Origin of the sequence: Corynebacterium sp. HMSC074H12, assembly GCF_001813755.1 — a bacterium.
In the GTDB taxonomy this organism is placed as follows: Bacteria; Actinomycetota; Actinomycetes; order Mycobacteriales; family Mycobacteriaceae; genus Corynebacterium; species Corynebacterium hiratae.
This window is the reverse complement of sequence record NZ_KV813884.1, coordinates 1-57,671: the sequence shown is the minus strand read 5'-3', so window position 1 is coordinate 57,671 and position 57,671 is coordinate 1. Positions and strand designations below refer to the sequence as shown.

The window sequence follows — 57,671 nt, the reverse complement described above, 5'->3', positions numbered from 1 at the left end:
CCCGTGCTGGAGCAGCTGACCGTGCGCCCGGTGTGCGTGACATCAAATGGTGCGGTGATTTATGACTCGGCGGAGGACCGCGTGCTCTCCGCCCACGAGCTCTCGCCTGAAGCCCTCGCGGAAATCGTGGAGGTGGCCACGAAGGTGCTCGAGCCCCATGGCGGTGTTGGCTTCGGCGCGGAGCGCACGGGGGGCTCGGTCTTGGATCCGGTGGAGGAACTCTTCGTGGTGGAATCGCATTATTCGGAGAACGCGCTTTTTGAAGGCTTCGGCCTCGTGAGCGTCGGCGAATTGGTGTCCCGACCGGCGGTGAAGCTGCTGATCCGCAACACCGCGTTCTCCGCACCGGAACTCTACGAGCTTATTGCTCCGCACATCGATTCCGAGCTTGCCCACGTGACCTACTCAATGTCCGAGGGAATCCTCGAGGTGGCGGCCCCCAACGTGACGAAGCGGCGCGGAATTAGGTGGCTGGCCGAGCATCACGGTATCGCCCGCGAAGACATCATCGCCTTTGGCGATATGCCCAACGATATCGAGATGCTCGAGTGGGCAGGTTGCGGGGTTGCCATGGAGAACGCTCACCCAGAGGTCATGGAGGCGGCAGATGCGGTGACGGTAGCGCATCACCAGGCAGGTGTGGCAAAGGTGCTTGAGCGCTGGTTCTAACGCTGCTGTACCCCGCCGTGCTGTAGCCGTGAAGCCCAGCGCTACCTGCCCTTTTTCTAGCAGATTCTGAGAGTTTTCTGCCTCCGGTTGCGGGGTGTGTGGTGGTGTTTTAGTCTCGTGGGCATGGGGGACTTGGAGACTTATTTCTCCTATCGCAGTTCGGGGTTGGATCTTGTGGGGCTTGCGGTAGGCAGTGTGGATGATTTACGCGCGCGTGGTGCTTCTGTGGCTGATGCTGCGGAGTTGACTGGGCTGCATGCGGTGTATTTCGGGCCGACGCGTTTTACGGGCAAGCAGCGCCAGGCGCGTGCGGCTGCGGTTGCTCAAAGGCATGATGTTGCGACGTTGAGTTTGATTGAGTCGTATACCGTCAGGGTGAAAAAAGAGTTGGATGCGTGGAATCTGCGCGTTCGGCTTGCGGCGACTCCGGCACACCGTATTCCTCAGGTGGCGAAGGAGCGTTTGAGGCAGTTGCGGCCGCGGCGAGTGCCTGAACCTGGGGTGCGGCTGACGTATCGGAAGGTGGGTCCGCATTCGCTGACGATTACTGATTCGCCGCTGCGGATAAGTGAGATGCGCGGGGTGTTGGAGTCGATTAATTCGGCTGATTTATTGGATGCGGTAGGCCAGGTGTTTTTCAACCAAGCGCATGGGGGTTCTAAGCCTGCGGTGGCGACCAATGTGGTGGTCACCTTGGATGAGTTGGACCAGATTGTGCGCGGTGAGGGCGATGATATTGAGCTTGTGCTGACTAATGGTGGGCGGATGACAGGGCGGGAGTTTGTCACCTATAAGTTTGCTGAGGTTGGGTATGTGACGTTGGTGCATCCAACGATTGGGCCGGTGTGGTTGCATCGGGTGCGGCGTTTGGCTGGGTTTGAGCAGCGGTTAATGGCCAGTGCGGAGCATCCGACGTGCGCGCGTGAAGGGTGTAATAAGCCGGCTGATTATTGCCAGGTGCATCATTTGGTGCCGTGGAAAGCTGGTGGGGCGACGGATCCGCCGAATTTGACGATGTTGTGTGCTTATCACAATGGCGTTAATGATGATGACCCGGATAAGCCGACTGGCGCTGGCTATGTCTTCCGGTTGCGGGGTGGGGTGGATTATGTCCCACCGTGGGCGGAGCCGATTACTTCCCAGCCGGCGTACCAAGCAGCGCAAGCAGCATTGAAACAGCAGGCCAACGGGGGCTTAGTGGGCGGAACCCCGCCGGATACCTAAATCCAATAGATAACATGCCGAAGCGGAAGCCACCGAGGTGGCTCCCGCAATATCGGCGATCCCACAGGGCTGTGCGCGTGAGTTTTGCGCGCACACGGTGCGGCTGGGATTAGTTCGTGAAGACCTGAATCTGCTCAGTCTCCGGGTTGTAGACAATGGAACCGCCCTGGAACTGCACGCGGACTTCCTTGCCGAAGCCGGTGGGGAGCTCGTCGGAGGTCGGTAGGCCGAGTGTTGCCGAGTTGTCGCCGGACGCCCATTCCTTGGCGATGCGTCCCACCAGCGCGTGCGTACCGGTCTCTTCGGAGCTCAGCACGACGCCGTTCTGGAAGAGCTGGTAGATGATGCCGGCCGACTCATCCGGACCGCCAACAGCCAGACCCAGCGCCGGACCAAAGGCGTTAAGGACTGCCGTCCACGTTTCCTTCAAACCCTCGTTCTGGCTCAGGGAAAGCACCTTGGTCACGATGCCCGGGATCTGCTCCACTGGCAGGCCATTGACCGTCTGGTTCATGTCAATCTGCTGGTCCGAGCGGGCATACATGATGGCGAAGAGCGTGCCAGCCAGGCCGACTAGTGCGGTGATGGTGCTCATCGGGATTTCAGCATCGCCCAGCGAGGACGTTGCCTCCTGTGCCGGAGCGGCCGGTGCAGGAGCGGAAGGCGCGTCGTTGTCGTTCGGCGTGGAGTCGGAGGTATCCGGCGTAGGTGTATCCACGCTGCCCCAGTCCGTGGAGGTCGAACCAGACGCGCCCGACTTGATGGCCACGTACTTCTTATGGGCCGCCTCGCGGATCTTCGGCCACTGGGCAATGGTGTATTGACCCGGGCAAGCAGTGAAGTGAACGTCGCTGTGCCCGAAGAGGCCATAGACCGAGGCAGAGGCACCAGCCGGGTAGCGCGAGCCGCGGAAGTTCTCCGCCGAGCGCAGGGAAACGCGGGAGGTCGGATCAACACCGGAAATCGCGCCCTTCCAGCCAGCCAGGTCAGTGACGGACTCCAGCAAGGCTTCCGTTGGCTGAGCCGTCTCGTAGTTACCAATCATGGAAATACCCCACGTATTCCGGTTGAAGCCACCGATATGGGCGCCCTGCACGGCTTCGTCGAGCCCGCCGTAGCGGCCCTCGTAGATGGTGCCGTACTTATCCACCAGCGCGTTGTATCCGATATCGCACCAGCCCAGGTTCTGGGCGTGGTACTTGTACGCGGCGCGCACCTGTGCGGCCGCCTGCGCGCGGGTGTAGTTATTGGAGCCCGCGGTGTGGTGCAGCGCAATGGCCTTGACGCCGTCATCATAGTCAGCACCCTTGCAACGGATGCTCTCATCCGCGCCCCAACCTGCGCGCGAGACCACGCGCGGCATGCCGTCGGTCTCAGCGGTCGGCTCAATGACCTCGCCCTCCTGGGCGTTGCCGTCCATGAAGACAGCCTCGAGGCCTTCCACGTCGCTATTGGCTGGAAGCTCTTCGGTCTCAGCGACGGGGGCGATGTCGCCGACGTTGAAGGAGGCGTCGTCAAGCGCGGCGTCCTCAACGGGGGTTTCGGTGAACTCTTCGTCCAGGTTCGACCCGGTCACCAGATCCACATTGTTGATGGAGACCTGCACGTCGTTGGTATCGCCTACGAAGATGAGCTCGGTGCCGTTCGTGGCGGAGGGGTCATCGTTGTTGTAGGACATCGCGTCCATGTCGTACCACTCGGACCAGGACCCGTCTGGCTGCTTAGCGCGGACGAAGGCCGCGACGTCGCGCGAGCCCTTCCACGTGACGGCGAAGGAGGAGAAGGTCTCATCGCGATGGAATTGTTTGACGGCGCGCGGGCCTTCGCCCTCGCCCTGGGCGGCGATGGCCGGGTCATCCACCACGACCGTTTCGCCGGACCCGAAGGATTCGGAGGCCGAGCTCACTTCGATGGGGCCGCTGCCCGCTTCCTGAGTCTGGATGAGGGTTTGGCCGCCCACGGCTGCGGCAGCGACCACAGCGATCGAGGTGACCGTAGCGATAACCGGCGTCGACCACGTCGATTTCGCGGGAACAAGACGACGTTTGAGGTGCACTGTTACTCCCTAGGATGGTGTGCGCCAGAAGGTTAAAAGAAGCGCAAAAAGTTAACTAACGGGGCAAATGTTACGCCAGTTGTTGGAGTGAAAGAAGGTGTGACACGCGAGTTTTCTCGCTCGGGTGTCCCCAGCCGTTCTGTGCGTGTTACTGCTTTAAGCTGATGGCCATGACTGCATATGACCTCATCGTTGTTGGATCTGGATTCTTCGGCCTGACCGTGGCCGAGCGCGCAGCCTCCCAGCTGGGCAAGAAGGTGCTCATCGTCGAGCGCCGCGAGCACTTGGGCGGCAACGCCTACTCGGAGGCCGAGCCGGAGACCGGCATCGAGGTCCACAAGTATGGCGCGCACCTCTTCCACACCTCGAATAAACGCGTGTGGGAGTACTGCAACCAGTTCACCGATTTTACCGACTACCAGCACCGCGTCTTCGCCATGCACGATGGCACGGCCTACCAGTTCCCCATGGGCCTGGGCCTGATTAACCAGTTCTTCGGCCGCTACTACTCGCCGGATGAGGCGCGCCAGCTCATCAAAGAGCAGGCCGGCGAGTTCGCCGTGGATGAGGCGAAGAACCTGGAGGAAAAGGCCATCGCGCTCATTGGCCGCCCGCTCTACGAGGCCTTCATTCGCGATTACACCGCAAAGCAGTGGCAGACCGACCCGAAGGAGCTGCCGGCCGGCAATATCACGCGCCTGCCGGTGCGCTATACCTTCAACAACCGCTATTTCAACGACACCTACGAGGGCCTGCCCGTCGACGGTTACGCGGCCTGGCTGGAGAAGATGGCGGAGCACGAGCTTATCGACGTCCAACTCAACACCGACTGGTTCGACGTGCGCGAGGAGCTGCGAGGGGCGTCGCCAAGCGCGCCGGTGGTCTACACCGGCCCACTGGATCGCTACTTCGACTTCGCTGAGGGCGAGCTGGGCTGGCGCACGCTCGATTTCGACATGGAGGTGCTGGAGACCGGTGACTTCCAGGGCACCCCGGTGATGAACTACAACGATGCGGACGTGGACTACACCCGCATCCACGAGTTCCGCCACTTCCACCCGGAGCGCGCCGATAAGTACCCCAAGGACAAGACGGTGATCATGAAGGAGTACTCGCGCTTCGCGGAGAAGGGCGATGAGCCGTACTACCCGATTAACACCCCGGAGGACCGCTCCAAGCTGGAGGCCTACCGCAAGCTCGCCGCCGCCGAGGCCCGCGAGAACCAGGTCCTTTTCGGCGGCCGCCTGGGCACCTACCAGTACCTGGACATGCATATGGCCATCGCGTCCGCGCTGAGCCTGTTCGATAACAAGCTGGCCCCGTTCTGGAACGAGGGCAAGGCCCTGGAGCAGGAGCGCGGCCACTAAGCTGCCGCGCGCGGGTTGGTTCCCGCAGCGTAGCGTGGCGCGCTATGCTGAAACACCTCGATGGAAGGAGGTGACGGCATGGCTCAGCGCAAGAAGAAGCGCGCAGACCGCAGCATGTGGAAGATGTCCCCGGAGCGGCTCGAGGAACACCTCAAGCTGCGCAGTCGCGCAACGCGCATTCCCGATAAGAAGAAGGAACAATCCAAGAAGGCCTGCCGGAACACCCGGCGGGCCTTTGGCCGTTTACGGGGAGGTTTCGCCAGCGTATGGAACTAGACCAAAGAAAATAAAAACTTGTGGTCTGGCCAACAATCACTTAAGGTTAACAGTAAGTTAACAATAGGCGAACAGAAAGTGAGTTTAGAGATGACTTCCCCGAACGCCCGCCGTTTCGATACGTTGCGCCACGACTTGCACGCAGATTATGGCCACGAGTACACCGCGCAGGAGATTGACTCCTTCCTCGATGCCACCATTGAGCGTCACGAAGCTGGTGCGACCTTAGATGAATTCGTTCCCGTGATGGTGGAGCGTGAGGTGCGCGAGCACTTCGGCACCCACCGCATCCACGTGCGTTTCTCCGCGGGCACCGACCACGCCCTGGCACAGGCCGCCGTGGCGCTGACGAAGAAGTACGCTGGCGAGGCCCTGCTGGTCGACGCCGCCGTAGCCCACCCCGAAAACGACCCGGACTCCCACATGGCCCACGTGCTCCAGGAGCGCGGCATGGCGGAGCACCCGGACCGCTACGTCGAGGACCTGCGCTTGGTGACGATCCCGGATTACATCGTGTACCTCGGCCGCGAGGTCCCGCGCGATGAAGCTGGCAAGGACGTCAAGATTTGGGACATCGCCACGGCGGAAACCGTCGAGGAGACCCGCGAGCTGGCCGATGACCTCGGTGCCCGCGTGCTCTACATGCTCAACCGCCTGGGCATCGAGCCCATCTCGGAGGATGCGCCGGTGACGGCCTAAATCCCCGAGAGCTGTGATCTGACACTAGTTGATCTGACACTAGTTGGGTCGAGCATTCCAGTGCCATAAGCATTTCCCCAGACCTAGAACCCGAAACATGCAGGTCGGCGTCGTCAAGCACTGTGGCCTAGTTGAGCAGTGAACTGGAGGTTTCGGGTTCCAAGTCTGGGGATCTGGCGCACCAGGACGTAAAGGGTTCCACCAGCCTCTGGTGTGAAACCTTTCGCCAAGGCGCACCGTTCTTGCGCAAAGCTCGGCTGACGTGGACGTTGCAGTAGATTAGGGCGCGCGGATGCGGACGAGGAGTCACGTAAGAACAGCCGCGTGGGAACTCAGTGCAGCAGTGCTTAACCACTAATCTGGGGTTCTGAATACTGTCGAAATCTGTGTGGAGAACCGAAGATATCGTGACTGCCAACAATTCTGCTGCGTACGAACCCGTACAGCGCATCCTGCTGCCCAAGCGTGGCGAGCCGGTCGACGTCCGCATGCTCTACCTCATCGAGTCCGAGCAAAACCGCGAGCGCCTCAGCTGGAGTGGCCGCACTTCCGTGACCATCCCGGCCGGCGAAGAGGCCTCCTTCGAGACCTACTTCAACGCCTTCCCGGCCGCCTACTGGCGCCGCTGGTCCCAGCTGAAGTCCATCGTGCTGGTCATGGACGTCGAGGGTGAGGCCAACATCTCCCTGTACCGATCCAAGCAGGACGGCCAGCGCATCGCCGTGGCCAACCACGTGGTGACCACCGGCCACCACGAGTTTGAGCTGCCCCTGAAGAACTTCGAGGACGGCGGCCTGCTGTGGTTCGATGCCTCAGCCGTTGAGGACACCGTGCTTGCCGACGCCTCCTGGTGCGCCCCGCACGCCCCGAACCCGCAGCTCCTGCCGGACGGCAGCGAGTACCCGGCGCAGGAGAAGCGTGTGGCCGTGGGTATTCCGACCTTCAACCGCCCCACCGACGCCGTCGCGGCGCTGCAGGCGCTGGCGGAGGACCCGGTGGTGGACGGCATCATTGACTACGTTCTCATGCCGGACCAGGGCAACCAGCACCCGGCGGACGAGCCAGGCTATGACGAGGCCGTGGCGCACTTTGGTGAGCGCTTCCGCGAATTCCGCCAGGGCAACCTGGGCGGCTCGGGTGGGTATTCCCGCATCATGTTCGAGGCGCTGGAGAATACCGACTCGCCCTACATCCTCTACATGGATGATGACATTGCCATCGAGCCGGATTCCATTCTTCGTGCGGTCCAAGCAGCGCGTTATGCCGCCAAGCCCTTCATCGTGGGCGGACAGATGCTCAACCTGCAGGAGCGCTCCCAGCTGCGCACCACCGGTGAGCGCGTGAACCGCGCCGACTTCATGTGGGGCGCGGCCGAGCACGCCGTCTACGACCACGACTTTGCCAAGTACCCGCTGCGCGCCATCGGTGATACGCAGTCCCGCCTCGACCCGAAGAAGTATGACTCCCGCGCGCTGCACCGCCGCGTCGACGTGGAATACAACGGCTGGTGGATGTGCCTCTTCCCGCGCGTCGTCGCGGAAAGCATCGGGCAGCCGCTACCGCTGTTTATCAAGTGGGACGACACCGAATACTCCCTGCGTGCTGCCGCCCACGGTTTCCCCACGGTGACCTGGCCGGGCGCGGCCATCTGGCACATGGCGTGGGCGGATAAGGACGATGCCATCGACTGGCAGGCCTACTTCCACTTGCGCAACCGCCTCATCGTGGCGGCCCTCTACCACGAGGGTGATGCGCGCGGGATTACCAAGTCGATCTTTAAGTCCACCCTCAAGCACACCATGTGCATGGAGTACTCCACCATGGCCATCCAGTTGGAGGCTATGAAGGACTTCCTGGCCGGCCCGGATCAGCTCTTCGACATCTTGGAGTCCTCGTTGCCGCGCATCGCCGCAATCCGTAAGGAATTCCCGGATGCTGTCATTATCGATTCGGCGGACCAACTACCCGCGCCCACCGGCGCGCCGGGCGTGCCGACCCGCAATGTCGGTGGCCGCCTGGGCAAGATCAAGAAGATCCCGTGGCTCATCAAGTCCGCCAAGCACTTGGTCACCAAGGAAGATCCAGCGCACCATGAAGCGCCGCAGCTCAACCTCACCCCGGAGGAGGCCCGCTGGTTCACGCTCTCCCGCGTCGATTCCGCCACCGTCTCTACCGCGGGTGGCACCGGCGTGGCCTTCCGCAAGCGCGACCGCGAGCTGGCCCTCGAGCTGGTGAAGTCCACCCGCGAGCTGCTCAAGGAAATCGAGGATAACTTCGATGACCTGCGCGCCGAGTACCGCGCGGCCCTGCCGGAGCTGACCTCCCGCGAGTCCTGGCGAAAGGTCTTCGATGCCCAATAAGCTTTCTGTCGCCGAATCCCACGTCCTTGAAAAGATTCAGGACGCGGCCTTTGATGCGCCCGGTGTTCTGCCCACCGCGCGGGGTTTAAGCCACTTCGGCGAGCACGCCCTGGGCTGGCTGGCGCTCTCCGGCTTAGGCGCCGCCGTGAATTACCAGAAGCCGGCGCGCCGCCGCCAGTGGGTAGCCGTCGGTGCGGGTGCTTTCACGGCGCACGCGGCCAGCGTTGTGATCAAGCGCATTGTGCGGCGCAAGCGCCCGGACTATGACTACGTCAAAGTCGGTGTGAAAACCCCTTCTAAGCTGTCCTTTCCTTCTTCGCACGCGACGTCGACAAGCGCGTTCCTCGTGGGCGCCGCTTACGTTCTGGGAACCCCGGCACCGCTCGTTGGTGTGCCGGTCATGATGGCCTCGCGTATGGTGCTCGGGGTACATTACCCATCCGATACGGCGATCGGCGCCCTGCTGGGAGCCGCCACCGCGGAAGCATGCCATCGCTATGAAAGGAAGACCGCATGAGCGAACGTCCTAACCGCGTCGACGACGGTGAGCAGAGAGTCTTCCACTCTGAGCCGCACACCTCCGGCATCGATACCGGCCGCAAGCGCAAGCCGCCGAAAAACCTCGCCGATGGCATGGTGAAGGCGTTGCGCCCCAAGCAGTGGGTCAAGAACGTCCTCGTTCTCGCCGCCCCTGCGGCCGCGGGCGCGGATTCGCTGTTCCACACGCGCGTGCTTCTCGACGTCCTCCTCGCCTTCATCGTCTTCTGCATGGGCGCATCCTCCATCTATCTCATCAACGATGCCCGCGACGTGGAGGCTGACCGCGCGCACCCGACGAAGCGCTTCCGCCCCATCGCGGCGGGCGTGCTTCCGGTGAGCTTGGCTTATGCCATGGCCGCGGTGCTCATCATCGGTTCGATTGGACTGTCCTTCTTGGCCACCGCGGGCCTGCAGCTCGCCATCGTCATGGCCATCTACATCGGCCTGCAGCTGGGCTATTGCTTCGGATGGAAGCACATGCCGGTGATTGATATTGCCCTGGTGTCCTCCGGATTCATGCTGCGCACCATGGCCGGTGGTGTGGCCGCGGGCATCGTGCTCTCCCAGTGGTTCCTGTTGGTGGCCGCTTTTGGTTCGCTGTTCATGGCCTCGGGCAAGCGCTACTCGGAGATCCTTCTGGCGGAGCGCACGGGCGCCAAGATCCGTAAGTCCTTGGAGGGCTATACGCCTACCTACCTGCGCTTCGTGTGGACTTTGGCCGCCACCGCCGTGGTCATGTCCTACTCGCTGTGGGGTTTCCAGCTCTCCAACGAGTCTGATGGCCCGGCCAGCGTGTGGTACCAGGTGTCCATGGTGCCGTTTACCATCGCCATCCTGCGCTATGCCGCCGACGTGGACCGTGGCAACGGCGGTGCCCCGGATGAGATTGCCCTGGAGGACCGCGTCCTGCAGATCCTGGCCCTGCTGTGGCTGGCCTGTATTGCCATGGCGGTGTACATCATGCCGGTCATGATGGGCTAGACTCTCTCCTCATGCGAAAATCCGAATCACGTACCGCGGCGGCGCTCAGCGCGCTGGCCTCGGTCATCGTGATCGGAGTTTTCTCGTTTTGGGGCGGCTTTGCGCGCCGCTGGATTTCCGACGACGGCCTCATCGTTTTGCGTACCGTGCGCAACCTAGAGGAGGGCAACGGCCCCGTTTTCAACGCGGGCGAGCGCGTGGAGGCCAATACCTCGACGCTGTGGCAGTACCTCATCCTGCTTGCCCGCTGGGTCACCAACGCCCCGCTGGAGTCCATCGCCGTCAACCTGGGATTGCTTCTGGCGGTCGCGGCCATGATGTTGGGGGCGTGGGCCACAGCCCGGGCCTTCTTCCGCTCGGGCCAACTCGCCACTCCGCTTCTGGCGCCCGCGGGCGCGCTGGTCTACCTCGCGCTGCCGCCTGCCCGTGATTTCTTTACCTCCGGACTCGAGTGGGGCCTGTCCATCTTCTACCTCGCCGCCCTGTGGGCGTTGCTCCAGCACTGGGCGCAGTCTCGCGATAACGCCAGCGCCTACTGGCTGGCGCTGTGGGCGGGATTGTCCTGGCTCGTGCGCCCGGAATTCGCGCTCTACGGCGGCCTTGCCGGCCTCCTGCTTTTGGCAGCGCACCGCAACTGGAAAGTCTGGCTCGGCATTCTTGGCGCGGCTTTGCCCATCCCGGCGGGTTACCAATTCTTCCGCATGGGCTATTACGGCCTGTTGACGCCGCACACGGCGGTGGCCAAGTCGGCGTCGTCAAGCGCGTGGGGCAGCGGCCTGGACTACGTGGGTGACTTCGTTGGGCCGTATGCCCTGTACCTGCCCGTTCTCGTGCTGGCGGGTGCCGCGCTGTGGACCTTCCGTGCCCGCCTGCGCCCGGCAGCCCTGCGAAGCTCCACGACCGTCACTTATCTGCTGGTCGGTGCGGCGGCGGTGCATGTGGTGTACGTGCTGCGCGTCGGCGGCGACTTCATGCACGGCCGCATGTTGCTGTTGCCGCTGTTTGCCGCCCTCCTGCCGGTCTTCGTGCTGCCGCTGAGAGGCCTGGTGTCTGGGCTCGCGGCGGCCTTCTGCGCGGTGTGGGCCGTGGCGGTCGTGCTGCGCGGGCACCCGACGGACTGGGAGGCCTACGAGCAGCCGCTGTCCATCGTGGACGAGCGCGACTTCTGGACCTACGCCACGAACCGCGAGGCGGGTTACCCGCCGCGTTCGGCACGGGACTACATGACGATGAAGTTCATGCGCGGATACGGGGAAGCCACCGAAAAGTTGGCGGACGGCGATGCGCTGGGTGTTATCTATGTAGAGGACAAGGAGAAGGACCAGCTCAATTGGCTCACCGTCCCGCGCGAGCCGGGCGCGGAGGAGCCACCGACGGTCTACCTGGTGAACTTGGGCATGACCTCAATGAACGCGCCGCTCAACGTGCGGGTGCTCGACACCATCGGCCTGGCCACCCCGCTGGCCGCGCGCATGCCTCGTGAGGAAGGCGGGCGCGTGGGCCACGACAAGCACCTCGAACTGGAGTGGCAGGCGGCGCTGACCGGCGCGGACATCGAGTACCTCCCGCCGTGGTATGACAAGGAGAAGACTCGGCAGGCGCGGGCGGCGCTGGCGACGCCAGAGGTGCAAGAGCTTGTTGCCTCCTACAGCGAGCCCCTGACGTGGGAGCGCTTCCGCGCGAATTTGGCCTTCTCTTTGACCACGGGGCGCACCCTCATGTTTTCTGCCGATCCGGCCGATTACCCTGCCCACTAGCTTGGGGCGGGCTGGCAAATACCCCCACGGGGAGGCAAAAATTGCCAGGGTGCGTTACGCTACAAAAGATTCTCGTTATTGATCCGTAACTATCGCTGGCGTGTTGGCGATGTAGTAATGGCAGTAAAAATGTTAAGGAGAAACATGAGTTCACTAAGCTCTGGCCTGCGGACTCGGGTCCTCTCAGTGGTGGCCGCTATCGCCGTGGCCTTGGGCCTGGTCGTGACCGCCGGCACCCAAGAAGCATCCGCAGCTCACCGTGACTGGCTGCGCGCGGACGCCACCGGCACCTGCGAGTGGGATCGCGTTGGCTTCTGGGTGCAGCGCTGCGATGTGTGGTCCCAGGCGATGGGCCGAAACATCCCGGTGCAGATCCAGCCTGCCAAGAACGGCGGCAACGCGGGCCTCTACCTGCTCGATGGTCTGCGCGCGACCGATTCCACCAACGCGTGGATCCATGACGTCAACGCCGCGCGCACCTACGTGGACCACAACATCACCCTGGTGATGCCGGTGGGCGGCGCTGGCTCCTTCTATGCGGACTGGAATGGTCCGGCTACCTATGACCTGGTCAAGCCGGTCAACTACCAGTGGGAGACCTTCCTGACGCAGGAGTTGCCGGCTTACCTTGAGGGCAACTTCGGCGTGGCCCGCAACAATAACTCCATTGCTGGCCTGTCCATGGGCGCTACCGCGGCGATCACCCTCGCCGGCAAGCACCCGGAGCAGTTCCGCCAGGCGCTGTCCTACTCTGGCTACCTCACCACGACGTTGCCGGGAGCTCAGACCTTTATGCGCCTGGCGCTTCTCGACGCCGGCGGCTTCAACATCAACGCCATGTACGGCTCCGTCATCAACCCGAAGCGCTTCAGCAATGACCCCTTCAACCTGATCCCGGATCTGGCTGCAAACGGAACGGATGTTTACGTGTCCGCCGCTTCCGGTGTTCCGGGGCCGCTGGATCAACAACGCTACTTGCCGCAGCACATCGCGTCGGGCATGGCGTTGGAAGCCTTCGCCAACGGCACCACCCGCCTGTGGGAGCTCAAGGCTCGGGCGATGGGTGTTCGCCTGCAGACGGATTACCCGGCCCAGGGCCTGCACAACTGGGAGCAGTTCGGTTACCAGCTGGAACGCTCCAAGCCGCAGGTGCTCAACGTTATGAACGCCTGGTAACTAGCTAGCCGCCGTGCCCTTGGGCGTGGCGGCTTTTTCATCCCGCCGCTGGGCGTGTCCCCCTACCGAAAGTCTCAAGTTAAACTTAAACTTGAGAACACACTAGACCGCTCACCACGCGTGCGGCGGCGAGTTCCGCAGGAGGGGAACCTGCGGAGCTCGCTCGCGGCACCGCGTGCCCTTATCTCGATATACCCCTTAAAAGGACTCTTCAATGCCGAACACTGCGTCATCTCAGCCTCGCCGGTCCGCTAAGGATTCCGGCCTGCGTTCCCCGTCCGCAGCCCGCAAGGGCCTGACCATCGCTGCGCTGCCCACCGCCGTGGCAGTGGGCTTTGCGTTGCTGCCTATCGCAAACGCGCAGTCCTCAAGCTCTTCGAGCGAGGGCATTACCGACCTGCTGGGAAGCTCTAACTTCTCCGATTCTTTCGCCCCGTCCAACCCACCGCAGCGTACTCCGGTGGAGACGGAGTACCCGAAGATCGAGGGCCTGCCGGAGGGCGTGTCCGTCTCTCGCGTGGAATATCTGACCAACCGCCACCTCAAGGTCTACATTAAGTCCGCTGCGATGCCGGACAAGGAGCAGGTCGTGCAGATTCAGCTCGCGCGCGATTGGTACTCCAGCCCGGACAAGACCTTCCCGGAGGTCTGGGCACTCGACGGCCTGCGCGCGCGTGACGATGAGTCCGGTTGGACCATCGAGACCAACATCCTGTCCCAGTACGCCGACCGCAACGTCAACCTCATCATGCCGGTGGGCGGCGAGTCCTCTTTCTACTCCGACTGGCAGAAGGAAGACAACGGCACCCACTACATGTGGGAGACCTTCCTGATGAAGGAGCTCATCCCGATCCTGGAGAAGGGCTACCGCTCCAACGGCAAGCGCGCCGTGACCGGTATCTCCATGGGTGGTACCGCCGCCATGAACCTGGCCGAGCGCAACCCCTGGGCCTTCAAGTATGTTGGCTCTTTCTCGGGTTACCTCGACACCACCACCACCGGTATGCCGGAGGCCATTACCGCCGCGCAGGCTGATGCCGGCGGATTCACCTCCACCAACATGTGGGGCGATCTCTACTCCCAGGATTGGATCGATCACGATCCGAAGCTGGGTATTGAAAACCTCAAGGACATGAAGGTCTACGTCTCCGCCGGCAACGGCAAGGACGACTACGGCCAAATCGGCTCCGTGGCGAAGGGCCAGGCCAACATGGCCGGCGTGGGCCTAGAAGCAATCTCGCGCATGTCCACCCAGACCTTCGTTGACTACGCCAAGCGCGTCGGCGTCGAGCCGGTCGTGAAGTTCCGCCCGACCGGCGTTCACAGCTGGGAATACTGGCAGTTCGAGATGACCGAGGCATGGCCCTACATCGCCGATTCTCTCGGCTTGGACAAGAGCGACCGTGGCGCGGACTGCACCCCGGTTGGGGCCATCGCTGAGGCCACCAAGTCCGGCATCATCGGCTCCTGCGTGAACAACGAGTATGACGTCGCCGAGCGCGGCAAGGCCCAGGACTTCCAGGCCGGTACTGCCTACTGGTCCCCGGAGACTGGTGCGCACGCCGTTATCGGCCGCATCGGCGCACGCTACTCCGAGCTCGGTGGCCCGACCTCCTGGTTGGGTTTCCCGAAGACCGGTGAGGAGAAGACCCCCGACGGTCGCGGACGCTACGTCCACTTCGAGCATGGCTCCATCTACTGGACCCCGGAGACCGGCGCCTGGCCTATCTCGAAGGACTTCTTCGACGCCTGGGGCAAGAACGGCTTCGAGGGCGGCGACCTCAAGTACCCGGTAGCCGAGCCGCGCAAGGTCGGCGACGGCGAGGTCCAGGAGTTCGAGGACGGCGTACTGACCCGCAATCCAGACGGTTCCTTCCACATCGTGCACGGTGCTATCGGCGCGAAGTACAAGGAGCTGAAGGCTGCTGACTCCGAGCTGGGCTTCCCGGTGGGTGAGGAGAAGGCCGTCAACGGCGGCTTCTTCCAGGAGTTCGAGCACGGCAACATCTACTGGTCCATGGACTCCGGCGCGCACTACATCCTCAAGGGAGAGATCTTCGATGAGTGGGGAAAGCACGGCTACGAGCAGGGCGAGTTCGGCTGGCCCACCGAGGATTATGCGACGATCCCGGCCGGCGGGCTGACCCAGACCTTCCAGCACGGTGTTATCCGCAAGGTCATGGGCCAGGTTCAGGCGGATAAGAAGTAGGGACGGCTATGCGATTTTTCTCCGCCCGTCCCGCTGCGACAGCCGGCGCGGCCGTGTTGCTGGCCGCCGGTGCGCTGTTGACCGGCTGCGGTTCCGCCACCGTCGAGGAAGGTGAGGCCACCGAAACATCGGTGGCGCCGCTGGAGCGCTCCTCGGGGGCGAGCGGTGAATCGTCGTCAAGCAAGGCGTCGTCCAGCTCAGCGTCGGCGTCGCCCTCCGAGCAGAGTGAGCGAGCGCAAGGCGACGAGCCGGAGGACCGCGGCGCGCGCGAGATCTCCGAAATTCCCGCGCCCGCGCCTGAACAGGGCCCGGACCAGGACTTCCTGGCCACAGTGGCTGAGAAGGGCGTGAACATTGACGGTGTGGAGGACCAGCTGGTGGGTGCCGCGCAAGCCTCCTGCCAGGGCGATACCGTCACCGTGCCCGCGGTGGCCGGGCAGCTCATCGAGCAGGGCCGCAGCGAGCTCAGCCACGAAGAACTCGTCCAGCTCATCACCGAGCAGGGCCGCGCGCTCTGCGCTCAGTAATGTGGCAGGGATTCCCCAGGGAATCCCGCACCTTTCCAAGGTAGAAATTTCTTCATGCGTAAAACCATGCGTAACACACTGACCGTCCTTGCCGTGGTCGTCCTCCTCGCCCTGATTGGCGGGGGAGCGGTTCACTTCCTCAACACCCGTGAGGAAGGGGAACAAGGAAACCTTGCGGAGCCTGCCCCTTCCCAGGAGGAGGACAACACGGCCCCCGAGCAGCCGGACTGGTGCCCGCGCGTGGAATTCATCTCCGCGCCGGGAACGTGGGAATCCGCCGCGGACGATGATCCGATCAACCCGGGCGCGAACCCGAACTCCTTCATGCTCTCGATCACGAATCCCCTGAAGGAGGCCTACGTCCCCGAGGACGTTAAGGTGTGGACGCTGCCGTACACCGCGCAGTTTAAGAACATCAACGCGCAGCACGAGATGAGCTACGACGATTCCCGCAACGAAGGCACCTCGCGCCTCGAGGGCGAGCTGACCTACATGCACGAGACCTGCCCGGACACGAAGTTCATCCTGAGCGGATTTTCGCAGGGAGCGGTCATCGCGGGTGATGTGGCGGACCGCATCGGCGGCGGCAATGGACCCATCCCCGCGGAGAGCGTGGCGGGTGTGGCCCTCATTGCGGACGGCCGGCGCCAGGACGGCGTGGGCATTAACCCGGGTGCGCACGTCGGCGGCGTGGGCGCGGAGATTGCCCTGCAGCCGGTGTCGACCTTGATTCAGGGCATCGTCCCGGGCGCCACCATGCGCGGTGCGCGCGCCAATGGCTTTGGGGAGTTGGCGGACCGCACTTTCCAAATCTGTGCGCCGAATGACTCTATTTGTGATGCGCCCCTGGACGTGAGCAACGGGCTCGAACGAGCGCGTGACCTCATCGACGCCAACGGCGTTCATGCACTGTATGCCTACAATCCGGACGTTATCGAAGGGGTCACCACCAACCAGTGGGTCACGCAGTGGGCTAAGGACACCATCGACGCGCAGTAGCGCTTGACGACGTCCCGCCCGCGCGCCATGTAACGTTCGGCACACTCCTTCTGATATTTTCAATGTCAAAAGTACGTGAAGCAGGGGTGCGCGCCCCTCTCTACCCTACGAAGGAGCTTTCCCACATGGACCTGAAAGCCTTGATCGGCCAGTTCTTCGACGACAAGGGCAACATCGCCCTGCCGCCTCACCTCACGTTGGCGGGGCTCGCCGAACACGTCTATGCCGCGGAGCAGCAGGCGGGAATCCCGGATCGCCCGGTCATGCGCCAGTGGGTCTATACCGATAATCCGGAGGGCACCCCGCGCGATATCACCCGCTCCCAGGTCAATACCCGCATCAAGGCGGTAGCAGCGCGCCTGCAGCAGGTGGGCAAGATGGGGGATCGCGTGGCCATCCTGGCGGGCAACTCCCCCGAGTACATCTTCGGCTTCCTGGGCGCGATGTACGCCGGTATGACCCCGATCCCGCTCTATGATCCGAACGAGCCCGGCCACACCGATCACCTGCGGGCGGTCTTCGGGGATGCCAACCCGTCGATCGTGCTGACCAACAACACGTCCGCTGCCGCCAACCGCGCGTACTTCTCGGACCGCCCGGCGGCCGAGCGCCCGCGCATCATCTCCATCGACTCCCTGCCGGATTCGCTGGCACAGAGCTGGGTCAACCCGCTGGAGACGGAGGAAGGCAAGGCTGCGCTTGCCGCGCTACAGACCGCGCCGCTGGACCAGCCGGCCTTCCTGCAGTACACCTCCGGTTCCACCCGCACCCCGGCCGGCGTGCTGCTGACCAACCGCAACATCATGACCAACGTGCTGCAGATCTTCACCGCGGTACAGATTAAGCTGCCGGCCCGCGTGGTTTCCTGGCTGCCGATGCACCACGACATGGGCATCATCCTGGCGGTTTTCGTGACCATCCTGGGCGTCAACCTGGAGATCATGACGCCGCGTGACTTCGTCCAGCAGCCTAAGCGCTGGATTGACCAGCTCAAGCGTCAGCCCATCGATGAGCAGCTGCAGGGAACCTACGCCGTGGTTCCCAACTTCGCCCTCGAGCTTGCCGCGCGCTACGGTGCTCCGGCGGCGGGGGAGACGCTGGACTTCAGCAACGTCGATGGCATCGTGATCGGCTCGGAGCCGGTCACGGAGTCCGCGGTGAATTCCTTCTGGGAGGTCTTTGGCAAGGAGGAGTACGGCCTGCGCCGTGAGACCCTGCGCCCCTCCTATGGCATGGCGGAGGCCTCGCTGATCGTCACCACCCCGCAGACCCCGGAGCGCCCGATCATTTCCCACTTCGACCGCGAGCGCTTGGCTCAGGGTGAGGCGGTCATCGTGGAGAAGTCCGCGGACTCCGTGGCCTACGCCTCCTGTGGTCAGAGCGTCGTGGCTCAGCACCTGACTATCGTGGATCCGGAGACCAAGGTCGAGTTGCCGGATGGCCGCGTGGGCGAGATCTGGCTGCATGGAGAGAACCGTGCCGCCGGCTACTTGGACCGCGCGGAAGAAACTGCCTCTACCTTCCACAACACGCTCGGCGAGCGTTTGGCGGAGGGCACCCGCGTGCCGAACGCGCCGGAGGACAACAACTGGCTGGCCACCGGTGACCTGGCGGCCATCGTGGATAACCAGGTGTACATCACCGGTCGTCTCAAGGACCTCATCGTGGTGGCTGGCCGCAACCACTACCCGCAGGACATTGAAGGCACCGTGCAGGAGGCCTCGGACCACGTGCGCGCGGACTCCATCGCGGCCTTCTCCGTGGAAGGCGGCAGCACCGAGGAGCTCGTGCTGCTCATCGAGCGCGCCGACGACGCCAACCCGGCCGATGACGCCGCTGCATCCGAGGTCATCCGCTCCGCGGTCTCCGCGAACCACGGCGTGACCCCGGCCGTCATCCAGTGGTTCGGCGCTAACGAGATCAAGCGCACCTCTTCGGGCAAGATTGCCCGCCGCGTGGCCAAGAAGAGCTACCTCGCCTCTTAAAGGCGCCGCACCCTCCAACCCCCGTTCCCCGCGTGAGCCGTGGGGGCGGGGGTTGCCGCTGCCTGTGGGTATGTCGGTTATGAGACCTAAGTTAACAAAGTGAGATAATCGTCCGATAACCCCTATAGACGCATCGATGTGCGCGCTTTTGTGCTGCGCAAAATCGACCGCATAGATAGAAAATTTTAGTCCGCGTAAGAAAGCTAGAGATTTATGACCGTTGAAGAGCTTCGTGGCTGGCTGCGCACCTGGGTTGCGCAGACCACCGGCCTGTCGGCAGAGGAAATCACGGACACCAAACCGCTGGAGAATTTCGGGCTGTCCTCGCGCGACGCAGTCGTCCTCTCCGGCGAATTAGAAAACCTTCTCGGGATAAAGCTTGAGCCCACCGTGGCCTACGAGTACCCCACTATCGCGCAGCTGGCCGAGCGCCTCGTCAACGGCGCCGCTGGCGCCCCGGTAGACAGCGCGCCGGGAGCGGGGGCACCACGCTCGACCGCCATCGCGGGCGGGGACATCGCCGTCATCGGCTACGCCGGCCGCTTCCCAGGCGCCAAGAATGTCAACGAGTTCTGGAACATGCTCGTCGAAGGCCGCGCGGGCACCGGCCCGCTGCCCGTCGGCCGCTGGTCGGAGTACTCCTCTGACCCGATTACCAGCGAGAAGATGGAGCAGCAGAACACCGACGGCGGCTACATCGAGGACATCGCTTCCTTCGACGCCGAGTTCTTCGGCCTCTCCCCGCTGGAGGCGGCCAATATGGACCCGCAGCAGCGCATTCTCCTGGAGGTGGCGTGGGAGGCCCTCGAAGACGCCGGCCTGCCCGCCAACCAGCTGCGCGGCACCGCCACCGGTGTCTACATGGGCTCCACCAACAATGACTACGGCATGCTGATTACCGCCGACCCCGCCGAGATGCACCCTTATGCCATGACGGGTACGTCCTCGGCGATCGTGGCCAACCGCCTGTCCTATGCCTTCGATCTGCGCGGGCCTTCCCTCAACGTGGACACCGCCTGCTCGGCTTCCCTCGTGGCGGTCAACCAGGCGGTCAAGGACCTGCGCGTGGGCGCAGCTGATACGGCTCTCGCCGGCGGCGTGAACATCCTGGCCTCGCCGCACGCCTCCATCGGCTTTAGCGAACTGGGTGTCACCTCGCCCACCAGCGCCATCCACGCCTTCTCCGACGACGCCGACGGTATCGTCCGCGCGGACGCTGCCGGTGTGCTCGTGCTCAAGCGCCTCGAAGACGCTGAACGCGACGGCGACACCATCCACGCCGTCATCAAGGGCTCCGCAGTCAACTCCGACGGCCACTCCAACGGCCTGACCGCCCCCAACTCAGACGCGCAGGTCGACGTCCTCGAGCGCGCTTACGCCGACGCCGGCATCCGCCCGCAGGACGTCGACTACGTCGAGGCCCACGGCACCGGCACCATCCTCGGTGACCCCATCGAGGCCACCGCGTTGGGGCGCGTGCTGGGCCCGGGCCGCCAACCGTATAACCCGACCCTGCTGGGCTCCGCCAAGACCAACATCGGCCACTCCGAGTCCGCGGCCGGCGTGGTGGGCCTCATCAAGGTCATCGAGGGCATGCGCCACGGCGTTATCCCGCCAAACATCAACTACGCGGGCCCCAACCGCTATATCGACTTCGACGCCGAGCACCTCGAAGTCGTCGAAGACCCGCGCGAGTGGCCCGAGTACTCCGGCCAGAAAATCGCTGGTGTCTCCGGCTTCGGCTTTGGCGGCACCAACGCCCACGTGGTACTGACCGACTACCGCGGGCTGACCCACCAGGACGCCCCGCAGGTCGCCATCGGCGAAGGCCACCCGGTGGCCCTGCCCGTTTCCGGTCAACTGCCCTCGCGCCGCGCCGCAGCCGCAGCCGACTTGGCAGACTACATCGAAGCCGAGAACCCGAACCTGCTCTCCCTGGCCCGCACCCTCGCGCGCCGCAACCATGGGCGTTCGCGGGCGGTAGTGGTGGCGTCCTCAAGCGAGGAGGCCGTCAAGCGCCTGCGCCAGGTGTCCGAGGGGACCGTTTCCGTCGGCATCGCCGCGGCGGATTCCCCCTCCGTCCACGGCCCCGTCTTCATGTACTCCGGTTTCGGTTCCCAGCACCGCAAGATGGCCAAGGACATGATTGCCCTTTCGCCGCAGTTCCTCGCGCGCTTGGAGGAGCTCGACGCCATCGTGCTGCGCGAATCCGGCTGGTCCATCTTGGAGTTGGTGCGTGATGACGAGCAGACCTACAACACCGAAACCGCGCAGGTAGCCATCACCGCCATCCAGATCGCGCTGACGGACCTGCTGGCCACCTTCGGCGTGCGCCCGGCGGGTGTGATCGGCATGTCCATGGGCGAAATCGGCGCGGCCTACGCTGCGGGCGGCATTAAGGCCGAGGAGGCCATGCGCATCGCCTGCCACCGCGCGCGCCTCATGGGGGAGGGCGAGGCCTCGCTTCCCGACGATCAGCAGGGCGCCATGGCCGTCGTCGAGCTCTCCGCCGAGGAGATCGACGCTCTTCCGGGTTCCATCGAGCCCGCCGTCTACACCGGCCCCGGCATGACCACCGTGGGCGGCCCGCGCGAGGAGGTCCTCGCGCTGGTGGAGAAGCTCGACGGCGAGGGCAAGTTCGCCCGCGCGCTCAACGTTAAGGGCGCGGGCCACACCTCCGCTGTGGATCCGCTGTTGGGTGAGCTCTATGCGGAAATCGCCGGCATGGAAGCCGCTCCGCTGCACACGACGCTCTTCTCCTCCGTCGACCGCGGCAAGGTCTACCGCCCGGGTGCGGTGCTGCACGATGAGGATTACTGGATCCGCATGACCCGCAAGCCCGTCTACCTGCAGGATGCGACGGAGGCGGCGTTTGCGGCTGGGCACACGCAGATCGTGGAGATCTCCCCGAACCCGATTGCGCTCATGGGCCTGATGTCCACCGCCTTTGCCGCGGGCAAGGCGGATGCGCAGCTGCTTTACAGCCTGAAGCGCAGGATGGATCCCACCGAGTCGCTGCTGGACCTGTTGGGCAAGCTCTACGTCACGGGTACTCCGGTGGACTACACCAAGGTCTTTGGTTCCGGTGCGCTTGTCGCCGCCCCGCATACCCGCTTCCGCCGCCAGCGTTTCTGGACGAACGCTCGTCCTTCTTCTGGCGTATCCGGCCTGCCGGGAGCGCGCGTGACGCTGCCGGAGGGCGCGGTGGCGTTCTCCACGAACGCTGACCAGGCGCCGAGCGCGCTGGCCATCCTGGAGGCCGCCGCCGAGGCCGTCACCCCGGGCGCCCACATCGCGGCGAGCGAGGAGCACCTCGACCTGCCCGCGAAGGGCGAGGTCACCACGATTGTTCGCCGCACGCTGGGCGGGCTGTCGTTGGCGGTGCACTACGTGGATGGTGCGACGACCAAGCTCATCGCGGAAGGTTTTGCGTCGACGCTCAACCTTGCCGAACCCGCTGCGGCCCCGGAGCCGAGCCTGCCGCAGGCGGTGACTGCGCCGCAGTTCGCTGACCCCGATGTGGGCGCCGATGCCGTGCGCTGGGACCCGGAGAAGGAGAGCGTGGAGGAGCGCTTGGCGCTCATCGTGTCGGAGTCCATGGGCTACGACGTCTCCGATCTCCCGCGTGCGCTGCCGCTCATTGATCTCGGCCTGGATTCGCTCATGGGCATGCGCATCAAGAACCGCGTGGAGAATGACTTCCAGATTCCGCCGCTGCAGGTGCAGGCGCTTCGCGACGCCTCCCTCGCCGACGTCATCACCATGGTCGAGGAAGCCGTGTCCGAACAGCCCGGTGCTTCCGCGCAGGCGCCGTCCGACGCGGCCGCCGATGCCGCAAGCGCCGAGGCACCTTCCACGCTCACCACGGAAGGCAACTCCACTGAAGACTCGTCTGATGTGAGCGCGAAGGGCGGCGAAGGCGTGGGCGTGGCGCCGCGCGATGCCTCCGAGCGCATGGTCTTCGGCACCTGGGCCACCTTCACCGGTAAGGCCGCGGCCGGAGTGACCTCCGCGCTGCCGCAGGTCAGCGATGAGGTGGCTGAGAAGATTGCCGAGCGTCTCACCGAGCGCGCCGGCATCGAGGTCACCGCGCAACAAGTCTACGAGGCCGAAGCACTGGAGAACCTGGCGGATCTGGTCCGCGAAGGCCTGGAGACCGAGGTCGAGGGCAATATCCGTGTCCTGCGCGAGGCCGATGGCCCCGCCGTCTTCATGTTCCACCCGGCCGGCGGCACCACCGTGGTTTACCAGCCGCTGACTCGCCGCCTGCCTGCCGACGTCGCCGTCTACGGCGTGGAGCGTCTCGAGGGCAGCCTGGAGGATCGCGCCGCCGCCTACATCGAGGACATCCTGCACTACGCGCGCGGCCGTAAGGTCGTGCTCGGCGGCTGGTCCTTCGGTGGCGCGCTGGCTTATGAGGTGGCCTACCAGCTCCAGGAGCGCGCCGCCCGCGGCGAGGATGCGGCCGAGGTGGCCTTCATCGCGCTGCTGGATACCACCCAGCCGGCGCATCCGGCCCCGAAGACGCTGGAGGAAACCAAGGCCCGCTGGGGCCGCTACGCCGCCTTTGCCAAGAAGACCTACGGCCTGGACTTCGAGCCGCCCTACGAGATGCTGGAGACCGTGGGCGAAGATGCTCTCATGGCCATGCTTGCGGAATTCCTCAGCTCCACCGACGCCTCCGAGCACGGCCTGTCCGCCGGCGTGCTGGAGCACCAGCGCGCGTCCTTCGTGGACAACCAGATTCTGGGCTCGCTGGATATGGGACGGTGGGCGTCGGTAAGCGTGCCCGTCATCCTCTTCCGCTCCGAGCGCATGCATGATGGCGCCATCGAGCTTGAGCCGGCCTACGCCGAAGTTAACCCGGACGGCGGTTGGGGCGTTATCGTGAAGGATCTGGAGATTGTGCAGCTGCCGGGCGACCACCTGGCGGTTCCCGACGAGCCCGCAATCGGTATCGTGGGCAAGCACATGGAGGAATGGATCGAGGAGAAGATTCGGAAGTGACTAGTACCGCTGACAAGCTAGCGGACCTACGCGAGCGCCTTGAGCGCGCCCAGGACCCCGGCAGTGAACGCTCCCGGGCCCGTCGCGATGAGGCCGGCCGCTCGACTCCGCGCCAACGCATCGCCGCGCTTCTCGACGAAGGCTCTTTCGTCGAAACCGGCGCCCTGGGCAAGACCCCCGGTGATCCGGATGCGATTTACTCCGACGGCGTGGTCACCGGTCACGGCCGCATCAATGGCCGCCCGGTGTGCATCTACGCACACGATAAGACCGTCTATGGCGGTTCCGTGGGCGTGACCTTTGGCAAGAAGGTCACCGACATCATGGACCTGGCCATCAAGATTGGTTGCCCAGTTATCGGTATTCAGGATTCCGGTGGTGCGCGCATTCAGGACGCGGTGACGTCTTTGGCCATGTACTCCGAGATTGCCCGTCGCCAGCTGCCGCTTAGTGGTCGCAGCCCGCAGATTTCCATCATGATGGGCAAGTCCGCCGGTGGTGCGGTGTATGCGCCGGTGACCACGGACTTCATCATCGCCGTCGATGGTGAGGCGGAAATGTACGTGACGGGCCCGAACGTGATCAAGGAGGTCACGGGCGAGGAGATTTCTTCCCACGACTTGGGTTCCGCCCGCCAGCAGGAGCTCAACGGCAACGTGTCCGTCGTGGTGCCCTCGGAGGACGAGGCCTTTGACATGGTGCGCGATTTGCTGGACCACCTGCCGCTGACCTGCTTTGACGAATCCCCGGTCTTCGATGCGCCTACTGATGAGGAGGTAGCCCAGGACACCGAGCTGGATTCCTTCATGCCGGATGACACGAATGCCGGCTACGACATGATGGACCTGCTCACGCAGCTTGGCGACGACGACGAGCTCATCGAAATCCAGGAGAACTACGCCCCCAACGTCATTACCGCCTTTGGGCGCATTGATGGCAAGGCCGTGGGTTTTGTGGCCAATAACCCGATGCATTCGGCGGGCTGTATTGATGCGGATGCCGCCGATAAGGGCGCGCGCTTTATCCGTATTTGCGATGCCTACAACATCCCGCTGGTCTTTGTGGTTGATACGCCGGGCTACCTGCCGGGCGTGGACCAGGAGAAGGCGGGCTTGATTCACCGCGGCGCGAAGTTCGCGTTTGCGGTGGTGGAGGCCACCGTGCCGAAGGTCTCGCTGATTGTGCGCAAGGCTTATGGCGGTGCTTATGCCGTGATGGGCTCGAAGAACCTGACCGGTGACATCAACCTGGCGTGGCCGACGGCCCAGATTGCCGTGATGGGCTCGGCCGCCGCCGTGGTCATGATTGCGGGCAAGCAGCTCGAAGCCGCCGAGACCCCAGAGCAGCGCGCTATGACGAAGAAGATGTTCATGGACTTCTACGACGAGACCATGACCGCGCCTTATGTCGCCGCGGAGCGCGGATACCTCGATGGCATGATTAAGCCTTCCGAGTCGCGCTTGGCCCTGCGCCGGGCACTTCGCCAGCTTGCCGATAAGCAGGAGAAGGACCTGCCCAAGAAGCACACCATCTCCCCGCTCTAGCGCATCGCCAGCGCCGGCGGGATGGTTGCCCTGCCGAATTCTCTACTGGGGCGGTCAACCTTGTAGCTTGCCGCGGTGCTGGGTAGGAGCTGTGGCCGGTTAGGGCCATTCCCCAAAAACCTGCCGGATTTTTCGCGTAAGGCGTAACGTCAGAGGCATACTCGCACGATAGACATTAAGTCTAGGTCATCGAATAAAGGAGAACTCTCATGCTGTCTAGCGTTATTGACCTCAGTGGCGACATCATCAACCTCGTCATCATGCTGCTCAACCGCGCCGGTGTTACCGTCTCCGGTTCTTCCCTGAGCTCGAAGTAAGCTCTACGCGAACAGCACCCCTCTGCACGGACCCTTCAGGCCGTGCAGAGGGGTTTCGTTTTATGTTCGATTGGTTGGCGTTTCTGGTGAACACGACGGCACTAGGCTTATGCTGGGCGAACTCCGGACAAATCGGAGGTTGCTAGGCGCCATTTTGCCCTTTGGAGAAGCTCAATCCGTGGTTTCGCTTAAGATAAATAAAACAAATCGCGTGTAATGGTGGACACTAGCTACAACGCGCTGTAATGTACCTCACTATCAAAAATATTGTGAGAGAGACGAGGAGAATGCCTCATGGCGTTAGACTTGACAGCTCGTATTCAGCAGCGAAAACCTGATCCGCGCTGGAAACGCCCTCCGCGTTTTATTGCGGGGGGCGAGTGTATAAATTGTCAAGAATGTGTTAGGCGTTGCCCAGCTGCTTTTGCAGCAATCGTGGTTCTAGATCACGGACCTGTAATCATCCCCGAACTCTGCTCAGGTTGTCCGCAGTGTGTGAAAGCATGCCCAATGGATTTCATATATGAGGATTTGGAGGGACAGCGTAACGGTACCCCGGAAGGGCTTTGGAAAAAGGTAGAGCAACGTGAAGAAGCAATTTAGCCGACTTCCAAGTCGAAAAGGTGTGGAAGCAGGGGGCTCAAGACCGAACTGTTTGGACGTTGAGTCGAGGTTTCATTCACTCTGGATTGCAATGGAACGTCAGGTGGGTGAGGGAATTGAGGTCTCTCGCTGGGTGGACAAACTGCTTTCATTTGACGGGCGTTTGACCAGAAGTGAGGCGTTGATCAGTCTTTCCCCGCGTGAGAAGGTCTTACGACGATTGTTTCGCGATTCTGATTGGAACCCTTGTGGTGAAAACAGAAATCAGGTCATGCTACGAGTCTCCCTGCTAGTACACGGAAAGGTCAAGCTAGAGATTTCCCCAACTGAGGAGAAAGCAGATTACCTCCGCGAGGACGAAATCGGATGTCGGACTGTATTTTGCCCTGATCTACCCCAAGCGGTTGAACGTGAATTGGAGAAATGTCAGAGCAGTTCGATTTCCATGAGTCGTCGCGTATCTCTTGCGATCGAGGAATATCATCAACAAGGAGAACTTGCCGTAAGGGTTCGAAGTGTGAATCAAGCGCTCCGGGAAATCCCACCGGTTTGTTGCTATTGGAATGGCGAAGCTGTTCAGAATTTCAGGGAGCCTAGGTCTCTACCAAGTCAGCAAGACTGCTCAGCTCACACCTTAGACTTTACGGAAGAGGAGGTTCTCGGCCCGGTTACTGTACGAGTCTTATATTTCTTCTGGGCCTGTGAGCTCTTGAAAGCTGGCGGTCCGAATTCGCTCGAAACTCTCAACGGCCAAGACCTTGGGAGCATAACGAAGCTTCGGCCTCAACAAGATTTAGAAAATGAGCAGTGTCGACGGATCGAGGGGGTTACCCGTCGCAAGATTGTATCGGTAGTGGAAGCTACTAGCTCCCCCGAGGGTGGTACGAATCCCTCGAAGCTCTGTGATGACGGCGAATTCACGCTCGCGGGTTTTGTCGAGCTGGCCTCTGAAACCATTGAACGGATAAAGTGCCAAACGCGAAGTGATGTTGTTATGACCAGGGGATTTAGGGAGATTGGAGCTCTAAGGAAAGCTTTAGAAGAAGGGGCGATTGAAGAGCTTTCCGACTTTGACATGTACTCACATTACTGTTGGGTACTAGGCGGGGATCGGCATACTGAGGACGAGCTACACGCAATTTCGTCTCGAATGCGATACAACTCGTGGCATCTTCAGCCTTGGGGAAACACTTCGCCGGCGGAAATGCGTCCGATGAGGTATCACCCAGCTACTCTGCCAGATATTTCGTCTAACCTGGACTTTCACCATACTGGACACATTCGGTACTCCGTAAGGCATGCGATTCGAGCCCCCTATTCTCTGAGCCATGGAGGAGAACAGCTTCTTGGTTTCGGTGATATTAGAGCAATGCGCCAATCCGGAGAGCGCTATACCGATGAGGACCTCATGAATTGTGTCACGGCTTCGCGCCGAATGGGGGAATACCTCAGTACACTGTTGGAGCAATCATCTGTGACTGAGTTTTCGGCTGAAAGTAGTCGTTTACCTGAATCCTTGGGTGATCGGATAGCAAATGGTTGTTGACGCACGTGTGACGCGGCTGGCTCGATACAGTTTTGTGTTTGACTATTTTCTGTCGCATCTCGGCTACTTCGCTGTGATGCCGATTCTGGCGCTCTGGCTTCCTGATAAGGTTTCTCCGTTCATCGCTGGTTGTGCGATGGCTGCCTTTGGTATTTCGGTAAGAGCATCAACCTTGGTGATGGGGAGACTCCTACGGTTGCTTCCCTTCGCTGCGGCCATGCAGATCGGCCTAGTTGCGGCGTCGGTTTCTTTCTTTGTCATCGGTCTCCAACCTAATGCGCCACTGCTGGTCGTTGCCTTGCTCTTGGCCGGAGCAGGGATAAACATGAATGGATCGAGTATTCGGCACTACCTTGTTGAATCCGAAGCATCTGAGACGACTAAGTTAGAGATTTTTGGATCGATCAGTATTGCGGTGAACGTCTCAGCAGCGGTCGGGCCAGTCATCGGCAATGTCCTGTTCTCAGCGACGTCGAATGTGATCTTTTTTTATACCGCTGCGTGCTACTTGGCCGCTGCAGTTGTACCGGCGTTGACGTTGTCATACAAGCTAAGACCTCGGAAAGCTGATGTCCGGGGTTCCTTTGCTCGTAGGGTAATTCAGCCCCTAGGCAAGGCAACTGTGCGATGGGTTGTTCTCGGCGTGGTGGTTGGCTACATGCTTTATAGTCAGCTCTTTTCTTCCATAGCGGTAGCAGTCAGTGCGCATTACACGTCGCCGGTCATCCGAGGAACGGTATTTGCCGTAAATGCCCTTTCGGTGGTACTGCTTCAGCCTCTGGGTACGCGATTGATTAAGAAAGCACGAGATAGCGGACTATCGAATCAGACGTTGGTGCTGGTTTCTCCTTTAGTTTTTGTAATTGCCCTGGTCGCGGTGAAGATTAACCCGTTTCTTGGGATAATCATTTTTTCCTTCGCGGAGACTCTTTTTATTCCGCTGGTGGACGCAGCGCTTCTTTCGTTACCAATGACTGGTTCTTTAGAAGCGGTTCAGGCGCGACAGTTAGTGGTTGCCACTGGGGAAGGAATCGGTCTTGGGCTTGGTGTCATCGTTGCTCCTCAATGGATCGCGTTGTCTGCTGCCGTGCTTATTGTCTGCTGCTTTGTTGTGCGCTTAATGAGTGGAGAACATGACGCTAAACAATGCGACAAGGTTCCATCCTCGGCTAAGCATTGAGAGCGCGGCTATTGACACTGAAACTGACAAACCAACAAACAGATCAATGAAAAGGCGATGAATATGAAATTGAACGACCGCTCTGCAGATGGTTCCGGCAGTTCTCCTCGAACGCTGACGCTAGTGATGTTTGGCTATAATCACGAGGCCCTTTGCGCTCTTGCCGAGGCAGACACAGAATTCTGCGTCATCGTGGTGGAGGAGCGTTCACTGTATGAAAAGAAGGGACTTGAAAAGCGATCTGCTGACCCTCGAATTCGATCTGTTCTTTCGCGGTGGGAGTGGTGCGAATACCAGAACAATTCTCCTGCAGCCGTCGAGTGTATCCGTGAGATTCTAAAGGGTACGCATGTTGATGGCATCGTGCCGGGCTTGGAGTATGCCGTAGGTGCTGCCAATGCTGCAGCTCGCGCCGTCGGCCTGCCGCATGCAGGGGAAGATGCTCCCTTGCGAGATAAAATTGCGTTCCGCCGTTGTGTGGGCGGAGTTCAATGGACTGAGGTTAAGAGCGAAAGCGACATCTTCGAGCCGCCCTGTGTGATTAAGCCGGCGAACCGTCAGGCCTCACTTGGTGTCTCAATCATTCGTTCATCTGAAGAGGTTTCGAAGGCGTGGACTCATACGTCGACCGCACGCGAACCTCGCCAGGAAGCGGGCCGACCATGGGATACTCGCTACATTTGCGAGAGCTTGATAGAGGGAGATGAGACGTCGGCCGAATGCCTCGTAGTCGATGGTGATGTGGTGTTCCTGAACATTACGAGCAAAGAGACTAGCGGTGCCGTGGAATTAGGACACGAAGTAGGACAGCACAATCCCGGGGTGGAGGAGGCCATGCGGGACCTGGTGTCGAAGTTGGGGGTGCAGACCGCTCTACTGCATGCCGAATTCAAGGGCACCACACCCATCGAATGCGCAGGCCGCCCACCAGGCGACCGAATCATGCTTCTCATTAATCGGGCGTGGAAAGTAAATCTCTATGAGCAGTGGGCACGTGCACTGTGCCAATATGCGGTCTCAGTGCCACAACAACCTAGTTCTTCAGCAGCTATTCGCTTCATTCACGCGCCGCGGGGTTTGGTACGGAGCATTGAAGATCCAACGGGACATTGCGTTATCACAGTTGAACCGAATACCTGGGTCTCCGAGCTAGCATGCTCGTGGGACAGAGTAGGTTTCGTGGAAGCTGGTACGCACGCGGACGCAGTTCGCCGCGCATCGCAGGTTCGTTTCAAGATGGCCAACGACGTAGTTCTCTATCTCAATCACCGGAGGACTGCCGCGGAATGGACACCAGCATTCGAAGCATCTGATAGTGCGGTGCTTCTCACTGACAAGGAAGTTCGACCTGCCGGCATCATAGAGACAGTGCAGCTTGATACCAATGACCAAGATGCTGTCACTGCAGCAGTGGATGAGTTGTCATCCCGCTACGACATCCGTGGAGTTGTCACGTTCAGCGACCGTGATGTAGAGACGGTGTCCTTGCTTGCCGATAAACTCGGCCTTCCTGCACCATCGCAGGCCGCTGCTCTGAAGGCACGGAACAAATTTGAGATGCGAAAGGCCGTGCAAAGTATCGCACCGCAGATGGTTCCTTCCTTTTCGTTTATTGAACCGGGGGATAATGCACAATCGGTAATGGAGGGGGCAGGAATCACCGTCCCGTGTGTGGTTAAGCCAGTGGATGCTTCTGGGTCTCGAGGGTTTTCCCTGTGCCATACGGCGGAGGAAGTCACGGCTGCGGTGTCCCGATGGGGCGGCCCGATGGTAGTGGAGGAGTTACTGACCGGAAGTGAACACAGCGCTGAGGGATATGCGTACGAGGGGGACGTTCATCTCATAGGCGTGACAGATAAAACGACTACAGCTAAGTTTCGATTGGAAATTGGACAGGTTTTTCCATCGGCCGTAGAGGGAATTCAGGATGCGGTGAAGCCGCTTCTGCAAGCGACAATCGAAGCCCTTGGAATCAATAATTGTGCGTTCCACATGGAGTTCTTCTTTGACGCTAGAACATCAACAGTAAAGTTGGTCGAGATTGCTGCTCGACCAGGTGGAGACTACATTGCCTCCCACTTGGTACCGCAGGTAACCGGTGTATCCTTCGCTCGCGATTTGGTACGCATTGCAACGGGGCAAAGACCTTCATTTGCGGTGCCCCGCGATGGCTATGTGGCGGCAACGCTCAAGCTACATACTGAAAAAGAGGGAGTACTTAAATCTATGGGGCAGCTTCCTACAGCTCCTATCGTCGTAGAATCCCAACAACACGTGCATGTCGGCGATGTGATTACACAACCCCCTGCCGACACATTGAGTTCAATCCTTGCGGAAGTTGTAGTAGTTGCGGCGTCCCGGAGAGAGATTGAAGCTTTTGAATCGAGACTTCGGGAAGTGGAGGTAGTCGTTGAGTAAGCAGCGAATCGGCTTGGTCGGGGCATTTCCTCGGATGCCGCACGGTCATCATCAGCTAGGCATGCTTCGAGATGCCGCTGCTCGCCAAGGCGTAGAGCTCATCGAATTAGATGGGAAGAATCTCGACGAAGCGCTCGCTCGGAAGGAATCAACTGGATACAGTGACTGTGAAGGCTACGTATGCTTCCGCGAAGACTACACATATCAAACCGCTCTTCTCGACGATTGTGGTAACGCTCCAGAGTATGTAGCTAGATTGAAGCGGAAGGATGAGGCTCGTCAATGCTTGCGCGATGCTGGCTTCGAACAGCCAGCGACGGCAGAGGATCCGAGAGACATACCAGGTCCTTGGGTCGTGAAGCCCCGCAGCGGATCAGGTAGTGCTGGAGTGAGTGTTCACACCGAACTTGAGAGTGCGAGGGAGGCGCTCCGAACACTGTCGGACGGCTTCGCCGAAACATTCGTCCAAGGCACTGAGTTTTCAGCGGAGGGATACTTCTACGCCTCTGAACCTGTCGTGGTTGGTATCACTGATAAGAGGCTTGAGGGCGTGGTGGAAATCGGACACCGTTACCCTAGCGTCCTTCTCTCCGATCATGAAGAAGAGATAGCCGCATCTGTCATTTCTGCCCTTAACGCATGGGGACTGAGCGCGGGGCTCTTTCATGTCGAGGGCTGGTGGGTGGACGGCCAGGGGGTGGTTCTAGGTGAAGGGCACGTGCGCCCAGGCGGCGACTTCATTCACCTACTCGTCAGTTCTGTGCACGGTGTGAACATTTTTGATCCTCTCATTGCAGATGCTGTGCGTCAGCACGGTAGAAAAAACGCTCTTAACGATGGATTTGTCTTTCCTCAACGGCGCGACGGTCACAGTAGCGCTGTCCGCTATATCCAAGTTCCTCCCGGTACTATCACAGCCGTTAGTGGGGTCGAGGAGGCGCTATCAGAACCAGGAATCCTCGCTGGCTATTGCACAGCGGAACCTGGTGTAAGGATGGAGACTGCGAGCTCTTCAACAGAGCGACTTGGTTGCCTCGTAGCGCATGCCTGCAGTGGAGAAGATCCGGAGGATATTCTGGACCGAGCAATGGGTAGGTTGCGGATTACCGTGAGCAATTAGGCGCGGGAGCGGGACGCAAAGGCCGCGATGGCTCGCCAGCCAAAGAAGAACAGCGCCGACATCACGGTGGCCACGATGAGGAAGGACCAGTGCGGCAGGCGCCCGTTGACCAGCATCCACAGAGCCATGCCGCCGATGACGGCGCTGAGCCACACGACGACGCCCTCCTTCCACAGGCCACTCAGCTTCGTGGCCATGATGATGACCCAGCCCACGAGCGCGCCCACGGTCCACGGCCAGAAGGCATCAACCCAGGAGCTAAAGCTCAGGCCACCATGCGCCAGGCGGGCGAGGATGGCGAAGAGGGCGAGGGCGAGGACGTCGATAAGCGGGGCAACGCGCATTTAGGATTCCTTCCGGTTCAACGCCGCGTAAGAAAAGCCATCGCGGGCGTAGTGAGCGAAGTAGATGACCCATCCAATGATAGTGATGAGCGCAAAGGAAATAAGCCGGTAGATGATGGCCGCGGAGGTGGCGTGCACCACGGTCAGGCCCGTGGCCACTAGTGGAGCGATAAGGGCGGCCTCCACCGTGCCCACGCCACCCGGGGTGACCTGCGCGGAGCCAGCCAGCTTCGCGGCCAGGAAGGCCAGGGCCACACCGGCTAGTGTGGTGTCGTCAGCGCCGGCGCGCAGCCACGGAATCTCCCCGGTCACCGCCCACACGGATGCCCACAACGCGGCCATATCTGCCAGGCGGTGCACCAGCGACGCCCCGGCAACCACGGCAAAGGGGCCGCGCGACAGGTGGACCTCTCCCAGGTTGCGGACCTCCTGGATGGCGCGGTCCCGCTTCGGGCCGGGCCGTAGCTTGCGCAGCCAGCCCTCGAGGGTCACCGGATGCGAGGTGAGCCAGAAAATGCCGCCGAGTGCCGCGAGCATGAGGACGATAGTTGTGATCAGCGAGCCCAAAGCCATGTCGGCGTTGAGGAAAAACATTCCGCCGAGCCCAATGAGCGCGAGGAACATCGAGCTAATAATCGAGGATAAAAACAGGAAGTAGCTGCACAGCGCCACCGACGCGCCCCAGCGGCGCTGCACCTGGAAGGTGAGCACGGCCGAAAAAGCAGGGCCCGCCGGCAGAGTCGTGGACCACGCATTCGAGGCGAGCGTAATGGCGTAGGTCTCGCGCAGCGGGACCTCAACGCCGCCCGCACCGATGAGCCGCTTCATCACTTCCGCCATGCCCGCGATGGACAGCAGCGCGAAGAACACCACCAGCACCACGGGGAAAGGTTCGGCGTGGCGTAGGCGGCGCAATCCCTCGGAGATGAAGTCCAGCTGGTCGCGGAAGAACCACGCCAGCGCGGCCAGAATCAGCAGGGAGATTATCCAGGTCAGCCAGTTCTTCTTCATCGACCATCCGTGGAATTGAGGCGCTTGACCAGCTCGGAGAAGGGGATGAGCTCCTCGTCAGTATCGGCACTGCGGTCACCGCGTACGGCGGCTTCGTTCGCGGTGCTTGCCGACGCCCCCTCCTCCGCGAGTACCTGGCTGGCCGCGGGGGCCGGGGCTGCGGCCATAGCAGGATGCTGCGCAGCGGCGGGCTCGGGGGAGTCGCCGCCGAGGCGGTGGGTCAGGCGCGTGAGGAAGCGCGGCGCCCACCAGTTATCTTCGCGCAGCAGGTGCATGACGGCGGGGACGAGGAGCATGCGGACGATGGTGGCGTCGATAAGCAGTGCAAAAATCATGCCGAAGGCGATGTACTTCATCATCACGATGTCGGAGAAACCGAAGGCACCTGCGACCACGATCATGATGAGCGCGGCCGCCGTGATGATGCCACCGGTGTGCGCGGTGCCCGCAGCGATGGCCTCGTCCGTGGACGCACCGCGGCGGCGGGCCTCCACCATGCGCGAAACCAGGAAGACTTCGTAGTCCGTGGACAGGCCAAAGACGATGGCGATGATGAGCACCAGAATCGGGCTCATGAGCGGGCCGGCGGTGAAGTTGAGCAGGCCGGAGCCGAGGCCGTCGACGAACATGAGCGTCAAGATGCCCAGCGTCGCACCCAGGGAAAGCAGCGTCATGATGATGGCCTTCAGCGGCAGGATGAAGGAGCCGAAGACCAGCGCCATGAGGAGGAAGGTGGCCAGCACCACGTAGAGGGCCATCCAGGGCAGCGTGTCGAAGAGCGCGTCGAGGGATTCGACCTCCATGGCCGGGGTGCCGCCGACATAAAGCTCCACGCCTTCCGGTGCCTCAATGTTCTCGAGCTCGTGGACGATCCGCGCGTAGTCATCGCGGTCTTGGATGCCGGCGCCGAGGACGGTGGTGCCGTCGACGGTCGCGGTCTTCGGGCCCATCGGCTCGGTAAGGCCTTGGATGGAGCGGGCTTGCATGACGACGTCAACAAGTTGCTCGTTCGTCGCGTTCTTCACCACCAGCTTGACCGGCTCGGTGCGGAAGGAAGGGAACTGCTCGTTGAACTGGTCCTGTGCCACGCGCGCGTCCTGGTTGGGCGGCAGGTAGGTCTCGTTGATACCGCCGAACTTCACGCCCAGCACCGGCAGGGTCAGCGCGATGAGCAGGGCGCAGATGGCGGTGGTCATCAGACCTGCGCGGCCCATGGCCCAGCGCGGCATCCGGTACCACCACGTGTCCTCGATGCGGCGCCCGCGCCGCGAGGTCTTGCGTACGGTCCACTTGTCGATGTTGTGGCCCAGCATGCCAAACAACGACGGCAGCACCATCACCGACAGGAGTGCGGCGAGGCCGACGGCGGAGATGGAGCCGTAGGCCACGGATTTGAGGAAGGCCTGTGGGAAGAGGAAAAGCCCGGAGAGGGATACGGCCACCATCGCGGCGGAGAAAACCACGGTCTGACCCGCAGTGGCGGTGGTGATCGCCACGGCCTCCTTGGTATCGCGGCCCTTGTCCAGTTCCTCGCGGAAGCGCGAAACCATGAACAGGCCATAGTCGATGGCCAGACCCAAGCCCAGCAGCGTGACGACGGCCTGCGCAAACACGTTGACCTGCTGGAAGCCAGCCAAGATGGAGAGGATGCCCAGAGAGCCCAGGATGGACAGGCCACCCACGACGAGCGGCATGAAGGCCGCGACGACGGAGCCGAAGACAATCAGCAGCAGCAGGCCGACGAGCGGCAGGGCGGCCTTTTCCGCGCGGGAGATGTCCTCGGCCATGCCCTCGTCCAGTGCATCGGCCACTGCGGTGGCGCCCGCGACCTGCACGGGTAGCCCACTGGAGTGCAGGGAATCCTCAATGGTGCGGAAGTCCTTGAGGGTCTGCTCGCCGTCGCCTTTCAGCCCGATGGCGGCGAAGGCCGTGGAGTGGTCCTGCGTGATGAGGTTCGGGTTGCGCTTATCGAAGTAGCTGGTGACAGAGTCAATCTGTTCCGGATGCTGAGCCTTGAGGTCATCCAGAAAGGATTTGGCCTCGGCGGCGTGGGCATCGGGGTCGTCGAAAAGCAGGATGACGTCGCCGGAATTGTCACGGCCGAAGGTCTCCAGCTCGATCTGTGCCGCGCTTGTCGACGCCGCCCCCGGGTCCTCCCAGCCCTCCTGACTCATGCGCTCCTCAAGGCGCGTGCCGAAGCCGAAGAAGAGGCCGAGGATGAGCCCGACGATGAGGAGCGGGATGACCTTGCGGTGGGCATAGGAGAAGCGGCCCCAAGAATAAAACATGCGGCTCCTAACTGTGCTCGGGCGCGCGGTCCGGAAGCAGCGCGGACAGCGGGCGGAAAGGCTGCAGCCAGGCGCCGCCTGGAGGCAGATTATCCAGGTTAACGCGTGGCAGCGGTTCGCGGAAGACACCCTCGATGTCTTCGAGGTCGACGAACTCAATCTCCGGATGGGTCACAGCCCAGGAGGCGTGCTCGTGGAAGCCGAGGACGCAGGTGGGCAGGCCGGAAGCAGAGAGCTGTTCCAGCAGGTGCTGGAAGTTCTGGCCGTCGGCTGAGGCGACGATGACACCGGAGAGGTTCTCGCGGTTGGCCTTGATGTATTCGACCATGTCGGGGTCGACGTCATCGTCCTCGTGCAGCTTTGGCTTGGCAAAGACGGCAAATCCAACATTGCGGATGGCCTCGACCCACGGGCGGATGACGTCGGCGCCGCCGGGGCTGACGTTGGTGAAGACGGCGGCTTCGGGAGTGGCGTCGTTGTCGAAGGCCAGCTCCACCAGCCAGCGGCCAATCGCATCAAAACGCGGGCGGTGTGCGGAGGTGGGTCGCCCGCCGAGGATGGCGCCGAGCCCCATGTCCATGTTGGGTGCATCCCACACCAGAAGATAGGTGCCGGCCATTACTTCTTCTCCCACAGGTACTCGGTGATGACGTGTTCCTTATCCAGGCCTTTGCCCTCAAATTTGGTGATGACCTGGCGGTCAGTGAGGATGGGGCACTCCGGCCAGGGCCAGCCCTTGTAGTCGAGGGAGGGCTCGACCTCAACGAGCTCGTTAATCCACTCGGCGTAGCCGGCATGGTCGGTGGCCACGTGGAGCACGCCGCCGGGTTTCAGGCGGGAGGCGAACAGGTTGAGCGTGCCGGATTGGATGATGCGGCGCTTGTGGTGACGGGCCTTAGGCCACGGATCTGGGAAGAAGATACGGATACCGTCCAAAGACTCCGGTGCAATCATGCGCATGAGCACCTCGATTCCATCGCCGCGCACCATGCGGATGTTCTCAATATCATTGCGCACGATGGAGCCCAGCAGCTTGGCCAGGCCCGGCTTGTAGAGCTCCACTGCGATGATGTTGGTGTCCTGCTCCAGTGGCGCCATGGCTGCGGTTGAGGTACCGGTTCCGGAACCGATCTCCACGATGGTCTTCGCACCCTCGCGGCTGAACCAGGAGGGGATGTCGAGGGGGACGTCGGCAAGCATCTGCCCCAGCTTGGGCCAGTGTTCCTCGAAGAGGGCGTTCTGGTTGTCAGTCAGGGTGCCGCGGCGGAAGGTGACGTTGCCCAGGCGTGGGTAGTCCAGATCGTTGTTGAACTCGGCATTGAAGTCCGTCTGGAGGCCGCGCCCGCGAGGCATCTCGGCGGCGGGGTTGTGGGAAGAGTCTGCGCTATTCATCGGCTTATATCTTTCCCTTAAGCAGGGGTTTGAGGCAACGCGCCGCGCCGTGCGGGACGCCCGGGTGATGCCCGATCGGGCGAGTCGGGGGTAGGAGTACGGCCGTACGGTACGTGTCGAGAGAGGATTTTTCACCCCCGTGCAGGGGTGGGTTTCTCCCTGCCGTGCTGTATTTCACAGTCCTATACCCTTGGGATAGTCGGCGTGAGCTGGGTGGATATAACCAGGGTGGCCCTTATTACACACCTTGGTATCACCAGCGTCCGTACTCTGGAAGGCGAGACGTCGATGGTGGAGAAGATCCCCACCGACGCTAAGAAGTGCCCTGGCCCACCGAACACAGGAGAATATGAAATGACCGCAACTATTCCAGGCCTTGTAGGTGACTTGCCCACGAAGAATGAGAAGCTCATTTCGTGGATCAGTGAGAGTGTCGAGCTCTTCCAGCCGGAAGAGGTTGTCTTCGTAGACGGCTCCCAGGAGGAGGCGGACCGCCTCGCCGCTGAGCTCGTGGAGAAGGGCACCCTGATTAAGCTCAACGAGGAGAAGCGCCCGAACTCCTACCTGGCGCGCTCGAACCCGTCGGATGTCGCGCGCGTGGAGTCCCGCACCTTCATCTGCACCGAGACTGAGGAGGACGCAGGCCCGACCAATAACTGGGCCCCGCCGGCAGCCATGAAGGAAGAGATGACCGAGGCCTTCCGCGGCTCCATGAAGGGCCGCACCATGTACGTGGTGCCTTTCTGCATGGGCCCCATCAGCGACCCGGACCCCAAGCTCGGCGTTCAGCTGACTGACTCGGCTTATGTTGTCCTGTCTATGCGCATCATGACCCGCATGGGTCAGCAGGCTCTGGACAAGATTGGTGAGAACGGCGATTTTGTCCACGCCCTGCACTCCGTTGGTGCTCCGCTGGAGCCAGGCCAAGAGGATGTCGCGTGGCCGTGCAATGACAAGAAGTACATCACGCAGTTCCCGGCAACCAAGGAGATTTGGTCCTACGGCTCCGGCTACGGCGGAAACGCCATCCTGGCCAAGAAGTGCTACGCGCTGCGTATCGCTTCCGTTATGGCGAAGGAAGAGGGCTGGATGGCAGAGCACATGCTCATCCTTAAGCTCACCAACCCGGAGGGCAAGAAGTACCACATTGCGGCCGCCTTCCCGTCTGCTTGCGGCAAGACCAACCTGGCCATGATCACCCCGACCATCCCGGGCTGGAAGGCTGAGGTTGTGGGCGATGACATCGCCTGGCTGAAGCTGCGCGAGGACGGCCTGTACGCCGTCAACCCGGAGAACGGCTTCTTCGGCGTTGCGCCGGGCACCAACTACGACTCCAACCCGATTGCCATGAAGACGATGGAGCCGGGCAACACCCTGTTCACCAACGTCGCGCTGACCGACGACGGCGATGTCTGGTGGGAGGAAATGGGCGAGGCCCCGGAGCACCTCATCGACTGGCATGGCAATGACTGGACTCCGGCGTCGACCACCAAGGCTGCACACCCGAACTCCCGCTACTGCGTGCCGATTACCCAGTGCCCGTCTGCCGCTCCGGAGTTTGATGACTGGAAGGGCGTCAAGATTGATGCCATCCTCTTCGGCGGCCGCCGCGCGGACACCGTCCCGCTGGTGACCCAGGCCTTCGACTGGAACCACGGCACCATGATCGGCGCCCTGCTCTCCTCTGGCCAGACCGCTGCCGCCGAGGGCAAGGTCGGCACCCTGCGCCACGACCCGATGGCCATGCTGCCGTTCATGGGCTACAACGCCGGTGACTACCTGCAGCACTGGATTGACATGGGTGAAAAGGGCGGCGACCGCATGCCGGAGATCTTCCTGGTCAACTGGTTCCGCCGTGGTGAGGACCGTCGCTTCCTGTGGCCGGGCTTCGGCGAGAATTCCCGCGTGCTCAAGTGGATTGTGGACCGCATCGAGGGCAATGTCGACGCCGTCGAGACCGTTGTGGGCCACACCGCCCGCCCGGAGGATATCGACCTCACCGGTCTAGACTTCGACATCGAAGACGTCCGCGAGGCACTTTCCGTGAACCCGGCCGATTGGGCTGGCGACATGGAAGACAACAAGGAGTACCTGCACTTCTTGGGCTCCCGCGTGCCATCTGAGGTGTGGGACCAGTTCAAGGCGCTCAAGGAGCGCGTTGAGGCTGCCTCCTAACGCCGCTTTCCGCGCCGCTGCTTTCCGACGCCCCTCCACCCAGCAGTGGCGGGGCGTCGCCGCGTTCTGGCATGTTAGGTTGGCCACAATAAGGTTAGGGTGACCTTTTAAATGGAGAAAGTCTCGCATATTCTGGGTGTATGACAACTTCTTCTTTGCCCATGCACGATCGTCCCAACTCCGAGGTTGGTGGACACTGGCTCCTCGCCCGCCTGGGAAAGAAGGTGTTGCGCCCCGGCGGGCTGGAGATGACCACCACGCTAATCGACGCCGCCGAGCTGAAAAACAAGGACGTGGTGGAGCTGGCCCCTGGACTCGGGCTCACTGCCCGCCAGATCGTGGCGGAAGGCCCGCGCAGCTACACCGGCGTGGACAAGGATCCTGATGCCGTGGCGCGCACGAAGGCCAGCCTCGCCGGCGCTTCCTCGGCTACCGTGGTGGTCAATGACGCCAAGGCCACGGGTTTGCCGGATAACAGCACGGATGTCGTCTTTGGCGAAGCCATGCTCACCATGCACGGCGAGAAGGGGAAGGCCGCGATCATGGCGGAGGCGTTCCGTATCCTGCGCCCGGGCGGCAGGTATGTCATCCATGAGCTGTGCCTGGAGCCGGACACGCTTGACGACGCCCAGAAGCTCGAGATCCGCCGCGCGCTGGCCACGTCCATCCGCGTCAACGCCCGCCCGCTGACCACAAAGGAATGGGACGGCGTGGCACGGGAGGCTGGCTTCGAGGTGACTGAGCGCCACTATGCAGATATGGCGCTGCTGCGCGCCAAGCGCAACTTGCAGGACGAGGGTGTGCTGGGCGTGGCGCGTATCGCCTTTAACGTCTTGCGCATGCCCGACGCCCGCCGCCGCGTTTTCGCGATGCGTTCGGTGTTCAACAAGTACAGCGACAACCTGCAGGCCATCGGCGTGGTGCTGACCAAGCCGGCCGCGGCTGCTCAATGAGTTTCGGTGAGAGCGGTGACGTTGCCGGCGGCGTGCCGGACGGCGTGATGGAGGCCCGCCCACGTGGGATCAGCTGGCCCACGGTTGGCGTATCTGTGGTGAGCAGTTGCGTCGCCGCTGCGCTGGTCTTGGGTTTCGGCGTGCAGCTCAGCCAAGGCAAGTGGGAACAGGCGGCAGCCCAGGGTGCCGCGATGACGCAGCCAGCCGAACCGAGCGTGCCCGTGAGCAGCGACTCCGCAGCGCCGGCGGCTGCGGCAACAACGGCACCAACAACGGCGGCGTCCGCGGCGTCGCCAAGCGTTGCGCAGGACGCCCCCGCTGTGGCGTTGGAACCGGCACCGCAGGAGAATCAAGCGGCAGACCCAGCGCCAGAGCAGGCGGTGGATGAGACGGTGGAGGACCCCAACACCGGCTGGTACCCCAGTGGGGATTTCAGCGCGAGCTTTGCGGCTACTAACCCGGAGCCGACGCTCGATGACCTTAACGGCGTCCTGCACGCGCTCGTGGCCACGCCGGGATCCGATGCGGACAAGGCACACAACCTCGAGGCTGGGCTGCCGGGGACGGTGGTGCCGAGAACCATTTACAACCTGGGGATATTCCGTCCGCCGCTGGGCTGGAAGCGGATTAGCGGGCCACTGACGGTGGAGGGGAACACCGCGAGTGCCACGCTCAACGCGAGCTCGGCCGGGCGTCCCACGATCTCGTTGCGGGTGGAGTTCCGCTACCTCGACGGGCGCTGGAAGCTGGCCACGAACTCGCTGCGCAACGGCATCGATGCGGTGGGCCTGCCCATCGCGGGCGCGTTTTAAGGCGGCGGCGTGATTGACGTTGACAACCTGAGCCACTGGTATGGCTCGCGCCGCACAGCCGCGCCTGTGCGCGACCTTTCTTGCACCTTCGCTGATGGCCGCATCAATTACGTCGTGGGGCTTAACGGCACCGGAAAGTCGACGCTCCTCGGCTGCCTTTCCGGAAGCTTGCGCCCGCGCGGCGGCAGGGTCCTGGTGGACGGGCGGGAGCTGCGCGGTACCGACTATCCGTTGCGCCACGTGGGCAGCTACTTGAGCGCAGAAGATTTCTCACCGCAGCACACCGGCCTGCGCCACCTGCAGTGGATGTGCGCCCTCGCAGGCGCGCCGGTGGAAAAGGCGGAGGCGCTGGTGCGGGCCGTCGGGCTCGAGGAGGCCTCGCGGCGCCCCATCGGAGGTTACTCGTTGGGCATGCGCCAGCGCCTGGGGATCGCCAGCGTCTTGGCGGGAAACCCGCGCAACATTGTGCTGGATGAGCCGCTCAACGGCCTAGATATCCAGGGCGTGTGGTGGCTGCGTGAGTTGTTTGCCGCGTGGGCGGAGGAGGGTCGCTGCGTGATCGTGGCCTCGCATCACCTGCGCGAGGTGGAGGCCACGACCGAGGTTGCCGACGCCTCGGTAACCATCCTCAGCCAGGGCACGGCTCTTGCCCACGGCTCCCTTGAGGACGTCATCGCCTCCACCGGCGCCCCCGACCTCGAATCCGCCGTGGCGGCGCTGATCCCGGAGCTAGGGGCACGGGCATGAAGGCGTGGCAACGCTGGCGGATAAGCCTGCGCGCCGAGTCCGTGCGCCTGGGCGGGGCGCGCGGCCCGCTGGTGCGGGTCGCCGTGCCGCTGGGGTTTGCGCTGCCGCTGGCGGTGACCTTCGGGGTGGCAGCGGTGGCGGAGCACGTCCAGTCCGCGGGAGGCATCCTTCAGGCGCAGTCCGTGGACACTACTAATGCGGCGTATTGGCCCATCTACCTGGGCAGCATCGTGTTTGCGGCGTTGGGGGCGTGGGCGCAGGCCACCGCCGGATCGCGGGCCTTGCGTGCGGCGGCGCCGTGGTCAGGGCTGGATCAGCTGGCCCGCTGGTGCTTCCTGGGCGCGCTCGCGGCGGCCGCGACACTGCTCAGCGTCAGCCTGTGCCTGCTGCTCCTGCCCACGTTCTTCCCGGTGCTCTATGGGCAGGTGAACTTCTTCGCGGGCCTGCGCATGGTGGCTCTCGGCCCGGTGTACGCGTGGCTGGCGGTGGGCTACGGTGTGGCGCTGGGCCGGCTGCTGCGCTCCCCGGCGTTGAGCATCGCGGCGCTGACGGTCTGGGCGCTCTTGGTAGAAAACGCGCTGTGGCTCATCCCCGGCGGCGCGCGCCTCACCGGCTGGCTGCCCTTCCTCAACGGCGTCTTCGCTACCGGCCAGGACGTGGCGCTATTCCCGCCTTGGGGCCGTGACGGGGCGCTGGTGTACTTCGCGGCCGTGGGCGTGGCGCTCTGGCTGGCTTCTCTGCGCAGGCGCCTCGACTAAGTCTGACTCAGCCATCAGGCGCGCAGGACGATGACCAGGTTAGAGGTGAGGAACTCGCGAAGCACCGGCACCTTGGTCACCCACCAGGCCCAGGCAGGGTGGTAGCGCGGAAAGGCTGCGAGGAGCTGCGAGCCTTGCGACGTCACGCCCCGCGCCCAGTCCAGACCTTCGCGTGCGGAGAGCGCGAAGAGCGAGGTGCCGAAGACGTTCTTCGGCGGGTGGCCGTGGCGGCGGATATAGCGGTCGCGGGCGAACTCGCCGCCCACGTAGTGCTCCCACAGGCCGGTTTCATGCCCGCCGAAAGGTCCCAGCCACACCGTGTAGCTCAAGACCACCAGCCCGCCGGGCTTGGTTACGCGCAGCATCTCCTCGCCCATGGCCCACGGGTTGGGGATGTGCTCGGCCACGTTGGAGGAATACGTGATGTCGAAAGTGTTATCCGCGAAGGGCAAGCTAGTGCCGTCGCCGCGCACTGCTTGGGCCACTGAGATGCCGGCGGCGGCCATTTCACCCACGTCCGGCTCCAGCCCCACATAACTGGCACCGCGCTGAGCAAAGGCGGAAGCGAAATAGCCGGGACCGCCCCCGACGTCGAGCACGCGCGCGCCGGTGAGGGAAAGGGAGTGGTCGCGGGAGAGGGCGTCGACAAGCGCGGCGGTGTCCTCAGCCAGACCGCCATAAAAGATCGCGGGCGCTGTCTGCTCAAAGCGGAAGGAGCGCAGCAGCCGCCAGGAGCGGCGCAGTGTGGCCAAGGCACGAGTGCGTTTCATAACCCACTAGGCTAAAGCATCGTCATGAGAATCCTTCTTTTGTGCTGGCGCGATTCCACCCACCCGCAAGGTGGCGGTTCCGAGCGCTATCTCGAGCGCGTCGGCGAGTACCTCGCCGCCCAGGGCCACGAGGTGGTCTTCCGCACCGCGCGCCACATGAACGCCGCCAAGCGCGAGCGCCGCAACGGCGTGCTTTATTCGCGCGCCGGGGCCAAGTTCAGCGTGTATCCGCGTGCGTTGTTGTGGATGCTGTTTGGTGCGCGCGGCGCTGACGTCGTGGTGGATACCCACAACGGCATTCCCTTCTTCGCGCGCCTGGCCACCCGCGCGCCCGTGGTGATCCTGACGCATCACTGCCACCGCGAGCAGTGGCCGGTGGCCGGGCCCGTGCTGGCGCGGCTGGGGTGGTTCCTGGAATCCCGCGTGGTGCCCGCGCTGTATCGCCGCAACACGTGGGTGACGGTCTCGGAGGCCTCGAAGCGCGACTTGGAGAAGTTGGGGATTCACGGCGCGCACATCATTGAGAACGGCGTGGACCCCCTGCCGTCTCACGTGCCCACCTTGGAGCGCGAGGCTGACATCCACCTGGTGACGCTGTCGCGCCTGGTGCCGCACAAGCAGATTGAGCACGCGATGGACACCGTGGCGCGGATTCCGGGCGCGCTTCTCGACGTCATCGGTTCCGGCTGGTGGGAATCTCACCTGCGCGAGTATGCGCGCGCCCACGGGGTGGAAGACCGCGTGCGCTTCCGTGGTCAGGTGACGGAGGATTATAAGCATGCGCTGCTTGCGCGCGCCGACGTACACCTCATGCCTTCGCGCAAAGAAGGCTGGGGTCTGGCAGTCATGGAGGCGGCCCAACATGGGGTTCCCACGGTAGGTTATGCATTTGGCCTGCAAGACAGCGTTATCGACGGTGAGACCGGTGTCCTGGTGCAGCGCGAGGAGGAGTTCGCGCAGGCCGTGCGCATGCTTGTCGACGACCTCCTCCTCCGCCACCGTTTAGGACACGCAGCGCGCGAGTTGGCGGCTACTTTTTCGTGGGAGAAAACCGGCGCGCGCTTCGAAGAGTTGCTAGAAGCGGAAGTGCGCACCAGGCGGTGCTAAGCCCCCACGGGGCGGGTGCCGGTTGCGCGTTCGTGGTGGCGACGATGCGGCCGTCCTCGACGACCGCGCCCACGCCGAGTTCTTCCAACCGGTCGAGGTTGCGGTTGTCCCAGGCCTCTGCGGCCGCTAGGTAGCGCGGCGATGGCTCATCCACTGTCACACCGTCGACGGTGAGCTCGCCGGAGTCGAGTTTGTTGGCGGCTTTGGAGTAGGGGTCGAGGGCGATGCCGCCGTCGAGCGTGATCATGGCGGGGCGGTCGGCGAAGAAGGTGAGGCGCCCGTCGAGGTCTTCGACGAGCTGGCGGTCGATGCCCGTTTCGCGTGGGCGTAACACGGCGAGTTCCCGCGGTGCATCGGGTGCCTGGAGCAAGCAGGCGCACAGGGCGAGCGCTGCGGGAAGCTGGTGCAGGGCTCCGATTCCCGCGACGGCCAGCGGCAGGGCGAGAAAGGTGAGCTTGGAGGAATCACGCACCAGGCCCGCGCCTGGGATGTGCTCGACGGCGAAGGCGATGAGACCGGGGGCGAGTGCGCCGAGGATGGCCAGGCCCATGCCAAGAACCGCCAGGACTGCCAGCGGGCGCAGCTCGCGCCGGGGCAGGCGGGTGGCGCCAAGAATGGCGAGGGCGGCGACGGCCAAGCCTGCCAGGGCGAACCCCTGCTCGCGGGAGGCCGGCACCGCCGCGGCATTCCAGATGCCGCCGAAGCCGAGCAGCGAGCCGACCGCACCCACGTAGGCCTCCGCGCGCGGGGCGAAGGCCGCGGCCTGGGCGGCGGGGTCGCCGGGAGCGGCAGGGGCGGTGAGAACACCGCCCACGAGGCTTGGAACCAGCCACGGCAACCACAACAAGACTGAGCCGCCCGCGAAGAGCCACCTTCTTCGCCCCTCGCGCTCACAGGCAACCGCGATGAGGCCCCCGAAGAGCCCGCCGGTGGGCGTCAAGGACGCGGCCCACAGCGCTAGCCACGCCACGCGCGGGCGCGCGTTGAGGCAACCCCACGCGATCACGGGCGCTAACCACGCGGCCATCGCCAACGACCACTGGCCCTGCAGGAGGCGCTCGATGACGAAAGGATTGGCCACCGCGCACGCCATCGCCGCGGCTGCTGCCCACGGGCTGAACTGTGTGCGCTGGCACGCCCACAGACCGGCTACCCACGCCGAAGCGCTCGCAGCAGAAAGGATAAAAACCCTGGCCATCCATGCCCCACCGAACATGGCCAGCACCCCGTCTTGCGGTGCGTTGCGCGCGGGCAGGTCGCCGGCGCCGAAGGCAGAGGCGGTGAACGCCGGGTGCTCAAGCAACACCATGTCGCGCCACAGGAACTCGCCGGGTAGCACGAAGGGCCAACACACCGCGAGCACGAGCGCTATACCCCACGCACCGAGGGCGGCGCGCATTGCAAGGGAGGCCCGGGACGTAGTCACGGGCGCCTACGCGCTCTGGGCGGCATGACGGCGCATGAACATCGCGGCCGCCACCGCCAACAATGCCACGCCGATGGCCTTGCCCAGCCAGCCGATGAGGCTCAAGACCTTGACCGTGTCGATGACCCCGCGAACCGAGTCGAGGCGTTCGGCGCGGGTGGAGTCGGACCAGGAGAGGGGGACGTCGAGAAGCGCGCGTTCTTGTGTGTCATCGGCGTCGACCATGGCCTGGGCCTGGCTCGCATCCGTGGCCCAGAAGATGCGCGGGTGTTCCTCCTCGTTGACGATGGTGCCCGTCGTGGGCTCTACCCATACCGTGCGGCTCACCGCGTAGAAAGGCTCGAGGATGACGTGCGAATTCGGCTTGAGGTTGTAGCGCTCAAGGGATTCCTGCGAGTAGAAATCCCCCGCCGGGCCGGAGCGCTGGTTGTCGAAGGCGAAGACCTCCGCGAGGGGAACCGGCGCGACATCCTGGTGGAAGACATAGGTCGGGATGCCGTCGAGCTTCTCATCGCGCAAAAAATCGATGGGCTCCGCGTCCTGGGGGAGCGGGTCGAAGAAAGGATAGGAGCGCTGCTCCGCGCCAGCGGGGAAGAAGTAGCTGATGCCATCGCGCTCGATCCGGTCCTCCACCTGCACGTCGAAGGCAGACAGCTCGATGTGCTGCGTGGTGTTCGGGCCTGCTACCGGGTAGGTGGACTCGCGGTTGAGCAGGGATTCCTCGGTGATGTGCGCGAAGGTCTCGCCATCTACGGTGAGCGTGGTGGTGGACTCAGCGTGGGCCACGGAATCCTTCTCCGCGGGGGCGGTAGTGGTGTGGCGGGTGAACTCGACCCCGTCCTGTTCCGCGCGGACCGTGATGTCGAGGTCCCTGGGCAATGGGCGGGACTGGTTGTTATACAGCGGCGGAAGGATGGACCCGAGTATGAGGAATACCGCGGCGGCAATCGTCACCTGCGCTAGGCGGGAGCGAAGGAACACGTCAGCTCCGATCGGTCGAGGGATTCACTGCAGAAATAGTATCGTAGTGGGCCATGCGCTTTCTCCCTGAGCTCGAAGGCGTGCGTGCGCTGGCTGCATTGGCAGTCGTGATCACGCACGTGTCCTTCCAGACGGCAACCGGTTGGGCCTGGGCTGAGCGCTTGGATTATGGGGTGGCGGTCTTCTTCGTGCTCAGCGGTTTCTTGCTGTGGCGCCGGCGGCATGCGCACACGGCGGGGCAGTATCTTCTTTCTCGTGTGGCGCGTTTGGCACCGCTGTATGTGGTGTGCGTGGTGGCGGTACTCGCCTTGCTTCCCGACGCTTCCCCCTTAACCTTCCCGCAAGTCATCACCAACCTGACCGGCACGCAGCTCTATATTGCTGACGGCTTGGTTCCCGGGTTAACGCAATTGTGGTCGCTGTGCGTGGAGTTCGCCTTCTATGCGGTGTTGCCGTTGTTGGCGTGGTTGTTGGATAAGCTCTCGGCGCGCCCGCGGGTTGCGGTTATCGCCGGTGTGGGAGGTCTGAGTTTGTTCTGGGGCTTCCTGCCCTTTGTAGCCGGGTATGAATCTGGCGATATCAACACGCAGATTTGGCCGCCGGCGTACTTTTCGTGGTTCGCGGTGGGAATGTTGGCCGCGGAGGCTGAGGCGGCTGGGGTGCGCCTGCGCGCTGGGCGCATTGTGCGGCTCGCTTGTTGGGTGGTGGCCGCGGGCTGCGTGTGGCTGGCCAGCCGCGAGTGGTTCGGCCCGCAGGGGTTGGTCCACCCGGAGCCTGGCGAGTTTGCGCGCCGCATTGCGGTGGGCGCAGTGTGCGGGGCCTGCATCGTGGTGCCGGTAGCGCTGGCGCCGCGCGAAAGCTGGCTCTCCTCCGCTGTGATGCGGGCGCTGGGCCGCTGGTCATATGGGGTTTTCATGTGGCATGTGGGGGTGCTGGCCATCGCCTTCCCGCTGTTGGGTGTGTCTGCCTTCTCGGATGCTGCCTGGGATTTCGCGGTGGTGCTGGCTTTTACGGTGGTGGTCAGCTGCGTGCTGTCTGCTGCGACCTACGTGCTTGTCGAGGTCCCCGGCCGCGACCTCATCCGCTCCCTCGCCTTTACACGCGGTCGCATCACCGTTCCGCGTTCGCTGCCCCGCCTCGCCTCCGATTCTGCGAGCGCTTCCGGTTCCGGATCCCGTTCCAACGCTTCTGGCTTTACTAATTCTGCTTCCTAACTAGTCTTCTTAGCCTTGCCTCCGGTTTCGCAGAAGGCATCTTGCAAAGGACATCAGTCAAAAGGCGTCTTTGCTCCTAAAAACGCCATTTTCCCCTTCTAGATGGCGTTTTTAGCCCTAAAGATGCCTTCTGTAGGGCGCCTTCTGTGAGATGCCCTTTGAGAGGTGCCTTGTGCGGAACACCATGCGCAGCGAGTCCGCGTTTAAACCAGTGGCCTGGAAGGCTGCAGCAGGGGCGGATAGCCATGTGCAGTAGGGCCGCGTATCTAGGACGTGCGGCGGGACGGGAGGCAGGCACAGGTAATGGCCGCGACGCAGAGCAGTTGCACGAGCAGCGAGTCGCCGGCGTAGCCCTCCGCGGGCCAAGGTGCGCGGGCGAGCATCGCGCCCGCGGCAAGGGTGAGCATGCCCGCCAGATAGTCGGAGCGCAGCGTGGTCCAGCGGGTGATGGCCCACGCCGCGGCAGCGGCGGCCACACCGGGCAGACCTGCGACGAGAGCCATCGTTGCCGCGATGAGCAGGGCTAGCAGGACACGCGCCGAGGTAGACGAGTGAGCAACACGGGCGGGCGAGGGCGTTTGGGAAGCTGCGGAGGATGCCGGGAGGGCGGCATCGGCGACTGGGCTGGTCGAGGTTGTGTCGTGTGCTGCGTACGTCCCGGACGAAGCAGTGGAAGCAGTAGGCGAGGCGGGGGCAGCGGCTTGGGAGCGGGGGCCGCGGGCCATGACGAGCAGACACAGCGCGGTGGTCAGCGCGGCGAGCGCGCCGCCGAGGCCGAGGCCCACGCGGTAGGCACGGTCGGCAGCGAAAGACATGTGGAAGGTGCCGCCGGCACCGGCGGGAATGAGGAAGGCTTGCGTGTCGGCATCGATGGAGCGCGGCTCGAGGGGCAGCGGTTGCGAGCTGGAGGCCGGCGTCGAGTCCGGCGCTGAGTCTTGTGCCGAACCTGACGTCGAGACCGCGGCTGTGCTGGGGGAGCGCAGCTCGCCGCGCAGGCCCTCGTTGAATGTCCGGCCCGTGATGAGAAGGCGGTCGTGGTCGGCGGGCTCGATGGGCGAGCCGGAAGCGAGCGGGGTATAGCCGGAGTCGGCGGAGGACCCGGCTGCGGCGGCTTCCTGCTCAGAAGAAGTGGCTGAATCCGCAGAAGATGCACGCGAGGAGGCGGGAAGGGGCGCGGGCAAGGAGGACGCGGTATCGGTCAGCGCCGCCCAATCGCCGGTGGTGCGCACGAGGTGCTGACCGGCGGGCAGGTCGAGGGTGGAGTTGGGGGCGTGGGGGGAGCCGTCGATAAGCACTGTCTTCTCACCGGAGACCCGCACTGTCATGTCGCGCGGGGTAGTAAAGGAGCGGATGAGGATGTGCTCGTTGTCTTGCTGGAAGAGGAACTGCTCGGCATCGGGCGAGGTATCGGGCACGGTGATGAGGCGCCGCGGGGTGGGCTGGTCCACGATGGACGCCTCCGCAATCCCGGTGCGGCGCTGCGGCTCGATGCGGATGGTGGAGGCCTTCGCGCCGGGCACGCGAATATCGCGGGCGCGGTAGGCCTCCATGGTGACCGTCACCTTGGAATCGCCGTTGTGGATGGTCACCTCAGTCGTGCCGGTGGTCATTAGACGCAGCGTGGGCGAGGTCCACGTGGAGTCGGAGTGCAGCTCCAACCAACCGGAATCGCCGGGCGCTGGCCACCAGGCAGTGGAGTTTTCGCCGTCGACGGCCGCGGTAAGAGAGCGCGCCGGGTTCGCCCCGCCGAAGGCCGAGGCATCGGCGGCAGAGGACGATGCGGTGACGCGGCCATCGTGCTCCACCACCTGGGTCAGCGGGCCGGCGGAGGGGTAGTCGCGCAGCCGGTTGCGCACCGTCGATGGGTCGCTAGGGGCCAGCGGCGCGGAAACCGGGCCGGAGAGCGTGCCGTAGTTGCGGTCGCGCAGCACAGGCGTATCGGTGATGATGTCCGCGTCGGAGGCGACGAGCTCGTGAGGGCCGGAGAGGAGCGCGAGCGATTCCCCACCGCCCGCCACGCGCGGCGGATCCGCAGGAGCCAGGTTCATGGAGAGGCCGCGGTCGAAGACAACGACGTCGACCTCCCCGAAGGTGTGGACCTCGCCCGGAATATGGGTTGCAGAACCAGAAATCAGGTCGTGGCGCACCGCGACGGCCCCGATACCGAGGCGCTGCAACACATAAGGCGCGGACGCGGGATCACGGGAAATCTGTGCCATCGCACCGTCCAGGCCACGGATAGCCTCGGGCGGGATGAGGGGAACGGCGTCGCGGACGGCCCAGGGGACGTCGAGAAGCGGCTGCGCCGGCTCGTCACGCGTCCAGCCCCAGTCCTGCCGCGCAAAGGAGGCCGGGGGGTAGATGAGCACGCGCGTATCCAGCGAGTTCATGAAAGAGGCGGCTTCGTGCCAATAGGCGGGAACCTCCTCGTAGGCGCCCTTCGGCAGCAGCCGGCCTGCCCAGGCGGGGGCGGTCGCGCCCACCACCACGAGGCACACCACAAGGCCCGCTGCTTCACGACGCCCCGGGGACAACGTCCGCGGCAACCTCACCCGGGCGGCAATCGCGGCCACGCCGAGCAGCAGCGGGAGGCGCACCAGCGGGTCGAACTTGTGCACGTTGCGCAGCGCGGCCAGCGGGCCGTCGAGCGCGTCGAGGTACCAGGCGGCATGCGTGCCCAGTACGGCCACGCCCACGAGCAACATCGCAGACCAGAGGCGCGGCAGGCGGGACAGGCCCACCAGGCCTAAGGTGGCAACGCTCACGGTGACGAGCACGAAGACCGGCTCGGTGGCCAGCTCATTGCCGGCGACGCGCTCGGTATCCACAAACGGCGCCCAGCTGGTGGTGCCGCGCAGGATTTCTGCCAGGTTAAGCCAGCGAGTGGTTACGCCGGCGGACTCGATGAATTCCGTAAAGGGCGGGGCATAGCGGCCCAAGATGAGCAGCGGGATAATCCACCACGCGGATACCGCCGCGCAACCGGCCAACCAGGCCAGGCCAGTCTTGCCCGCGCGCCGCCACAACAGAATCACACCCGCCGGCAAGCAGGCAGCCAGCGTGGCCGTGGCGTTGACCGCGCCCATGTACGCCACTGCGACGACCGAGGGCGCGGCATCCCGCCAGCCCAGTGTGCCCGGCCGCAGGAAGGGCAGCAGCACCCAGGGTGCTAGCATGACCGGCCAGGTCTCCGAGGAAATCGCGCCCAGCGTGGTCAGCGTGCGCGGGGAGAGCGCGTAGAGGAGGCTGCCCATCAGCGCGGCATAGCCCGGCGCGGCGGGAAGTACTGTGCGGACCACGCGGAAGAAACCCAGAAAGCCCACCGCCAGGACTAAGAACCACCAGGCGCGCTGCGCTATCCAATCCGGAAGTGGATCCGCCAGCAAGAAGAACAAGCCCTGCGGGAAGAGATAGCCATAGGCCTGGTTCTGTAGCTGGCCCAGCGTGAAAGTATCGGTATAAGCATGCAGCGCGCCGGCCAAAAACCCAGCCGGGTTGGCCACCAGATCGTGCTTGGTATCGGCGGCGGTCAGCCCCCACGGCTGCACCAGAACCACGAGGGCTAAAAAGAAAAGCCCCCCGATGCGTGCGCGCACGCTACTCGCGGGAGCCGTACTCCGGCCCGCCCATCACGGCGTCGGAGGCCTTGACGGAGTTATCGTTCGGTACGGCATCTGCCTGCGAGAATTGGGCAATGCCCAGGATGGTTACGACTCCCAGCGCCACGCCGACGACCGCGCTGCCCAGGGCCGGGCCCAGGGTGCGCTTGTTGAGGGAATCGCTGTCGAATGCCATGGCGCCAGATTCTAGCAGCTAAAAGCTGCCTTTAGGAGTCGCTTTCTTCCGCGTCGTCCTCATCGTCGTTCTCCGGCGGCACGATGAAGACCGGCAGACCGGCGTTGCGCACGATGTACTCCGCCGTGGAATTCGTCCACAGCGAGCGGAAGCCGGTGAGGGCGCGAGTACCGGTGACGATGACGTCGATGTTGAGTTCTTGGGCGGCGTCGACAATCGCGCTCTGAATCGTCGTTACGGATTCCACCAGGTGGGCATGGCCCCGCAGCCCCAAGGTCTCCGCCTTGGCGATGCCCTGGCGGCAGATGGCGAGGGCCTCCTCGTAGGCCGGATCGTCCTCCACGCTCTCCGGCGAGACCGTGGATTGGTGCAGCCCGGTGCGGCTGACGGCGCGGGCGGCCTGGCGCGCGGACGGCTCCCACGCGGTGAGGATCTCGACGTCGGTGGGGCGCAGGAGCCGCGCGGCGTACTCGAGGGCGCGGTCGGCGCGGTCGGAGCCGTCATAGGCAATGAGCATGGTCTCTCCGTTATTCATGTGGCCATCCTAACAACCAGGTGTTGCCCGCGCGGGTGCTTCAGGCACACTGGTGGGCATGAGAAAAGCAATGCCCGCCCTCTTGTTGAGTGCTAGCTGTGCGCTGAGCGCGTGTAGCGAGGAGCCCGTGCTTTCCGACGCCCCGCCCAGCGAAACCAGCGCCGCGCCCACTAGCGCCGCGTCGGGGGACTCGACACCACAGGAAGCCGCGCCCGAGGATGTTCGCGCCCGCGCCGCCGCCAAGCTCATGCCGCCGGCACTGAACTACGAGGATGCCCGGGCGAAGCTGGAAGCCGGTGTAGGTGGGCTCTTCATCCCGAGCTGGGCCGACCCCGAGCTGCTCAGCGATGGCCCGCGGGGAGTGAACGCTTTGCGCGAGGAAATGGGCCGCGACTTCGAGGTCTCCATCGACTTCGAGGGCGGGCGCGTGCAGCGCTTTTCCGAAATCTTGGGCGACTACCCCTCCCCGCAGGCCATGGCGGAGGGCCATAGCCCAGAAGAGGTCGAGGCCCTAGCCACGGAAATCGGGCACAGCCTGCGCGCCCACGGCGTGACGGTGGACTTCGCCCCGGTGCTCGACGTGGATGGGGGAGACCTGGAGGTCGTCGGCGACCGCGCCTTCTCCACCGACCCGGAGGCCGCCGGCGAGTATGGCGCGGCCTTTGCCCGCGGGCTGCAGGCTGCCGGCGTGAAGGCCGTGTTCAAGCACTTCCCCGGCCACGGGCGCGCCTCCGGGGACACGCACCTGGGTGAGGCCGTTACCCCGCCCCTGGAAGACCTGTATGACCGCGAGTTCGTGCCATTCCACACGGCAATCCCGCAAGCTCCGGAAGCAGCGCTCATGATGGGCCACCTCGTGGTTCCTGGGCTGGGCGAGGAGCCGGCCTCCCTCAACCCGCGGGCCTACCAGCTAGCCCGCGAGGAGCTAGGCTTTGAGGGCACGATTTACACCGATGACCTGGGAGGAATGGCCTCCATCTCGGAGAACTTCAGCGTGCCGGAGGCCGTGGCCGCAGCCCTCGCCGCCGGGGCCGATATGCCGCTGTGGTCCACCGACGAGGACATCAACGCGGTCATCGATGCGGCCGCCGAAGTCGTGGCCCAGCAGGAGCGCGACTAGTAAAAACTAGCTGGCAGACGTTAATCTCGTACACGTGAAAAAGGCAATCGGACACAGGCAGCAGCGACGCAAGGGACTCCAGGTGACCCTTGGCGTGCTCGTCGGCCTCCTACTCATCGCCGGCATCGCCTATGCATGGGACGTGATGGCCAACCAGCACAAGGTTCCGCGCGCGACGTCGGTCGGCGGCGTGGACATCTCCCGCATGGAGCGCACCGCCGCGGTGGAGAAGCTGGAGCAGGAACTCGGGGATGTCGCGGCCCAGCCCGTGGACATTCGCGCCGGGGAGAAAAGCTCGCAGCTTATCCCCCAAGACTCCGGCCTGAGCCTGAACTACCAGAAGGCCGTCGATGGCATTCCTGATGCCTCCCTGAACCCCTTCTCGCGCCTGTACAGCTTCATCAAGCCCACCCAGGAGATCCCTGTCGCCGTGGACGTCGATGAGGGCCAGCTTTCCGGGGAGCTCGAGCGCGTCGGCAACGAGCTGAAGGTCGAACCGGAGGATGGAAACCTGGAGCTTATCGACGGCTCCCTCAAGGAGACCAAGCCCAAGCTCGGCCAGGCGGTGGAAGAGGGGGAGCTGCACGAGGGCGTCGTTAAGCACTGGCTCGACCCCGAGGGCGTTGAGGTTGAGCCGATGGTGGTGGAGCCTCAGATTAATGATGAGGCGATTGAGGCCATGCGCACCGGGGATGCCGCCCGCGCGCTGGATAACCCGCTGACCCTAAAGGGCGAGAACAACACCGCCGGGACCCTGCGCAAGCCGGAGATTTCCCAGTTTGTGTCCATCGCGGCCGAGGAGGGCGAGCTGCGCCTCAAGGTGGATAAAGACCGCGCGCGCGAGCTCTTCCAAGAGCGCATGCAAGGCTCCGAGGTGCCCGGTACTAACGCCAAGATTTCCTTCAGCGGCAACGACAAGCAGATCACGCCCTCGGTGGATGGCTCCATCATCGACTGGGAGAAGACCTTCGAGGGCTTCGAGGACCGCGTCACCAGCGAGGATGACCGCGAGTGGGACGCCGACTACAAGCCGGACCCGGCGGACTTCACCACGGAGATGGCGGAGAAGGCCACCTTCGATGAGACCGTGTCCGAGTTCTCCACCGGCGGTTTCTCCGGGGCCTCCGGAACCAATATCCGCCTGGTGGCCCAGCAGGTCAACGGTGCCGTGGTCAACCCGGGCGAGACCTTCTCCCTCAACGGCTACACCGGTCCGCGCGGCACGGCGCAGGGCTACGTGGAATCCGGCATCATTATCGACGGCCACGCCGGTACCGCCGTGGGCGGCGGCATCTCCCAGTTCGCCACCACCTTGTACAACGCAGCCTACTTCGCGGGCATGGAGGACGTCGCGCACACCCCGCACTCCTATTACATCTCGCGCTACCCGGCAGGCCGCGAGGCCACCGTCTATGAAGGTGCTATTGACCTGCAGTTCAAGAACACCTCGAACCACCCAGTGCGCATCGAGACTGACTTCGGCAGCGAGATCACCGTGCGCTTCAAGGGCGTGAAGACGGTGGAGGTGGAGTCCATCAACAACGGCCGCTGGGCCAAGACCGAGCCGCAGCGCAAGTCGGTGCGCGAGGACTGCTCGCCGTCGTCTGGCGCGCCGGGCTTTACGACGTCCGATACCCGCGTGATCAAGGATCTGTCCGGCAAGGAAATCTCCCGGGAGACCACCACCACGGTGTACGATCCGCAGCCCATCGTTACCTGCGGTTAAGCCATGACCCGGCCGATGCACACCGCGGTGAAGGACCCGGCGGACGTCGATCAGCTGGCCCAGCACCCAGTGAAGTTTGGTCGCGTCGCCGGCCTTTTCGCAGCCCACCGCGGCACGCTGCTTGTGGTGGTAGCGCTCATCATCGCGACGTCTGGGCTGACGGTGGTGCAGCCTTTCTTGGTGCGCCGCACCGTGGACGAGGCCATTCCCAACCACGACACCGCACTGCTGTTGTGGCTGGTGGGCGGCATGCTGGCCATCACCGTGGTCTCCCAGGCCATCGGCGTTATTCAGTCCTTTCTGTCCGCGCGGGTGGGGCACACCATCATGCACGAGCTGCGCACGCAGGTCTTTGCCAACCTGCAGCGCCAATCGCTGCAGTTCTTTACCAACAACCGCGGCGGTGAGATTCAATCCCGCCTGACTAATGACATCGCGGCGATGCGCGGCATGGTGACCACCACCGCGACATCCGTGGCCAGCAACCTCACCATGACTGTGGCTACGTTGGTGGCGATGGTGGCGCTTTCGCCTACCCTCTCGCTTTTGTCCCTGGTGGTACTGCCGCCTGCAGTGTGGCTGACCCGCCGCGCCGCCGTTCTGCGCCGCAGCCTCATGGAGAAAAACAGCCGCGCGCAGGCGACGCTGCAGCAGACCATTTCGGAGAACCTGTCGGTCTCCGGCATGCGCCTGGCGGCCACGCTGGGTGCGCAGGAGCGCGTCTATGACGGCTTTGAGAAAACCTCCCGCTCCCTCATCCGTTTGGAGCTGGAATCGCAGTTGGCCGGGCGCTGGCGCATGGCGCTGACGCAAATCATCTTCGGCGTGATGCCGGCCCTGATTTACCTGGCGGCCGGCTTGCGCCCGGGCATTACGATTGGCACGCTCATCGCCTTTTCCACCCTGCAGACCCAGATCTTCCGTCCCATTACCGGCCTGCTCAACGTGGGCGCGCAGTGGGTGGCGTCGATGGCTCTGTTCAGCCGCATCTTCGAATACCTGGACCTGGAACCCGATCTCACAGAGGCCACTCAGCCCGCCCAGCTTGCCGACGCCTCCCTCACCCTCCACCACGTCTCCTACCGCTACCCCGGCACCGACACAGACGCGCTTTCCGACGTCTCCCTGACCATCCCCGCCCACACCACCACCGCGCTTGTGGGGCATACTGGTTCCGGAAAGTCCACGGTGGCCGCCCTTTTGGCGCGCTTGGCCGATCCGACAGAAGGCTCCGTGCACCTGGGCGGAGTCGACCTGCGCGATATTCCGCCGGAGCAGCGCGCGGAGGTCATTGGCGTGGTCTCCCAGGAGACCTACCTGATTCACGGCACGGTGCGGGAGAACCTCCTCTTTGCACAGCCCGATGCCAAAGAGGAACAGATGTGGGCGGCGCTTAACGCCGCGCGCGTGGACGAGGTCATTGCCGCGCTGCCGGAAGGCCTGGACACAGTGGTGGGCTCGCGCGGCTACCGTTTCTCCGGCGGTGAGCAACAGCGCCTCTCGCTGGCCCGCACGCTGCTGCGCCAACCCCAGGTGCTCATCCTCGATGAGGCCACCTCGGCCCTTGACAACGAAACGGAGCGCGCCATCCAGGACGCAGTGCTTGGAGCGGACGCCACCCGCCTGGTCATTGCGCACCGTCTGTCCACCATCCGTGACGCCGACCAAATCATCGTCCTCGACGCCGGCCGCGTAGTCGAGCGCGGCACCCACGCCGAGTTGGTTGCGCGCGGCGGCGCTTACGCGGCGCTGCTTCGCGCCGCGTCCACTACCGGTGACTCTTAAGCTACCTGTGCGACGCCGAGTTGCCGGAGCGGTGGGAGCAAATGCTTCTCTCGGCGGTGATGCTCCAGCGGCGTAACGTCATTCCGATGTCGTTGTAGGGGTGGAGCATCGCAGGTAGAGCTGCTTACCCCCTAAAGTGGCTCTTCCGGTTTCGGGGTGCGTAGCGGGGTGA

Annotated in this window: 43 protein-coding genes (1 of these 43 running past the window's edge); 31 read left to right on the top strand and 12 right to left on the bottom strand. The window is 63.5% G+C overall.

Features of this window, described 5'->3' with window-relative positions:
- A protein-coding gene (locus tag HMPREF2932_RS02700; RefSeq protein WP_071409547.1) for a Cof-type HAD-IIB family hydrolase crosses the window boundary here: on the top strand, positions 1-669 show its 3' portion. The gene continues 177 nt to the left of window position 1, outside the view; only the last 669 of its 846 coding nucleotides appear in the window; its start codon lies beyond the left edge, outside the window; its stop codon occupies positions 667-669.
- 123 nt (positions 670-792) lie between these two features.
- On the top strand, positions 793-1,893 hold the full coding sequence (locus tag HMPREF2932_RS02695; protein WP_071409561.1) for an HNH endonuclease signature motif containing protein: 1,101 nt from the start codon (positions 793-795) through the stop codon (positions 1,891-1,893).
- A gap of 109 nt (positions 1,894-2,002) precedes the next feature.
- Here the strand turns inward: HMPREF2932_RS02695 and HMPREF2932_RS02690 are convergent, their stop codons facing one another.
- Positions 2,003-3,949: an N-acetylmuramoyl-L-alanine amidase gene (locus HMPREF2932_RS02690; protein WP_071409546.1), complete on the bottom strand. Its 1,947-nt coding sequence runs from the start codon at positions 3,947-3,949 to the stop codon at positions 2,003-2,005.
- 170 nt (positions 3,950-4,119) lie between these two features.
- Here HMPREF2932_RS02690 and glf point away from each other — a divergent pair, with 170 nt between their 5' ends.
- The 19 genes from glf to HMPREF2932_RS02605 all read left to right on the top strand — a co-directional run bounded on the left by glf (position 4,120) and on the right by HMPREF2932_RS02605 (position 32,560).
- On the top strand, positions 4,120-5,316 hold the full coding sequence (glf, locus tag HMPREF2932_RS02685) for a UDP-galactopyranose mutase (RefSeq protein ID WP_049156907.1): 1,197 nt from the start codon (positions 4,120-4,122) through the stop codon (positions 5,314-5,316).
- Between the two features lie 78 nt (positions 5,317-5,394).
- Positions 5,395-5,592, top strand: a complete 198-nt coding sequence (locus tag HMPREF2932_RS02680; protein WP_071409545.1) for a hypothetical protein — start codon at positions 5,395-5,397, stop codon at positions 5,590-5,592.
- A gap of 90 nt (positions 5,593-5,682) precedes the next feature.
- The gene (locus HMPREF2932_RS02675) at positions 5,683-6,291 is read left to right on the top strand and encodes a three-helix bundle dimerization domain-containing protein (RefSeq protein WP_071409544.1); all 609 of its coding nucleotides are present in this window, start codon (positions 5,683-5,685) and stop codon (positions 6,289-6,291) included.
- 407 nt (positions 6,292-6,698) lie between these two features.
- Positions 6,699-8,651 carry a glycosyltransferase gene (locus tag HMPREF2932_RS02670; protein ID WP_071409543.1) on the top strand — a complete coding sequence of 651 codons (1,953 nt, stop codon included), beginning with the start codon at positions 6,699-6,701 and terminating at the stop codon, positions 8,649-8,651.
- On the top strand, positions 8,641-9,168 hold the full coding sequence (locus HMPREF2932_RS02665; protein WP_071409542.1) for a phosphatase PAP2 family protein: 528 nt from the start codon (positions 8,641-8,643) through the stop codon (positions 9,166-9,168). Before HMPREF2932_RS02670 ends, HMPREF2932_RS02665 begins: the two co-directional genes overlap by 11 nt.
- Positions 9,165-10,172 carry a decaprenyl-phosphate phosphoribosyltransferase gene (locus tag HMPREF2932_RS02660; protein WP_049156922.1) on the top strand — a complete coding sequence of 336 codons (1,008 nt, stop codon included), beginning with the start codon at positions 9,165-9,167 and terminating at the stop codon, positions 10,170-10,172. The genes HMPREF2932_RS02665 and HMPREF2932_RS02660 overlap by 4 nt, the downstream gene beginning before the upstream one ends.
- 11 nt (positions 10,173-10,183) lie before the next feature.
- Positions 10,184-11,929, top strand: coding sequence for an arabinofuranosyltransferase AftB family protein (locus HMPREF2932_RS02655; RefSeq protein ID WP_071409541.1), 1,746 nt, complete (start codon positions 10,184-10,186; stop codon positions 11,927-11,929).
- 144 nt (positions 11,930-12,073) lie between these two features.
- On the top strand, positions 12,074-13,105 hold the full coding sequence (locus HMPREF2932_RS02650; RefSeq protein WP_175973789.1) for an alpha/beta hydrolase: 1,032 nt from the start codon (positions 12,074-12,076) through the stop codon (positions 13,103-13,105).
- A 295-nt stretch (positions 13,106-13,400) separates the two neighbouring features.
- A complete protein-coding gene (locus HMPREF2932_RS02645) occupies positions 13,401-15,314 on the top strand; it encodes an alpha/beta hydrolase-fold protein (RefSeq protein ID WP_371325917.1) in 1,914 nt (637 codons plus the stop codon).
- 8 nt (positions 15,315-15,322) lie between these two features.
- On the top strand, positions 15,323-15,841 hold the full coding sequence (locus HMPREF2932_RS02640) for a hypothetical protein (RefSeq protein ID WP_070754314.1): 519 nt from the start codon (positions 15,323-15,325) through the stop codon (positions 15,839-15,841).
- A 66-nt stretch (positions 15,842-15,907) separates the two neighbouring features.
- A complete protein-coding gene (locus tag HMPREF2932_RS02635) occupies positions 15,908-16,840 on the top strand; it encodes a cutinase family protein (RefSeq protein ID WP_049156975.1) in 933 nt (310 codons plus the stop codon).
- 125 nt (positions 16,841-16,965) lie between these two features.
- A complete protein-coding gene (locus HMPREF2932_RS02630) occupies positions 16,966-18,825 on the top strand; it encodes a FadD32-like long-chain-fatty-acid--AMP ligase (protein ID WP_049156932.1) in 1,860 nt (619 codons plus the stop codon).
- 213 nt (positions 18,826-19,038) lie between these two features.
- Entirely contained in the window at positions 19,039-23,832 is a 4,794-nt protein-coding gene (locus tag HMPREF2932_RS02625; protein WP_071409540.1) for a type I polyketide synthase, read from the top strand.
- A complete protein-coding gene (locus tag HMPREF2932_RS02620; protein ID WP_371326334.1) occupies positions 23,829-25,376 on the top strand; it encodes an acyl-CoA carboxylase subunit beta in 1,548 nt (515 codons plus the stop codon). The genes HMPREF2932_RS02625 and HMPREF2932_RS02620 overlap by 4 nt, the downstream gene beginning before the upstream one ends.
- Before the next feature lie 611 nt (positions 25,377-25,987).
- The gene (locus HMPREF2932_RS13985) at positions 25,988-26,296 is read left to right on the top strand and encodes a DUF362 domain-containing protein (RefSeq protein ID WP_084738948.1); all 309 of its coding nucleotides are present in this window, start codon (positions 25,988-25,990) and stop codon (positions 26,294-26,296) included.
- The gene (locus HMPREF2932_RS13375) at positions 26,280-27,842 is read left to right on the top strand and encodes a hypothetical protein (RefSeq protein WP_141756276.1); all 1,563 of its coding nucleotides are present in this window, start codon (positions 26,280-26,282) and stop codon (positions 27,840-27,842) included. Before HMPREF2932_RS13985 ends, HMPREF2932_RS13375 begins: the two co-directional genes overlap by 17 nt.
- Positions 27,832-29,022, top strand: a complete 1,191-nt coding sequence (locus tag HMPREF2932_RS02615) for an MFS transporter (RefSeq protein WP_071409538.1) — start codon at positions 27,832-27,834, stop codon at positions 29,020-29,022. Before HMPREF2932_RS13375 ends, HMPREF2932_RS02615 begins: the two co-directional genes overlap by 11 nt.
- Positions 29,023-29,085: 63 nt before the next feature.
- Positions 29,086-31,440, top strand: a complete 2,355-nt coding sequence (locus HMPREF2932_RS12995) for an ATP-grasp domain-containing protein (protein WP_168166983.1) — start codon at positions 29,086-29,088, stop codon at positions 31,438-31,440.
- A gap of 61 nt (positions 31,441-31,501) precedes the next feature.
- The gene (locus HMPREF2932_RS02605; RefSeq protein WP_161799817.1) at positions 31,502-32,560 is read left to right on the top strand and encodes an ATP-grasp domain-containing protein; all 1,059 of its coding nucleotides are present in this window, start codon (positions 31,502-31,504) and stop codon (positions 32,558-32,560) included.
- Here HMPREF2932_RS02605 and HMPREF2932_RS02600 read toward each other — a convergent pair.
- Genes HMPREF2932_RS02600 through trmB form a run of 5 tightly spaced genes read right to left on the bottom strand, consistent with a single transcriptional unit; the run spans position 32,557 to position 37,595 of the window.
- Positions 32,557-32,904, bottom strand: coding sequence for a DUF3054 domain-containing protein (locus HMPREF2932_RS02600; protein WP_071409537.1), 348 nt, complete (start codon positions 32,902-32,904; stop codon positions 32,557-32,559). The genes HMPREF2932_RS02605 and HMPREF2932_RS02600 overlap by 4 nt on opposite strands.
- Positions 32,905-33,915 (bottom strand): lysylphosphatidylglycerol synthase transmembrane domain-containing protein, encoded by a 1,011-nt coding sequence (locus HMPREF2932_RS02595; protein WP_071409536.1) that lies wholly within the window; start codon positions 33,913-33,915, stop codon positions 32,905-32,907.
- Positions 33,912-36,203 (bottom strand): MMPL family transporter, encoded by a 2,292-nt coding sequence (locus HMPREF2932_RS02590; RefSeq protein ID WP_071409535.1) that lies wholly within the window; start codon positions 36,201-36,203, stop codon positions 33,912-33,914. The genes HMPREF2932_RS02595 and HMPREF2932_RS02590 overlap by 4 nt, the downstream gene beginning before the upstream one ends.
- Before the next feature lie 7 nt (positions 36,204-36,210).
- Entirely contained in the window at positions 36,211-36,822 is a 612-nt protein-coding gene (locus tag HMPREF2932_RS02585) for an NYN domain-containing protein (RefSeq protein WP_071409534.1), read from the bottom strand.
- A complete protein-coding gene (gene trmB, locus HMPREF2932_RS02580; protein ID WP_071409533.1) occupies positions 36,822-37,595 on the bottom strand; it encodes a tRNA (guanosine(46)-N7)-methyltransferase TrmB in 774 nt (257 codons plus the stop codon). Before trmB ends, HMPREF2932_RS02585 begins: the two co-directional genes overlap by 1 nt.
- A 354-nt stretch (positions 37,596-37,949) precedes the next feature.
- Between trmB and HMPREF2932_RS02575 the strand changes: the two genes are divergently transcribed.
- From HMPREF2932_RS02575 to HMPREF2932_RS02555, 5 genes are all read left to right on the top strand, one after another.
- On the top strand, positions 37,950-39,770 hold the full coding sequence (locus HMPREF2932_RS02575) for a phosphoenolpyruvate carboxykinase (GTP) (protein WP_071409559.1): 1,821 nt from the start codon (positions 37,950-37,952) through the stop codon (positions 39,768-39,770).
- 140 nt (positions 39,771-39,910) lie between these two features.
- The gene (locus HMPREF2932_RS02570; protein ID WP_071409532.1) at positions 39,911-40,723 is read left to right on the top strand and encodes a class I SAM-dependent methyltransferase; all 813 of its coding nucleotides are present in this window, start codon (positions 39,911-39,913) and stop codon (positions 40,721-40,723) included.
- Complete coding sequence (locus HMPREF2932_RS02565) at positions 40,720-41,535, top strand: MTB12 C-terminal domain-containing protein (protein WP_071409531.1); 816 nt, start codon at positions 40,720-40,722, stop codon at positions 41,533-41,535. Before HMPREF2932_RS02570 ends, HMPREF2932_RS02565 begins: the two co-directional genes overlap by 4 nt.
- 9 nt (positions 41,536-41,544) lie before the next feature.
- Positions 41,545-42,282 (top strand): ABC transporter ATP-binding protein, encoded by a 738-nt coding sequence (locus tag HMPREF2932_RS02560; protein ID WP_071409530.1) that lies wholly within the window; start codon positions 41,545-41,547, stop codon positions 42,280-42,282.
- A complete protein-coding gene (locus HMPREF2932_RS02555; RefSeq protein ID WP_049156979.1) occupies positions 42,279-43,040 on the top strand; it encodes a hypothetical protein in 762 nt (253 codons plus the stop codon). The genes HMPREF2932_RS02560 and HMPREF2932_RS02555 overlap by 4 nt, the downstream gene beginning before the upstream one ends.
- A gap of 14 nt (positions 43,041-43,054) precedes the next feature.
- On the opposite strand, the gene HMPREF2932_RS02550 is transcribed toward HMPREF2932_RS02555, so the two are convergent.
- Positions 43,055-43,810 carry a class I SAM-dependent methyltransferase gene (locus HMPREF2932_RS02550; RefSeq protein WP_071409529.1) on the bottom strand — a complete coding sequence of 252 codons (756 nt, stop codon included), beginning with the start codon at positions 43,808-43,810 and terminating at the stop codon, positions 43,055-43,057.
- Positions 43,811-43,834: 24 nt separating this feature from the next.
- Between HMPREF2932_RS02550 and HMPREF2932_RS02545 the strand changes: the two genes are divergently transcribed.
- Positions 43,835-44,917 carry a glycosyltransferase family 4 protein gene (locus tag HMPREF2932_RS02545; protein WP_071409528.1) on the top strand — a complete coding sequence of 361 codons (1,083 nt, stop codon included), beginning with the start codon at positions 43,835-43,837 and terminating at the stop codon, positions 44,915-44,917.
- Here HMPREF2932_RS02545 and HMPREF2932_RS02540 read toward each other — a convergent pair.
- On the bottom strand, positions 44,841-46,343 hold the full coding sequence (locus HMPREF2932_RS02540; protein ID WP_246818609.1) for an MmpA family trehalose lipid delivery protein: 1,503 nt from the start codon (positions 46,341-46,343) through the stop codon (positions 44,841-44,843). The genes HMPREF2932_RS02545 and HMPREF2932_RS02540 overlap by 77 nt on opposite strands.
- A 6-nt stretch (positions 46,344-46,349) precedes the next feature.
- Complete coding sequence (locus HMPREF2932_RS02535) at positions 46,350-47,324, bottom strand: PorA family protein (RefSeq protein ID WP_071409526.1); 975 nt, start codon at positions 47,322-47,324, stop codon at positions 46,350-46,352.
- Positions 47,325-47,377: 53 nt separating this feature from the next.
- Here HMPREF2932_RS02535 and HMPREF2932_RS02530 point away from each other — a divergent pair, with 53 nt between their 5' ends.
- Complete coding sequence (locus HMPREF2932_RS02530; RefSeq protein ID WP_071409525.1) at positions 47,378-48,538, top strand: acyltransferase family protein; 1,161 nt, start codon at positions 47,378-47,380, stop codon at positions 48,536-48,538.
- Positions 48,539-48,804: 266 nt separating this feature from the next.
- Here HMPREF2932_RS02530 and HMPREF2932_RS02525 read toward each other — a convergent pair whose 3' ends face one another.
- The 3 genes from HMPREF2932_RS02525 to HMPREF2932_RS02515 are packed head-to-tail and all read right to left on the bottom strand — an operon-like array spanning position 48,805 to position 52,868.
- Positions 48,805-52,134, bottom strand: a complete 3,330-nt coding sequence (locus HMPREF2932_RS02525) for an alpha-(1->3)-arabinofuranosyltransferase domain-containing protein (protein WP_071409524.1) — start codon at positions 52,132-52,134, stop codon at positions 48,805-48,807.
- Between the two features lies 1 nt (position 52,135).
- Positions 52,136-52,333 (bottom strand): DUF2613 domain-containing protein, encoded by a 198-nt coding sequence (locus tag HMPREF2932_RS02520; protein ID WP_010188604.1) that lies wholly within the window; start codon positions 52,331-52,333, stop codon positions 52,136-52,138.
- 31 nt (positions 52,334-52,364) lie between these two features.
- Positions 52,365-52,868, bottom strand: a complete 504-nt coding sequence (locus HMPREF2932_RS02515) for a universal stress protein (protein ID WP_070545827.1) — start codon at positions 52,866-52,868, stop codon at positions 52,365-52,367.
- A gap of 58 nt (positions 52,869-52,926) precedes the next feature.
- On the opposite strand from HMPREF2932_RS02515, the gene HMPREF2932_RS02510 reads away from it, so the two are divergent.
- Genes HMPREF2932_RS02510 through HMPREF2932_RS02500 form a run of 3 tightly spaced genes read left to right on the top strand, consistent with a single transcriptional unit; the run spans position 52,927 to position 57,499 of the window.
- A complete protein-coding gene (locus HMPREF2932_RS02510; RefSeq protein ID WP_071409523.1) occupies positions 52,927-53,988 on the top strand; it encodes a glycoside hydrolase family 3 N-terminal domain-containing protein in 1,062 nt (353 codons plus the stop codon).
- A 34-nt stretch (positions 53,989-54,022) separates the two neighbouring features.
- Complete coding sequence (locus tag HMPREF2932_RS02505) at positions 54,023-55,714, top strand: VanW family protein (RefSeq protein ID WP_210397742.1); 1,692 nt, start codon at positions 54,023-54,025, stop codon at positions 55,712-55,714.
- A 3-nt stretch (positions 55,715-55,717) separates the two neighbouring features.
- The gene (locus tag HMPREF2932_RS02500) at positions 55,718-57,499 is read left to right on the top strand and encodes an ABC transporter ATP-binding protein (RefSeq protein ID WP_071409521.1); all 1,782 of its coding nucleotides are present in this window, start codon (positions 55,718-55,720) and stop codon (positions 57,497-57,499) included.
- The last annotated feature ends 172 nt before the right edge of the window (positions 57,500-57,671 follow it).

Excerpts from the sequence above, each read along its gene's own strand:
- HMPREF2932_RS02695 (WP_071409561.1), top strand. The coding sequence starts at position 793 with ATGGGGGACTTGGAGACTTATTTCTCCTATCGCAGTTCGGGGTTGGAT.
- glf (WP_049156907.1), top strand. The coding sequence starts at position 4,120 with ATGACTGCATATGACCTCATCGTTGTTGGATCTGGATTCTTCGGCCTG.
- HMPREF2932_RS02680 (WP_071409545.1), top strand. The coding sequence starts at position 5,395 with ATGGCTCAGCGCAAGAAGAAGCGCGCAGACCGCAGCATGTGGAAGATG.
- HMPREF2932_RS02675 (WP_071409544.1), top strand. The coding sequence starts at position 5,683 with ATGACTTCCCCGAACGCCCGCCGTTTCGATACGTTGCGCCACGACTTG.
- HMPREF2932_RS02665 (WP_071409542.1), top strand. The coding sequence starts at position 8,641 with ATGCCCAATAAGCTTTCTGTCGCCGAATCCCACGTCCTTGAAAAGATT.
- HMPREF2932_RS02660 (WP_049156922.1), top strand. The coding sequence starts at position 9,165 with ATGAGCGAACGTCCTAACCGCGTCGACGACGGTGAGCAGAGAGTCTTC.
- HMPREF2932_RS02655 (WP_071409541.1), top strand. The coding sequence starts at position 10,184 with ATGCGAAAATCCGAATCACGTACCGCGGCGGCGCTCAGCGCGCTGGCC.
- HMPREF2932_RS02650 (WP_175973789.1), top strand. The coding sequence starts at position 12,074 with ATGAGTTCACTAAGCTCTGGCCTGCGGACTCGGGTCCTCTCAGTGGTG.
- HMPREF2932_RS02640 (WP_070754314.1), top strand. The coding sequence starts at position 15,323 with ATGCGATTTTTCTCCGCCCGTCCCGCTGCGACAGCCGGCGCGGCCGTG.
- HMPREF2932_RS02635 (WP_049156975.1), top strand. The coding sequence starts at position 15,908 with ATGCGTAACACACTGACCGTCCTTGCCGTGGTCGTCCTCCTCGCCCTG.
- HMPREF2932_RS02630 (WP_049156932.1), top strand. The coding sequence starts at position 16,966 with ATGGACCTGAAAGCCTTGATCGGCCAGTTCTTCGACGACAAGGGCAAC.
- HMPREF2932_RS02625 (WP_071409540.1), top strand. The coding sequence starts at position 19,039 with ATGACCGTTGAAGAGCTTCGTGGCTGGCTGCGCACCTGGGTTGCGCAG.
- HMPREF2932_RS13985 (WP_084738948.1), top strand. The coding sequence starts at position 25,988 with ATGGCGTTAGACTTGACAGCTCGTATTCAGCAGCGAAAACCTGATCCG.
- HMPREF2932_RS02615 (WP_071409538.1), top strand. The coding sequence starts at position 27,832 with ATGGTTGTTGACGCACGTGTGACGCGGCTGGCTCGATACAGTTTTGTG.
- HMPREF2932_RS12995 (WP_168166983.1), top strand. The coding sequence starts at position 29,086 with ATGAAATTGAACGACCGCTCTGCAGATGGTTCCGGCAGTTCTCCTCGA.
- HMPREF2932_RS02605 (WP_161799817.1), top strand. The coding sequence starts at position 31,502 with ATGCTTCGAGATGCCGCTGCTCGCCAAGGCGTAGAGCTCATCGAATTA.
- HMPREF2932_RS02600 (WP_071409537.1), bottom strand. The coding sequence starts at position 32,904 with ATGCGCGTTGCCCCGCTTATCGACGTCCTCGCCCTCGCCCTCTTCGCC.
- HMPREF2932_RS02595 (WP_071409536.1), bottom strand. The coding sequence starts at position 33,915 with ATGAAGAAGAACTGGCTGACCTGGATAATCTCCCTGCTGATTCTGGCC.
- HMPREF2932_RS02590 (WP_071409535.1), bottom strand. The coding sequence starts at position 36,203 with ATGTTTTATTCTTGGGGCCGCTTCTCCTATGCCCACCGCAAGGTCATC.
- HMPREF2932_RS02585 (WP_071409534.1), bottom strand. The coding sequence starts at position 36,822 with ATGGCCGGCACCTATCTTCTGGTGTGGGATGCACCCAACATGGACATG.
- trmB (WP_071409533.1), bottom strand. The coding sequence starts at position 37,595 with ATGAATAGCGCAGACTCTTCCCACAACCCCGCCGCCGAGATGCCTCGC.
- HMPREF2932_RS02575 (WP_071409559.1), top strand. The coding sequence starts at position 37,950 with ATGACCGCAACTATTCCAGGCCTTGTAGGTGACTTGCCCACGAAGAAT.
- HMPREF2932_RS02570 (WP_071409532.1), top strand. The coding sequence starts at position 39,911 with ATGACAACTTCTTCTTTGCCCATGCACGATCGTCCCAACTCCGAGGTT.
- HMPREF2932_RS02565 (WP_071409531.1), top strand. The coding sequence starts at position 40,720 with ATGAGTTTCGGTGAGAGCGGTGACGTTGCCGGCGGCGTGCCGGACGGC.
- HMPREF2932_RS02555 (WP_049156979.1), top strand. The coding sequence starts at position 42,279 with ATGAAGGCGTGGCAACGCTGGCGGATAAGCCTGCGCGCCGAGTCCGTG.
- HMPREF2932_RS02550 (WP_071409529.1), bottom strand. The coding sequence starts at position 43,810 with ATGAAACGCACTCGTGCCTTGGCCACACTGCGCCGCTCCTGGCGGCTG.
- HMPREF2932_RS02545 (WP_071409528.1), top strand. The coding sequence starts at position 43,835 with ATGAGAATCCTTCTTTTGTGCTGGCGCGATTCCACCCACCCGCAAGGT.
- HMPREF2932_RS02530 (WP_071409525.1), top strand. The coding sequence starts at position 47,378 with ATGCGCTTTCTCCCTGAGCTCGAAGGCGTGCGTGCGCTGGCTGCATTG.
- HMPREF2932_RS02520 (WP_010188604.1), bottom strand. The coding sequence starts at position 52,333 with ATGGCATTCGACAGCGATTCCCTCAACAAGCGCACCCTGGGCCCGGCC.
- HMPREF2932_RS02515 (WP_070545827.1), bottom strand. The coding sequence starts at position 52,868 with ATGAATAACGGAGAGACCATGCTCATTGCCTATGACGGCTCCGACCGC.
- HMPREF2932_RS02510 (WP_071409523.1), top strand. The coding sequence starts at position 52,927 with ATGAGAAAAGCAATGCCCGCCCTCTTGTTGAGTGCTAGCTGTGCGCTG.
- HMPREF2932_RS02500 (WP_071409521.1), top strand. The coding sequence starts at position 55,718 with ATGACCCGGCCGATGCACACCGCGGTGAAGGACCCGGCGGACGTCGAT.